This window comes from Pseudomonas sp. GW458-11-26-14-LB4 (assembly GCF_059423925.1).
On sequence record NZ_JBWKYU010000001.1, the window covers coordinates 342,977 to 398,846 of the forward strand.

A 55,870-nucleotide genomic window follows, 5' to 3' on the forward strand; every position below is an offset into this window, starting at 1 on the left:
TCAGGAACAGCGCGCCGTAGCCCTGGCGTTTCACCGAGGTCAGGGTGATGTCTGCCGGCAGGCCGAGCAGCGGCGACACCTGTTGGGTCACGTCTTCCGGGTTGGCCTTGGACCACTCGCCGACGGCGCGCACTTCTTCCACGAGGGTCTTGATCACCTCTGGATTTTTCTGTGCGTAGGGTTTGGTCGCCAGGTAGAACTGGTGGTTGTCGACGATGCCTTTGCCGTCACGCAGCGTGTGCGCTTGCAGCTGTTTCTCGGCGGCGGCCTGGTACGGGTCCCAGATGACCCAGGCGTCGACGCTGCCACGTTCGAACGCGGCGCGGGCATCGGCCGGCGGCAGGAATACGGTTTGAATGTCGGTGTACTTGAGGCCGGCGTCTTCCAGCGCACGCACCAGCAAATAGTGGACGTTGGAGCCTTTGTTCAGGGCGACTTTCTTGCCCTTGAGATCCGCCACCGATTTGATCGGCGAGTCTTTCGGCACGAGGATCGCTTCGCTGTTCGGCGCTGGTGGCTCGTAAGCCACGTAGAGCAGATCGGCACCGGCAGCCTGGGCGAAGACCGGCGGGGTTTCGCCGGTGACACCGAAGTCGATCGAGCCGACGTTCAGGCCTTCCAGCAGTTGCGGGCCGCCGGGGAATTCAGTCCATTGCACGTCGACGCCTTGAGCAGCGAGACGCTTTTCCAGCGTGCCTTTGGCTTTGAGCAGCACCAGCGTGCCGTATTTCTGATAACCGATCCGTAGCGTCTCGGCTTGAGCTTGAGTGATGGCGCCGAAGGACACAGCCGCAGCAAACAGAGCGACCAGACCACGACGCAAAAATACAGTGCGCATAGCGCTCTCCTTTTTGCTGTTGGGTTTTGGCTGCACCTGCTTGGCCGTTGGCGGCTGAGTAAGGTGAGTACTTCAAGTTTCGGTGTGGTTCAAATGCTCCAGCGAGCACTCAACAAACGTTCGTTCAACAGCCCCGGCTCCAGCGGCTTCGGCCGGCGGGCCATGGCGCTGACAAACTGGTCCAGCGCTTCATGCAACCGCTGCTCCAGCGCCGGCGCCAACTGCGCCTGGGCACTGCCTTCGCCGTAGGCGATCTGGCTGTCCTCGGCAAAAATCCCTTGCAGCATTTCCTGGGCCTTCAACGCCGACAGCACAGGCTTGAGGGCGTAATCGACCACCAGCATGTGGGCGATGCTGCCGCCGGTAGCCATCGGCAGGACAATCTTGTGGTTCAGCGCACGCTCGGGCAGCAGATCCAGCACGGTCTTCAGGGCGCCGGAGAACGACGCCTTGTACACCGGCGTGGCGATCAGCAGGCCATCGGCGTTTTCAATCTGTTGCAGCAGGTCGAGCACCTTCGGGCTGTCGAAGCGGGCGTGGAGCAGGTCTTCGGCCGGGAAGTCCCGCACCTGATAACTCACCACTTCCACCCCTTGCTGCTGCAACCAGCGTCGCGAGCGCTCCAGCAACACCCCGGAGCGGGAACGTTGACTGGGACTGCCACCGAGTGAGACGACCAGCATTCAGACGATTCCTTGCGCGTTACAGGCGATTCGCGGGTTGCGATCTCGCTTCGATGTCAGTGACCTTACCAGTTGATTCATATATCCATAAATCATATTTATTCATTTGGTTATTCTTTATGGAGATATGCATTTCATTTTCTTGCGGCAAAAAAACAGGCCGTCAAAGCGGCCTGAAACCCTGCATCGTGGTTTTTGCTGATCGCCCCCACGCAGAGCCTGGGAACGAACCGAGGTAGGTTATTTGTTCGGCTGTGGTGTCAGGCGCAGGTACGGTTTCACCGCGCGATAGCCCTTCGGAAAGCGCTGCTTGATTTCGTCTTCGTCCTTGAGCGACGGCACGATCACCACCTCTTCACCGTCCTGCCAGTTGGCCGGGGTGGCCACCTTGTAGTTGTCGGTGAGCTGCAGCGAATCGATTACCCGCAGGATCTCGTGGAAGTTGCGCCCGGTGCTCGCCGGGTAGGTGATGGTCAGGCGGATCTTCTTGTTCGGATCGATCACGAACAGCGAACGCACGGTCAGGGTGTCGTTGGCGTTCGGGTGGATCAGATCGTACAGATCGGACACCCTGCGATCGGCATCGGCCAGGATCGGGAAGTTGACGATGGTGTTCTGGGTTTCGTTGATGTCCTCGATCCACTTGTGGTGCGAGTCCACCGGGTCGACCGACAGGGCAATGGCTTTCACGCCGCGCTTGTTGAACTCGTCCTTGAGCTTGGCAGTGAAGCCCAGCTCGGTGGTGCAGACCGGGGTAAAGTCCGCCGGGTGGGAAAACAGCACGCCCCAGCTATCGCCCAGCCATTCGTGGAAACGAATCTTGCCGGCGCTGGAATCCTGTTCGAAATCGGGGGCGATATCGCCAAGTCTGAGGCTCATGGTGCGGCTCCTGATGAGTGGTTGGAGACCTCAACTGTAGCTCGGGATTCGATCTTCTGAAAAAGAATAAATAACTAGATATTTATATCTTTATAGAATATTAAACATCTGTTCACTGGACGTCCCGCAGCATCGCGACGAACATCGCCCTCAAGGTTCGAGAAGGCCTTGAGTTGCTGTAAAGAGGGGAACATCGGGAAAGGCTTACGGGGGTGAGCCGGACCCGAAAACGCAAAAGCCCCGTCCGGCGCGATGCCGGACGGGGCTTTTTTTCGTCAGTTACCTGAGCGCGCTATTACAACAGCGGGATCGAGTAGCTGAGGATCAGGCGGTTTTCGTCCTGGTCGCGCTGACCTGGAATGTCGTTGCGCCATACAGCGTTTTTCCACATGAAGCCGACGTTTTTCAGCGGGCCTTCCGGTACGACGTAACCGATGGTCAGGTCGCGTTCCCACTCGGTCTTGTCGCCAGTGGCGTTGTCGATGTTATCGCCACGCAGGTAAACGACACCGGCGGTCAGGCCAGGCACGCCCACTTTAGCGAAGTCGTACGAGTAGCGACCCTGCCAGGTGCGTTCGCCGGCACGGCCGAACTTCTGGATCTGCATGTCGGTGATGGTGTAGTTGGACGAGCCGTCACCCTGGTTCAGCCAAGGGAAGTCGCTGTCACCGTTGCTGACCTGGTAACCGCCGCCGAAGGTGTGGCCTTCAACGGTGTACAGGAACAGACCGCTGTACAGGTTGTTGTCGACTTTACCTTTGGTGACTGTGCCGCCGTAGTAACCGTTGGTGAAGTAAGTGCTGTCATGACCGTTGGCACCGTCGCTACGGCTGTTGAAGTAGCGCAGATCCGACTTCAACACGCCCGGGCCGATTGCCCAGTTGTGTACCAGACCCAGGAAGTGTTGCTTGTAGAAATCTTCCAGGTTGCCGTAGTAGTACTGGGCAGTCAGGTCTTTGGTGATTTTGTAGTCGCCACCGGCATAGATGAACTTGTTGCTGTTGGAAATGCGTGGGTTCACGCCACCAATGGCCAGGTTCTCGTTGTTGCTGGAGTTACGACCTTTGACTTCCTCGATCTGACCAGCGACCAGAGACAGGTCCTTGATCTCGGCGGAAGTGATCTGGCCACCCTGCCAGGTTTGTGGCAGCAGACGACCGTCGTTGGTCACGATCACCGGGTTCTTCGGCTGCAGGGTACCCAGCTTCAGTTCGGTCTGGGAGATCTTGGCCTTGGCGGTCAGACCCAGGCTCGAGAAGTTATCAACAGCTTCGCCGTTGGACTTGCTCGGGAACACAGTGCCGCCGTAGGAAGACGAAGTTGCACCGTTGGTGCCGCCGCCCGAATCCAGACGCACGCCCAGCAGGCCGATGGCGTCGATACCGAAGCCTACGGTGCCTTGGGTGTAACCGGAGATGAAGCGCAGATCGAAGCCTTGGCCCCATTCTTCCTGCTTGCTTTGAACGCCTGCACGCTTGTTGGCAGGGGTGTTTGCAGCGCTGTCACGGTTGTCAGTGTTGATGTAGAAGTTACGCAGCCCCAAGGTGGCCTTGCTGTCTTCGATGAAACCGGCGGCGCCTGCCTGCTGCGCCAAAACCCCTACGGCCACGGCCAGGGCCAAGGTGGACTTGTTCATGTTTCGCTCCTCTCGTTTCTAATTCTTGTGTTCCTGGTCCGGGGTCTGATGCCCCTGGATCCTAAGATGCGCGATTAGCGCCAGACCGTGACTGACAAGTCAATCGTAACCTTGTATGTCTACGACCAAGGTCTAATCGCAGTGATTTGGTCCCTGCAGGGTAAAGACTTCCTGATAAACCCAAAAAGAATTTATTAATTCTTTTTGATACCTTTCAGCTATATGGCCAGCCATTTGCCATCCTTACCGGATACAGCGTATCGGCGACTAAGCTCATTACTAAATGGTATTTGTTAGCCTTTTTTTAGATCGATTAGCTTTGACGCAACCCCGATTCGTCAAACCCTATCGAAAAGGCGACGCCATGATGGCCAAACGCGCACTATCTAGTCAATTTGTTACAGTTTGTGTGTCGGCGCTGATTTCTTTTTCAGCCCATGCCGCCAACCTCACCGTCGGCTACCAGACCGGTATCGACCCGAGCAAAGTCCCCCAGGCCGACGGCGTGTACGAGAAGGCCATCGGCGAGAAAATCGACTGGCGTCGGTTCAACAGCGGCCCGGAAGTTGTGACAGCCATCGCCTCCGGCGATGTGCAGATCGGCAACCTCGGCTCCAGCCCGCTGGCGGCCGCTGCTTCGCGCAATCTGCCGATCGTGGCCTTTATCGTCTCGGCGCAGATCAATGCCGCCGAAGCACTGGTGGTGCGTAACGGCAGCGGTATCAACACGCCCGAAGACCTGATCGGCAAGACCATCGCCACCCCGTTCGTTTCCACCTCCCACTACAGCTTGCTCGGTGCGCTCAAGCACTGGGGCCTGGACACCTCGAAAGTCAAAGTGGTGAACCTGCAACCCGCAGAAATCGCGGCAGCCTGGAAGCGTGGCGACATCGACGGTGCCTTTGTCTGGTCGCCGGCGCTGGGTGAAATCCGCAAGACCGGCAAGACCCTGACGGATGCCGCGCAGGTCGGCCAGTGGGGCGCGCCGACCTTCGAAGTCTGGGTCGCGCGCAAAGACTTTGCCGAGAAGCATCCTGAGGTCGTGGCCAAGTTCGCCAAGGTGACTCTGGACTCGTTCGCCGATTACGCCGCCCATAAAGACAGCTGGACGGCCGACTCCGTACCTGTACAGAAAATCGCCAAACTGACCGGTGCCAATGCTGCCGACGTTCCGGAATTGCTCGCGGGTTCGGCATTCCCGGACGCCAAGGCACAACAGACCACAGCGCTGCTGGACGGCGGCACGGCGAAGGCGATTGGTGAGACGGCGAAATTCTTGAAGGAACAGGGCAAGGTCGAAAGTGTTCTGCCTGACTACTCGCCGTATGTCAGTGCGAAGTTTGTCGCAGAGTAAAACGATTGCCCCCACGTACCCCGTGGGGGCAATTACACATCACAAAGACTTTTCGAAGATCTTCGAATTGCGCTGATAGTTATAGAGAGAAGCCCGAGCTGCCGGCAGGCGCTCGACGCTGCTCGGTTCGAAACCGCGCTCGCGGAACCAGTGGGCAGTGCGGGTGGTGAGAACGAACAGAGTCTTCAAACCCTGCGCCCGGGCACGGGTCTCGATGCGTTCGAGCAATTCGTCGCCGCGACCGCCATGGCGATACTCGGGATTCACCGCCAGGCACGCCAGCTCGCCGGCATCCGAATCGGCAATCTGATACAGCGCCGCACAGGCGATGATCATCCCTTCACGCTCGACCACGCTGAACTGCTCGATTTCGCGTTCCAGCACTTCGCGCGAGCGACGCACCAGAATGCCCTGCTCTTCCAGCGGGCTGATCAGATCGAGCAAACCGCCGACGTCTTCGATCGCCGCCTCGCGCACCAGTTCGAATTGCTCTTGGGCCACCAGCGTACCGCCACCGTCACGGGTGAACAGTTCGGTCAGCAGCGCACCATCCTCGGCATAACTGACGATATGGCTGCGCGCCACACCGCCACGGCAGGCTTCAGCGGCGGCATCCAGCAGTTCCGCCTGATAGTTGCTGCCCAGACGCTGCAAATGCGCCGGCACCTGCTGCGGACGCAGCTCGCGCACCAGTTTGCCGTTTTCGTCGATCAGACCGAGGTCGGCGCCGAACAGCAGCAGCTTGTCGGCACCCAGATCGATGGCGGCGCGAGTGGCGACGTCTTCGCAGGCCAGGTTGAAAATTTCACCGGTCGGCGAATAACCCAGCGGCGACAGCAGCACGATGGAGCGCTCGTCGAGCAGGCGGTTGATGCCTTTGCGGTCGACCCGGCGCACTTCGCCGGTGTGATGGTAGTCGACGCCTTCCAGCACGCCGATCGGCCGCGCCGTAACAAGGTTGCCGCTGGCTACCCGCAGGCGCGAGCCCTGCATCGGCGACGAAGCCATGTCCATCGACAGCCGCGCTTCGATAGCGATGCGCAACTGGCCGACCGCGTCGATCACGCACTCCAGCGTCGCGGCATCGGTGATGCGCATGCCGTGGTGGTAATGCGGGGTCAGGCCGCGGGCGGCAAGACGGGTTTCAATCTGCGGACGGGAACCATGAACCAGCACCAGCCGCACGCCGAGGCTGTGCAGCAGCACGATGTCATGGACGATGTTGCCGAAATTCGGATGCTCCACGCCGTCGCCCGGAAGCATGACAACGAAGGTGCAATCGCGGTGAGCATTGATATAAGGAGACGCGTGGCGAAGCCAATTGACGTATTCGGGCATGAACCTGGGCCTGTAATAAATAGCAGCCGGAAAAAGGGCAGAACGGAAAACGCACAGCGGGCTGATGGTTATCGTCGGAACAGGCTTGGCGACACGCGCGCTCTCCTCATGAATACGGGTGGGTGTGTGGGCAATTTATACAGCTTTGAGACAGTAATGTTCGATCAACTGCCGCAATAGATGCACGGTAGGCTGCAAACGTGACATTTCGAGGTACTCGTCCGGCTGGTGCGCACAGGCGATGTCGCCAGGGCCGAGCACGATGGTTTCGCAGCCAAGGCGCTGAAGATAAGGCGCTTCGGTGCCGAACGCTACCGCTTCGGCCGTATGGCCGGTGAGTTTTTCGGCAATTCGCACCAGTTCCGCGTCTTCGGCCTGCTCGAACGGCGGCACTTCGGGAAACAGCGGCGCGTAATCGATTTTCACCTGATGGCGTTCGGCGACCGGGTTGAGCCTGCGCAGAATCTCGCTGCGCAAGAGCTTGGGGTCCATTCCCGGCAACGGCCGCAGGTCGAACTCCAGCGAACACTGACCGCAGATGCGGTTGGGGTTGTCGCCCCCGTGGATACAGCCGAAGTTCATGGTCGGCTGCGGCACGCTGAACTGCGGGTTGTTGAATTCGCGCTGCCACAGCAGGCGCAGGCCGCGCAGTTCGCCGATGGCATCGTGCATCGCTTCGAGGGCGCTGTGCCCCAGGCGCGGATCCGACGAATGGCCGCTCTGCCCAAGGATATCGATGCGCTCCATCATGATGCCTTTGTGCATGCGGATTGGTTTGAGCCCGGTCGGCTCGCCGATCACCGCCGCCCGGCCCAGCGGTCGCCCCGCCTCGGCCAGCGCACGGGCACCGGACATCGAGCTTTCTTCATCGCAGGTGGCGAGGATCAGCAGCGGTTGTTTGAATGGCTGATCGAGCAGCGGTTGCACGGCTTCGATGATCAGGGCGAAAAAGCCCTTCATGTCGCAGCTGCCGAGGCCGACCCAGCGGCCGTCGACTTCGGTGAGTTTCAGCGGATCGGTTTTCCACAGCGCATCGTCGTACGGCACCGTGTCGCTGTGCCCGGCCAGCACCAGCCCGCCGGGTCCGCTGCCGAAACTGGCGAGCAGGTTGAATTTTCCGGAGCTGACCTGCTGGATGTCGCAGCTGAAACCGAGGTCGCCGAGCCAGCCCGCGAGCAGATCGATCACCGCCCGGTTGGACTGATCGAGCCGCGGCTGAGTGCAACTGACCGACGGCGCGGCGATCAGTGCAGCGAACTGGTCTTGCATGGACGGCAAAGGCATCGCTGACTCCAACTCCCGGATTGAGGTTCATCATAGAACCATCCGGCGCCGAGAATAAACCGCCGCAAAGCGTAGGAAGGTTCAGTCCTGTACACTGCACGGCCTTGGCAGCCACACATTCCCCCGGCTGCGCTCCCGATCCTGGATTTTCCGGCCATGCAGAAAGAAACCGAAATCAAACTCCGCGTCAGCCGCGAAACCCTCGCCGCCCTGCGCGAGCACCCTCTCCTGAAAAAACGCAACAAAAGTGGCTGGGAACGCCGTGAGTTGATGAATCAGTACTTCGACACGCCTGAGCGTGACCTGGCCCGGGCCAAGGTTGCCCTGCGCCTGCGCAAGGACGGCGAAGAAGTGATTCAGACCCTCAAGACCCGTGGCCAGAGCGTCGCCGGTCTGTCCGAGCGTAACGAGTACGACTGGAACCTGCCCAAAGCCAAGCTCGACGTGAAGAAACTCGACGGCGAATGCTGGCCCGAGTCCCTCGCCGAGCTGGACAAGAAAACCCTGAAGCCGATCTTCACCACCGATTTCGTCCGCGAGCGCGCCGAAATCGCCTGGGGCCGTGGCAAGACCAAAGTGGTCATCGAAGCCGCGCTGGACCTGGGCCACGTGGTGGTCGGCAAGCAGAAAGAAGAAATCTGCGAGCTGGAACTGGAACTGCGCGAAGGCGAACCTGCCGCGCTGCTGGAACTGGCCGCCGAGCTGGCCGAAACCCTGGCCCTGATGCCGTGCGACATCAGCAAGGCCGAGCGCGGCTACCGCCTGTACGACGCCAACAGCTACTCGCTGAGCCTGCCGGCGCCGGCCATTACCGCTGAAACCCCGCTGGACGACGCCTTCGCCGCCCTGGCCTGGCACTTGCTGGGCAGCAGCCAGCGTCTGGCCGAACAGTATCGCTTCAACGGCCACTGGCGCCTGTTGCAGGACTGGGTCGAGAACCTCGCGGAAATGCGTGCCCTGCTGAGCAGCCTCGGCCAGGCCGCACCGCGTCCGTCGACCCACGACTTGCGCGTGGCGCTGGATGCCCTGCTGGAAGACTGGCGCCCGCTGGTGCAGGTCGGCATCGAAGACGAAGACGTGCGCAAAGCCGCACCGGAGCAGTTCCTCGAAGAGCTGGAAGATCCGCGCTGGGGCCTGTTCTCGCTGAACGCTTCGCGCTGGTTGCTGGCCCGCACCTGGACGGCTGACCGCAACACCCGTGGCAATCGCCAGGGTGCCGCGCAGTTGCAAAGCTGGCTGCCGCGCCTGCTGGGCGAAGAAGCCACTTCGCTGCAATTGCAGCGTTATCAGCAGCAGCCGGAAGATCTGGCCGAGCAACTGCCGCGCATTGAACGCATACAGGTCTGGCTGCACCACGCGCGCAACGTGCTGGAGATCCCGGAAATGGATCGGCTGTACGGCGAGCTGAACAAACTGGCGCAACTGGCCAACGAGCCGACCATCACCGACGAACTGCTCGATGCGCGCAAGCATCAGGCGATTGCGGTGTACCAGAACCGCGCCTGGAAAATGCTGCTGCGCATGTAACACCGCCATCGCTGGCAAGCCAGCTGTGATCGTTCCCACGTCGAGGCGTCGAACCGTCTGCGTGGGAATGCCTCAATGGACGCTCTGCGTCCGCTTTGGGACGCGGAGCGTCCCGGGCTGCATTCCCACGCGGAGCGTGGGAACGATCATCCCCCGCGTGATCAGCGCAGTACCGGCAAACTGGTCGTGGACTTGATCTCAGACAACGCCACAATCGAGTTCACTTCCTGAATCCCCGGCACCAGTGACAGCTTCTCGAAGAAGAACCGCTCATAAGCCTCGATGTCCGCCGCGACAATCCGCAACAGAAAATCCACCGCTCCCATCAGCACGTAACACTCCAGAACTTCGGGAAAACCGCGAATCGCCTCGGTGAATTCGGTGAAGTTCGAACGACCGTGGGCGTTGAGTTTGATCTCGGCGAAGATCTGCGTGTTCAGGCCGATCTTCTTGCGATCGAGCAAAGTCACCTGACCACGAATGATCCCCTCCTCCTTCATCCGCTGAATCCGTCGCCAGCACGGCGATTGCGACAGCCCCACCTGCTCGGCGATCTGTGCGCTGGACAAGGAAGCGTCCTCTTGCAGCAGGGCGAGAATGCGCCGGTCGTAGCTGTCCAGCTCGCTGTGCATAAATAATCCTCAAAAGAAGCCAATAGCGAATTGATTCCACCAATCAACCGCCTGATCAGCTCATATTAGACAAGAAATGCCCGGCATCGGATGTAAAAATTCCCCCACTGATTCCGGAGACCTCCCATGCCACACCTCGAATCCGTCAACACCCCTGCGCCCCGTGCCGATGTGTGGAACGCCAGCAACGCGCATTGCCTTGCGCAGTATCAGATCCTGGCCGAGGCCGAGCCGGATTTGCTGGTGCGGGTCCTGAATCTGTTCGCCTTGCAGTGCCTCACCCCGGAACAGGTGAATGTCCAGCGGCTGGACGATCTGCTGTCGATCGACATCGTCATGGGTGGCCTGAGCTGGCACCGCGCCCAGGTGATCGCGGAAAAACTTCGTAACCTGATCAGCGTCTGCTCGGTGAACATGCAAAACCCCGACGCGGCGTGGGATGCACCGGCGCAGGCGGCCGGCTGACAAGAACCGAAACGTCTTCGTCGGGTAGTGGCCCAACGGTCGGCGGGGCCACGACTATCCTTTGCGCACTGTCGTTCAAAAGGAGCCCGCATGTCCGTTCAACTCGCCACTCAGGACCGCTGGCTGGATCTCAATGAGGTACTGCGTGAACTGGTCGCCCAAGGTTTCATCTGCCAGGACTCGGCCGAGCAGGCGCTGAATGCCCGGCGCCGACATGCCGCCCACGGCCAGAAGCATCCGCTGGAATTCATCGCCAGCCAGCAACTGGACGACCTCAGCCGTCCGGGCAAACACCTCGACCTGGAAAGCCTGACCCTGTGGCTGGCGCAGCAGGCCGGCCAGCCGTACCTGCGGATCGATCCGCTGAAGATCAACGTCGCCGCCATCACGCCGCTGATGTCCTATGCCTTTGCCCAGCGCCACAAGATCCTCGCGGTGTCGGTCGACCGCGACGCGGTCACCGTGGCCAGCGCCCAGCCCTACGTCAGCGGCTGGGAGGCCGATCTGACTCACGTGCTGAAACTGCCGATCAAACGGGTGGTGGCCAACCCGGCGGACATTCAGCGTTTCAGCGTCGAATTCTTCCGCCTCGCCAAATCGGTCAGCGGCGCCAGCAATGCCGATGCGCAGAGCGGCAACCTCGGCAACTTCGAACAACTGCTCAACCTCGGCGCCAGCGATCAGGAACCGGACGCCAACGACGCGCACATCGTCAACATCGTCGACTGGCTGTTCCAGTACGCCTTCCAGCAGCGGGCGAGCGACATCCACATCGAACCCCGGCGCGATCAAGGCACCGTTCGCTTTCGCATCGACGGCGTGCTGCACAACGTCTATCAATTCCCGCCGCAGGTGACGATGGCCATCGTCAGCCGCCTGAAAAGCCTTGGCCGGATGAACGTCGCCGAGAAGCGCAAACCCCAGGACGGCCGGGTCAAGACCAAGACCCCGGACGGCGGCGAAGTCGAGTTGCGCCTGTCGACCCTGCCCACCGCGTTCGGCGAAAAAATGGTGATGCGGATCTTCGACCCGGAAGTGCTGCTCAAGGATTTCGATCAGCTCGGTTTTTCCGCCGACGATCTGCGCCGCTGGCAGGACATGACCCGCCAGCCCAACGGCATCATTCTGGTGACCGGCCCGACCGGTTCCGGCAAGACCACCACGCTGTACACCACGCTGAAAAAACTGGCGACGCCCGAGGTCAACCTCTGCACCATCGAAGACCCGATCGAGATGGTCGAGCCGGCCTTCAACCAGATGCAGGTCCAGCACAACATCGACCTGACGTTCGCCGCCGGCGTGCGGGCGCTGATGCGACAAGACCCGGACATCATCATGATCGGCGAGATCCGCGACCTGGAAACCGCAGAAATGGCGATTCAGGCGGCATTGACCGGACACCTGGTACTCTCGACCCTGCACACCAACGACGCGCCGAGCGCCATCAGCCGTCTGCTGGAACTCGGCGTGCCGCATTACCTGATCAAGGCCACCGTGCTCGGTGTGATGGCGCAACGACTGGTGCGAACCCTGTGCCCGCACTGCAAGGCGCCGCTGACGCTGGACGAAGAAGACTGGCAAACCCTGACCCGGCCGTGGCAGGCGCCGCTGCCGGGCAATGCGCAACGGGCCATCGGTTGCCTGGAGTGTCGCGACACCGGTTATCACGGGCGCGCCGGGGTCTACGAAATCATGCAACTGAGCGACAGCCTCAAGGCCTTGATCAGCCCCGACACCGATCTCACCGCGATCCGTCGTCAGGCATTCAAGGAAGGCATGCGCAGCCTGCGATTGTCCGGCGCGCAGAAAATTGCGGCGGGGCTGACAACCCTTGAGGAAGTGCTGCGGGTGACACCACAGAGCGAGCAGAAATAGCCGCTCACGGAACCGGATCGGGGAAACGGCGATCCAACCGGTTATTCAACACCAGTGGAGTCACCCAACATGCGTCTCAAACTTGCTGTCGCCACCCTTGCCCTGCTGTCTCTGCCCGTCGGTTCGGCAATGGCCGACAGCTTTTGGCGTAACGTCATTTCGTCCGGTGCCACCACCGGTTCGACCTACCTGACCTTCAAGGATCACAAACTGATCGTTGCCGCCCAGGACGACGCCGGCAGCTTCGTCGCCAGCGACGGCGGCATCCGTGGCCCGTACCTGGAAGCCGCGATGCAGAAAGTCCGCGCCGACAACCCTGGCCTGCAGGCAACGGACATGGAACTGGCGAACGCGATCCTGGCGAAGAACGCCGTGGCGTCGGAATAACCTTCCGGACAGACAAAAATGCCGCTCACACGAGCGGCATTTTTTTGCCCGCTGTTCAGCGGTAATCGTCCACCGGTACGCAGGCGCAGAACAGGTTGCGGTCGCCGTAGACGTTATCGACCCGGTTCACCGCCGGCCAATATTTGTGCGCTTTGGTGTGCGCATCCGGCGTGATGCCCTGCTCGATGCTGTACGGCCGCTCCCACACGCCGGTGATATCGGCCAGGGTATGCGGCGCCCGTTTGAGCGGGTTGTCCTCGGCCGGCCAGTTGCCGTTTTGCACCTCAGTGATTTCTGCACGAATGCTCAGCATCGCGCCGATGAAGCGATCCAGTTCGGCCTTGGACTCGCTTTCGGTCGGCTCGACCATCAAAGTGCCTGGCACCGGGAATGACATGGTCGGCGCGTGGAAGCCGTAATCCATCAGGCGCTTGGCGACGTCTTCCTCGCTGATGCCGGTGGCAGCCTTGAGTGGCCGCAGATCCAGAATGCATTCGTGGGCGACCCGCTCGTTGCGACCGGTGTACAGAACGGGGAAAGCACCGGACAGATGCTGTGCCAGGTAATTCGCAGCAAGGATCGCCACCTCACTGGCATCCGCCAATTGCGGCCCCATCATCGCGATGTACATCCAGCTGATCGGCAGAATGCTTGCGCTGCCCCACGGCGCGGCACTGACCGCACCGTTCTGCGGTTGCGGCCCTTCGATCGGCACCACCGGATGATTGGCGACGAACGGCGCCAGGTGCGCACGCACGCCAATCGGCCCCATACCCGGCCCGCCTCCGCCGTGGGGAATGCAGAAGGTCTTGTGCAGGTTCATGTGCGACACGTCGGCACCGATGTCCGCAGGCCGCGCCAGCCCGACCTGAGCGTTGAGGTTGGCGCCGTCCATGTACACCTGGCCGCCGTGCTTGTGGATAACTTCGCAGATTTCGCTGATGCCTTCCTCGTACACACCATGAGTCGACGGGTAGGTCGCCATCAGGCACGACAACTTGCCCCCGGCCTCGGACGCCTTGGCTTTCAAGTCCTCCAGATCGACGTTGCCGGCGTCGTCACACTCGACAATCACCACGCGCATCCCGGCCATCTGCGCCGAGGCCGGGTTGGTGCCGTGGGCCGAAGAAGGAATCAGGCAGATATCCCGTCCACCCTGCTGGCGGCTCTCGTGATATTTGCGGATTGCCAGCAGCCCGGCGTACTCGCCCTGGGCGCCGGAGTTGGGCTGCATGCAGATCGCATCGAACCCGGTAATTGCGCACAGCCAGCGCTCCAGTTCCTCGATCATCAGCGTGTAACCAACGGCCTGCTCCCGGGGCACGAACGGGTGCAGGTTGGCGAATTGCGGCCAGGTGATCGGGATCATCTCGCTGGTGGCGTTGAGTTTCATGGTGCAGGAGCCCAGCGGGATCATCGACTGGTTGAGCGCCAGATCCTTGTTCTCCAGCTGCTTGAGGTAGCGCAGCATCTCGGTTTCGCTGTGGTGGGCGTTGAACACCGGGTGACGCAGGTAAGGCGTGCTGCGCTGCAGCGTGTCGGGAATGCCGGAAGCCAGCGTCTCGGCGTCGAGCTCATCGACGCTCAACCCGTGATCGGCGCCCAGCAGCACATCGAACAGTCTTGCCACGGTGTTTTCATCACAGGTCTCGTCGAGGCTCAGACCGAGTTGGCCACGACCGAGGATGCGCAGGTTGATCTGCGCGGCCTGGGCGCTTTCGATGATCGCGGTTTGCGCGCCGCCCACGTCCAGCGTGAGGGTGTCGAAGAAATATTGGTTGAGGCGCTGGATGCCGTGGCGTTCAAGCCCGGCGGCGAGAATGCAGGTCAGCCGGTGCACCCGCTGGGCGATTCGTTTCAACCCTTCCGGGCCGTGATAGACCGCGTAGAAACTGGCGATGTTGGCCAGCAACACCTGGGCGGTGCAGATGTTCGAATTGGCCTTCTCCCGGCGAATGTGCTGTTCGCGGGTTTGCAGGGCCATACGCAGCGCGACATTGCCGCGGGCATCTTTCGACACACCGATGATCCGGCCGGGAATCGCCCGTTTGTATTCTTCGCGACTGGCGAAAAACGCCGCGTGCGGGCCGCCGTAACCCATCGGCACGCCGAAGCGCTGGGATGAACCGAACACCACGTCGGCACCCAGTTCGCCCGGCGGGGTCAGCAGCAACAGACTGAGCAGATCGGCCGCCACGCAGGCCAGCGCCTGCTGCGCGTGCAGGTGATCGATCAGTGGCCGCAGGTCGCGGACTTCGCCGTGGGTGTCGGGGTATTGCAGCAGTGCGCCGAACACCTGGTGCTGCTTCAAGTTGTCCACAGCGTCGACGATCAGCTCGAAGCCGAAGCCTTCGGCGCGGGTCTGCACCACGGAAATGGTTTGTGGATGACAGTTTTCGTCGACGAAGAACAGATTGCTTTTCGACTTCGCCACGCGCTTGGCCAGGGCCATGGCTTCCGCCGCAGCGGTGGCTTCATCGAGCAGCGAAGCATTGGCCAGTTCAAGGCCGGTGAGGTCGATGGTCAGTTGCTGAAAGTTGAGCAACGCTTCGAGCCGGCCTTGGGCGATTTCCGGTTGGTAAGGCGTGTAGGCGGTGTACCAGCCGGGATTTTCCAGCACGTTGCGCAGGATGACGGTCGGGGTCAGGGTGCCGTGGTAGCCCATGCCGATCAGGCTGGTCCAGACCTGGTTCTGCTCGGCATAACCGCGCAGCTTTGCCAGCGCCGCCTGTTCGTCCAGCGCCGGCGGCAGGTCCAGCTCGCGGTTGAGGCGAATGCCCGGCGGCACGGTCTGTTCGATCAGTTCGACCCGGCTGCCGAGGCCGAGGCTGTCGAGCATCGCCTGTTGCTCGGCGGCATCGGGGCCGAGGTGGCGGCGCAGAAAGGCATGGGGATCGCGTAACTGGCTCAAGGATGGCAACTGGGACATGACGGGCTCTCTCTTGGCTGGCGGCTCGGCGTCAATGCAACACGGTCAAACCAGCATAGCAGCCACCCCGACGGCCAAAGTCCCGGGCAGAAAAAAGCCCCGACGGGTCGGGGCTTTGGGGTCTGGCCTGCAGCTTATTCGCCGATGGCAGCCTTGTAGCCGGCAGCGTCGAGCAGCTTGTCCAGCTCGGCCTTGTCGCTTGGCTTGAGCTTGAAGATCCAGGCACCGTAAGGATCAGAGTTCAGCAGCTCCGGCGAGCCGCTCAGCTCTTCGTTGACGGCAATCACTTCACCGCTGATCGGAGCGTAGATATCGGAAGCGGCTTTCACCGACTCAACGACACCGGCCTGGTCTTCGGCAGCGAAAACCTTACCCACTTCGGTCAGTTCAACGAACACCACATCACCCAACGCTTCCTGGGCGTGATCGCTGATGCCCACGGTGACGGAGCCGTCGGCTTCCAGACGCGCCCATTCATGACTTTCGGCAAAACGCAGTTCAGCTGGGATGTTGCTCATGCTCGGTGTCCTCAAGAAATTGTCAGCGGTCGTGCCCGCCGGAAAAGGTTTAGATCAAGGTTTTGCCGTGACGGACAAAGGTCGGTTTGACCACGCGTACCGGATACCACTTGCCACGGATTTCCACTTCGGCGCGGTCGGCAGTCGCCATCGGTACACGCGCCAGGGCAATCGACTTGCTAAGCGTAGGAGAGAAACTACCACTGGTGATCTCCCCTTCGCCAACATCAGCGATACGAACCACCTGATGCGCCCGCAAAACCCCGCGTTCCTCAAGCACCAGGCCGACCAGTTTGTGCTGCACGCCGGCGGTTTTTTCCGCTTCCAGCGCGTCGCGACCGATGAAGCGGCGCGTGGCCGGTTCCCAGGCGATACTCCAGGCCATGTTCGAGGCCAGGGGCGAAACGTCCTGGTGGATGTCCTGACCGTAGAGGTTCATGCCGGCTTCGACCCGCAGCGTGTCGCGGGCACCAAGGCCGATGGGGGAAATGCCGGCGCCCACCAGATCGTTGAAGAATCCGGGGGCCTGATCGGCTGGCAGGGCGATTTCCAGACCGTCCTCACCGGTGTAACCCGTGCGCGCGATGAACCAGTCGCCGTCGATGTGACCTTCGAAAGGCTTGAGCATCTGGATCAGGTTGGCGCGGGACTGGGTCACCAGTTCGGCAATCTTGTGCCGGGCATGGGGGCCTTGAATGGCGAGCATCGCCAGCTCGGAGCGTTCGTGCATATGCACATCGAAGCTGCCCAGCTGTGCCTGCATCCAGGCCAGGTCCTGATCGCGGGTGGAGGCGTTGACCACCAGACGATAACCGTCTTCGAGGCGGTAGACGATCATGTCGTCGACGATGCCGCCGCGCTCGTTGAGCATGGTGCTGTACAACGCACGGCCTGGGCTGTGCAGGCGTTCGACGTCATTGGCCAGCAAATGCTGGAGCCAGGCCTTGGCCTGGGGGCCGGTGACATCGATCACGGTCATGTGGGAAACATCGAACACCCCGCAATCGCGGCGCACCTGATGGTGTTCCTCGACCTGCGAGCCGTAATGCAGGGGCATGTCCCAACCGCCAAAATCGACCATCTTCGCGCCGAGGGCGAGATGCAGGTCATACAGAGGCGTACGCTGTCCCATGGGTTTCTCCTTCCGGGCGTGGCGAAGGTGCGGAGCGCTGCTGCACGGATCGGAAAGCCCTGTAAAAAAGGGCTTTCAGCCGATTTCAGCGACAGGGTCTGTCAGACGGACCGCACCGAATGCCGCGCATTGTAGCCGCATGATTCAGGACTGACGACTAAGTGTTTCGATGCGCCGAACGGCGAATAAGTCCGATGACCGGCAACAAGCCGACCAGCACCAGGGTCAGCGCCGGCAACGACGCCCTCGCCCATTCGCCTTCGCTGGTCATTTCGAAGATCCGCACCGCCAGCGTGTCCCAGCCAAACGGGCGCATCAGCAGGGTTGCGGGCATTTCCTTGAGCACATCGACGAACACCAGCAACGCGGCGCTGAGCGTGCCGGGCAGCAACAGCGGCAGATACACTTTGAAAAACAGTCGCGGCCCGCTGACGCCCAGGCTACGTGCCGCTTCAGGCAAAGAGGGCCGTATACGCGCCAGACTGCTTTCCAGCGGCCCATAGGCCACCGCCACGAACCGCACCAGATACGCCAACAGCAACGCCGCCAGACTGCCCAGCAGCAGCGGTTTGCCCGCACCGCCAAGCCAGCCGGACAGCGGAATCACCAGCTCCCGATCCAGATAACTGAACGCGAGCATGATCGACACCGCCAGCACCGAACCCGGCAAGGCATAACCGAGATTGGCCAGACCGACCGCAGAATTGATCGCCCGGGTAGGCGCCAGACGCCGGGCGAAGGCCAGCAACATCGCCACGCTGACCGTGATCAACGCCGCCATGCCGCCCAGATACAACGTGTGGAGAATCAGCCCGGCGTAGCGCTCATCCAGATCGAATCGCCCGCGCTGCCAGAACCACACCACCAGTTGCAGCACAGGAATGACAAACGCGCAGGCGAACACCAGACTGCACCAGCCGGTCGCCGCCCAGGCCTTGGGCCCGCGCAGGTGATACAGCGCCTTGACCCGTGGTCGCTCGTTGCTCGCCCGATTGGCGCCTCGCGCGCGGCGTTCGCCGTACAGCACCAGCATCACCACCAGCAGCAACAGGCTGGCCAGTTGCGCAGCACTAGGCAGGCTGAAGAAGCCGTACCAGGTCTTGTAGATCGCGGTGGTGAAGGTGTCGAAATTGAACACCGACACCGCGCCGAAATCCGCCAGGGTTTCCATAAGCGCCAGCGCCACGCCGGCACCGATGGCCGGCCGCGCCATCGGCAATGCCACACGCCAGAATGCTTGCCACGGCGACTGGCCGAGCACCCGCGCGGCTTCCATCAGTCCTTTGCCTTGCGCCAGGAACGCGGTGCGCGCCAGCAGGTAGACGTAGGGATAAAACACCAGCACCAGCACCAGAATCACCCCGCCGGTGGAGCGCACTCGCGGCAGGCGCAGGCCGGTGCCGAACCATTCGCGCAGCAGGGTTTGCACGGGGCCCGCGAAGTCCAGCAGGCCGACGAACACGAACGCCAGCACGTAGGCCGGGATTGCGAACGGCAGCATCAGCGCCCAGTCGAGCCAGCGGCGACCGGGGAATTCGCAGAGGCTGGTGAGCCAGGCGAGGCTCACGCCGATCAGTGTCACACCGACACCGACGCCGAAGACCAGTGTCAGTGTGTTGCCCAGCAGACGCGGCATCTGGGTTTCCCAGAGGTGCGACCAGATCTGGTGGTCGATGGTTTGCCATGAGAGCAGGAGCACGCTGAGGGGGAGCAGCACCAACGCGGCGATGGCGAAGACGATGGGATACCAGCGGCGTTGGGCGGGGTGGGCCAAGGAAACAGTCTCGTTCAAATGATTGTGCCCACGCTCTGCGTGGGCACACATTCTGTGACGCTCCGCGTCACGCTGTCGATGATGCGACGCAGAGCGTCGAGGGCTGCATTCCCCCGCAGAGCGTGGGAACGATCAAACAGTGCTGTCAGGAAAGACTCAATTCCAACCCGCCCGATCCATCATCCGGATCGCTTCAGCCTGGCGCTTGCCCGCCACTTCAACCGGCAGCGTATCAGCCACGAACTGCCCCCACGCCGCCACTTCTTCCGAAGGCTTCACCGCCGGATTCGCCGGGAACTCCTGGTTCACGTCAGCAAAGATCTTCTGCGCTTCAGGCGTGGTCATCCACTCCACCAGTGCCTTGGCGGCTTCCGGATGCGGTGCATGTTTGGTCAGGCCGATGCCCGACAGATTGACGTGTACGCCACGATCCGCCTGATTCGGCCAGAACAGTTTTACCGGCAGTTCCGGCTTCTGCTTGTGCAGGCGGCCGTAATAGTAGGTGTTGACGATGCCGACGTCACACTGGCCGGCATTGATCGCTTCCAGCACCGCGACGTCGTCGGAGAACACGTCGGTGGACAGGTTGTTGACCCAGCCCTTGAGGATCTTCTCGGTCTTCTCGGCGCCATGCACTTCGATCATGGTGGCGGTCAGCGACTGGTTGTAGACCTTCTTCGCCGTGCGCAGGCACAGGCGGCCTTCCCAGTTCTTGTCGGCCAATGCTTCGTAGGTCGTCAGCTCGCCCGGTTTCACCCGTTCGGTGGAATAGGCGATGGTCCGCGCGCGCAGGCTCAGGCCGGTCCAGGCGTGGCTGGACGAGCGATATTGCAGGGGAATGTTGGCGTCGATGGTTTTCGAAGTGAACGGCTGGAGAATGCCCATCTGCTCGGCCTGCCAGAGGTTGCCGGCATCGACGGTCAGCAGCAGGTCGGCGGTGGCGTTCTCGCCTTCGGCCTTGATCCGCTGCATCAGCGGCGCTTCCTTGTCGGTGATGAACTTGATCTTCACCCCGGTCTTGGCGGTGTAGGCATCGAACACTGGCTTGATCAGCTCATCGATACGCGAGGAGTAGACCACCACCTCGTCGGCGGCCTGGGCGGCAGTGTTGCCGATCAGGGTCAGGGCCAGTGCGGTCAGAACACGCTTGGATGCCAACATGGGAGCGGTCTCTCGGTCGGGAAAAGTGGCCCAAATGATAAGGACTCACATTTACCAGCTCAATCGATCACTTTCCCAAGGAGTTACCAGATGTTGCACGACCGTCGTCAGGCCTTGGCCAGGGCCGGCAAGTCCCCGGTCAGCCCCAATGCTTCACGCACAAACAGCGCCTTGGCCTCGGGCATCTGCTCGACGATTTTCAGCCCGGTATTACGCAACCAGCGCAGCGGCAACGGATCTGCCTGGAACAACCGCTCGAAGCCTTCCATCGCCGCCATCAGCGCCAGATTGTGCGGCATGCGCCGGCGTTCGTAGCGGCTCAGGACTTTCACGTCCGCCAGGCGTTCGCCGCGTTCATGCGCTTGCAACAGCACTTCGGCCAGCACCGCGGCGTCGAGAAAGCCGAGGTTCACGCCCTGCCCCGCCAACGGGTGAATGGTGTGTGCGGCATCGCCGATCAGTGCCAGCCCTTCTGCCACGTAGCGCTTGGCGTGGCGTTGACGCAGCGGCACGCACAGGCGTGAGTCGGCGCTGATGACGTCGCCAAGGCAACCTTCGAAAGCGCGTTCGAGCTCACGGCAGAAATCCGCCTCATCCAGCGCCATCAGCCGTTCGGCTTCGCTTGGCGTGGTCGACCAGACGATCGAGCACCAGTCCTGCTGACCGTCACGCTCCAGCGGCAAAAACGCCAGCGGCCCGTGATCGGTGAAGCGCTGCCACGCGGTCATGCGGTGCGGTTTGCTGCTGCGCACGCTGGTGACGATGGCGTGGTGCAGGTAATCCCACTCGCGAGTGGCGACGCCAGTCAGACGGCGCACGGCGGAATTGGCGCCGTCCGCCGCGATCACCAGCGGCGCACGCAAGGTGCGGCCATCGGCCAGGGTCAGCAGCCAGTCGTCACCGGAACGGCGCATCTGCTCCAGTCGCGCGTTGGCCAGCAGACCCATATCGCAATCGTGCAGACGGTCGAGCAAGGCATCCTGCACCACGCGGTTTTCGACGATATGGCCGAGCACATCGGCGTGCACGCTGCTGGCCGAGAAGTGGATCTGGCCGGTGCCGCTGCCGTCCCAGACGTGCATGTCGGTGTAAGGGCTGCTGCGTCGGTTGACGATGCCATCCCACACGCCGAGGCGATCGAGGATCCGCTGGCTGGCCGCCGACAGTGCGCTCACCCGTGGCTCGAACGGTGCATCGCCATTGAAGGATTTGACGCTCAACGGGCTGCCGTCGAGCAGCAGGACTTCCAGCCCGCTGCCCTGCAACGCCAGCGCCAGGGCACTGCCGACCATTCCGGCTCCGACAATCAGCACATCCGCGCGCATTTCCATGCTTTAAGCCTGTCTCGCTGGCGGCTTGAGCCGCACGTAAAGGGTTTTACCGACCCGCGCCACCAGATTGCCGGCGCCGTCATGAATGTCGACCTGCAACTGCGGCAGGTATTTCTCGCCACTGGCGGTCTGCCGACGGATCTCGTCGAGCAGGGTGTCGTCGATGTTGAACCGGGCGAACACCGGGCCTTTGCCCGGCGATATGAAATCAATGTCGGCGGCCTTGTCCCAGACGATGTACCGCGAGCCGAGGTTCTCCATGAGCATCAACATGAAGAACGGATCGACCATCGAATACAGACTGCCGCCGAACTGGGTGCCGACGTAATTGCGGTTGTACCAGCCCAGGCCCATCGAGACCTGAATGTCACGAAAGTCATCGCTGATGTGCTGCACCCGGACACCGGCGCCGAAATACGGCGGGTAGAACGTCATGATCCAGCGCATCAGCCGCGCCTTGCCAAACCGTTTGATCAGCCACTCACGCATCCGGCCGCGTCCCCAGCCCCATGGCCTGACGGGCGAACCAGCGCTTGGCCGGCGGCAGCAGATCAAGGCCGAGCAGGCCGATGTTGCGCCCCAGCGACACCAGCGGCTGGGTGCTGCCGAACAGGCGCGTGACCTGATCGGAGAAACCCACGGTGAGATCCTGATCGAGACGCTGACGCTCGCGATAGGCCTGCAACGTGGCGAAATCCCCCAGCGGTTTGTCGCTGGCCAGCAGCGCGGCGGCCAACGCATCGGCATCGCGCAGGGACAGGTTGAAACCCTGCCCGGCAATCGGGTGCAGGCTGTGGGCGGCGTTGCCGAGAACGGCCAGATGCGAGCGCACCTGCTCTTCGGCTTCCACCAGCGACAGCGGATACAGATGCCGCGCGCCAACTTGTTTCAACGTACCGAGACGGTAGCCGAACACACCTTGCAGCTCGCTGAGGAAATCACGCTCGCTCAGGTCGGCCAGCCGTTGCGCGTCCATGCCCAGTCGGGTCCAGACCAGCGCGCAGCGGTTTTCCGGCAGCGGCAGCAGCGCCATCGGGCCTTCGTCGGTGAAGCGCTCGAACGCCATGCCGTTGTGCGCTTCGCTCGGCGTGATGTTGGCGATCAGCGCGCTCTGGTTGTACGGGCGCTTGCGCACGTTGATGCCCAGCTGTTCGCGCAGACCGGAACGGCCGCCATCGGCGAGCACCGCCAGATCGCACTCGACCGTGGTTTCGTCGTTGAGGGTCAGGCGATAGCCGTCCGGCAACGGCTCCATGCGGGTGACTTCCGCCGGGCAGCGCCAGCTGATCACGTCTTTGTCGAGGTGCTGCCACAGACACTGGCCGAGCCAGGCGTTTTCCACGACATAGCCGAGCGCAGGGACGCCCTCTTCCATCGCCGAAAGTCGGGCGGTGGAGAAACGACCACGGTCGGATACATGAATCTGCTTGATCGGTTCGGCTCGGCGGGAGATTTCCTGCCACACGCCCAACCGCTGATAAATCTGCCGCGAGCCGAAGGACAGCGCCGAGGAGCGCGCGTCGTAGCTTGGTTGCCAGGTGTCACCCGGGGCGAACGGCTCGATCAGCACGATCTTCCAGCCACGGGCCTTGGCGCCGGCCTGCAAGGCCAACGCCAGACTGGCGCCGACCAGACCGCCACCGATGATTGCCAGATTGACCCGACTCATGCCGCGCAGGTCCGCGCTTGCGCCATCAGGGCTTCGATCTCGGCGACGGTTTTCGGCACGCCACCCGTCAGGATTTCACAACCGCTTTTGGTCACTACCACGTCATCCTCGATGCGCACGCCAATGCCGCGCCATTTCTTCGCTACGTTCTGATTGTCCGGGGCGATGTAGATGCCCGGCTCCACGGTCAGCGCCATGCCGACTTCCAGCACCCGCCATTCGCCGCCGACCTTGTACTCGCCGACGTCATGCACATCCATCCCGAGCCAGTGGCCGGCGCGATGCATGTAAAACGCCTTGTAGGCCTCGGAGGCGATCAACTCGACGACTTCGCCCTGCAACAGCCCCAGCTTCACCAGCCCGGCGGTGATGACCCGAACCGTGGCTTCGTGCGCCTGGTTCCAGTGCTTGTTCGGAGCGATTTCGGCGAATGCCGCTTCCTGCGAAGCCAGCACCAGTTCGTAGATCGCTTTCTGTTCAGCGGAAAACTTGCCGTTGACCGGCCAGGTGCGGGTGATGTCACTGGCGTAGCAGTCGATCTCGCAACCAGCGTCGATCAGCACCAGATCGCCGTCCTTGAGCAACGCGTCATTCTGCTGATAATGCAGGATGCAGCTGTTGCGCCCGGCAGCGACGATCGAGCCATAGGCCGGCATCTTCGCCCCACCCTTGCGGAACTCGTAATCCAGTTCGGCTTCGAGGCTGTACTCGTACAACCCGGCACGGCTGGCCTGCATCGCCCGGATGTGAGCCTGGGCAGAGATCCGCGCCGCTTCGCGCATCACCTTCACTTCTGCCGCCGATTTATACAGGCGCATGTCGTGCAGCAGGTGATCCAGGGCAACGAATTCGTTCGGCGGCTGGGCGCCGAGGTGCGCCTTGGAGCGGATCACGTTGATCCAGTCCATCAGGTGGCGGTCGAATTCGGGGTTGCTGCCCATGGCCGAATACACCCGGTCGCGGCCTTCGATCAGGCCCGGCAGGATGTCGTCGATGTCAGTAATCGGGAAGGCGTCGTCGGCGCCGAAATCGCGGATCGCGCCTTCCTGGCCGGCGCGCAGGCCGTCCCAGAGTTCGCGTTCGGCATTGCGCTCACGGCAGAACAGCACGTATTCGCCGTGTTCGCGACCGGGCATCAGGACGATGACCGCTTGCGGCTCGGGAAAACCGCTGAGGTACTGGAAGTCGCTGTCCTGACGATAGACATGCTCGACGTCGCGGTTGCGAATGGCGACCGCGGCGGCAGGCAGGATCGCGATGCTGTTGGGTTCCATCTGCGCCATCAGCGCCTTGCGGCGCCGGGCGTATTCCGCTTTCGGGATATGGATCATGGGCAGATGGCTTTCCCTGGCACGCGATCAGTGCAGCGACGGCTTGGCCGCTGGCGGCACGTCGGCCTTTTTGGTTTCGGAGAACAACAGCAGCGGAGCGACACGCAGGTACTCCATGACTTCCATATAGTCGCTTTCGCCGTCTTCGGATTCTTCCAGTGCGTCTTGCACCTGGGAGATCGCTGCCAAATCCTGCAACACTTCGGTGGCTTCGGTGCTCAGCATGCTGCTGTCGCGGCAGTTCAGGCCGAAACCGGTGAGGAAGCCCTGACACCATTCGCCCAGCGCGGCAGCGCGCTCGGCCAGCGGTGCGTCATCGTTCGGCAGCAGCAGAACCACGGTGACGTCATCACCAGTGAGTTCGCTTTTGACCATCTCCTGCAGACCGATCAGCGCGTTGCGGACGTTGTCCTGCGGCTCGCTTTCGAGCAGCTCGGCGGCATCGATCAGCCATTCTTCGGCATTGAAGCCGGCGCCGGCACAACTGCGGCCCAGCAACAGGCCGTGCAGTTCGGCAGGCGAAACGGAGTGACCGCTGGAGTTCAGCAGGGTGGCAAAGCCTTGGTACGGGGAATTCTGAATGGGCATGGGCAGCTAGGCGCCAGACGGCGCTATGTCTAGAATGAAGGCCTTGTATCCTACATTGACAGACTCGCCAAGACCATTAAAGGCTGTCCGCCAGCCAAACCCATCAGACCGAATCAGTGGACACAATGGAAGACACCGACCTGCAAGCGCTGATGGCCAGACTCGAACTGCTGATTACCCGAGTCGAGCAACTAAAGAGTCAAAATGCACTCTTACTTGCTCAGGAAAAGACCTGGCGCGAGGAACGCGCGCACCTCATTGAAAAAAACGAAATCGCCCGGCGTAAGGTCGAATCGATGATTTCGCGCCTCAAGGCCCTGGAGCAAGACTCATGAGTTCAAGCAATAGCGTTACCGTGCAGATCCTCGACAAAGAGTATTCGATCATCTGTCCCCAGGAAGAGCGCAGCAATCTGATCAGCGCCGCCCGCTACCTGGACGGCAAGATGCGCGAGATCCGCAGCAGCGGCAAAGTCATCGGCGCCGACCGCATCGCCGTGATGGCCGCGCTGAACATCACCCACGACCTCTTGCACAAAGAAGAGCGTCCGGACATCCAGGCCAGCGGTTCGACCCGTGAACAGGTGCGTGACTTGCTCGATCGTGTCGATCTGGTGCTGGCCGACGATCCGGACATCAGCAAGGGCTGATTCGCCAGGCTGCTTGAGTTATACTCGCCGCACTCCCTGGGGTGCTTGCCAGTTGACGATGTCCCTGAGCCGATTTGCACTACCCTGGGGGTTGCACGTTGGGCTGGTGTGCATGTCCGCCAGACGGAAAGCCTTAAAGCCTACTGCATCCTCCACCTTGAACTCTCGGGTTCAAGGGCTAAGTCGACAGCGGCTCATCCGGGGAGCCTGATTCGAATCCGATGCCGGTGCATGCCGGCATCGGATTTTTTATGCGTACGTTTTCGCCCCACCCTGCCGAAGCCGAACCATGACCGAACCCGCGTTGCTGCCCCGTCCCCAACTGCGCCGCCTGCTGCGCAAGGCCCGCCGCTCGCTGACGCGAAGCGAACAACGCCAGGCCGCCGAAGGTCTGTACAAGCAACTGGCACAAGACCCGCACTTTCGCCGGGCGAAACACATTTCCCTGTACCTGCCCACCGACGGTGAAATCGACCCGCGCCTGTTGCTGCGCGCGGCCCAGCGTCGGGGCAAGAAAACCTACCTGCCGGTGCTCAGTGCCTGGCCGCGGACCAAAATGGTCTTTCAGCAGATCCGCCCCGGCGAAAAACTCAAACCCAACCGCTTCCGAATTCTTGAGCCGCGCGCCAATCTGGCCCGTCAGCGCAAGGTCTGGGCACTGGATCTGGTGTTGTTGCCTTTGGTGGGATTCGACGATGTCGGCGGGCGCCTGGGCATGGGCGGCGGATTCTACGATCGCAGCCTGGCATATCTGGCCCGACGCCAGAACTGGCGCAAACCGACGCTGTTGGGCCTGGCCCATGAATGTCAGAAAGTCGAACGTCTCGCGCAAGCGAGCTGGGATGTACCGTTGCAGGGAACGGTGACAGACAAGGCGTGGTATTTCGCGGGATAGACGCCGCGCGGATCAGCGGCGTCGAGAAGGCAGTTTCAGCGCTTGAAGGCTGTCGACTGTTGTACTTGTTGCGCTACTTCAATCGGTGCATCGGCCTTGTTGGCCCACAGACTTTGCGCATAACCGGTGGTCACGACGCCCAGACCGAACAAAATCACCAAAGTCCACAGCAAATCCGGTTTGCGTTTCATCGATTGCCCCCCTCAAGGCACATCATCACGATGACAGCAGCGGTTTCCATTCGTAGGCCGTGCAGCAGCGTCAAGCTTTAAAGGCCGGCATTTTGCGACAACGTGAACCTCTGCGCAAATGCTGGCGTCAACCGACCGTCGGTTTGTCATAAAATTGCCGGACAACCTGCCCAATGACCGCTTGAGGAGCAAAAACCATGGCCTACTGGCTGATGAAATCCGAGCCCGACGAACTCTCGATCAAGGGCCTGGAAAAGCTCGGCAAAGCGCGCTGGGACGGGGTTCGCAACTATCAGGCACGCAATTTCCTGCGGGCCATGGCAGTGGGGGACCAGTTCTTTTTCTACCATTCCAGCTGCCCGGAGCCGGGGATTGCCGGAATCGGCAAAATAATCGAAGCCGCGTACCCGGATCCCACCGCACTGGAACCGGAAAGCCATTACTTCGATCCGAAAGCCACGCCGGAGAAGAACGCCTGGAGCGCGATTGATGTCGCCCACGTCGAAACGTTCAGCCGGGTCTTGAAGCTGGATTACCTGAAACAGCAGACCGCGCTGGCCGAGATGCCGCTGGTGCAAAAGGGTTCGCGACTGTCGGTGATGCCGGTGACGGCCGAGCAGTGGGCGGCGGTGATCGCGCTCAAACCCTGAGTCATTTGTCGCCTGACAAAATGCCATCGCTGGCAAGCCAGCGATGGGGACCGCCCGGACAACGAATGTCTTATTGAATGATCAGGTTGTTGAACAACAGATCTTCAACCACCGGCTTGCCGGTCTCGTCATTCATCACTTGCTGGGTCTGCTTCAAGGCTTCCTGACGCAGTTTTTCCTTGCCTTCGATGCTGCCCATCGCATCGGTGGTCTGCTGGGTGAACAGCGCCACCAGTTGATTGCGGATCAGCGGCTCGTTGGCCTTGACCAGTTTGGTCGCCTCTTCACCGGTCACCCGCAGTGCCACGTCGGCCTTGTAGACCTTGAGCTTCGGGGTGCCATCGAGCCCGTAGTTGCCCACAAACGGCGGGCTCAGGGTGATGTAGTTGACCTTCGGCGCCTCGCCTTCTTTGGCTTCTTCGGCCAGCGCTGCCACAGGCAGAGACAGGGCCAGCAACAACATGATCCACGCTTTCACAATTCGCTCCTTATCCGGTTTGCGGCCTAGCATAACGACCCGCCGCGCAAGCACAAGCTTATGGCGGACTATCAGGGCCGGGCATGCTCGTTGACCCGTTGACTGCCACACCTACACTTATCGGCCATCACTCCCAAAGGAATAGCCCTGATGAAAGCCGTGCTGTGCAAAGCCTTCGGCCCTGCCGAATCGCTGGTGCTGGAAGACGTCGCCAGTCCTGTCGCCAAAAAGAACGAAATCCTGCTGGACGTGCACGCCGCCGGGGTCAATTTCCCGGACACGCTGATCATCGAGGGCAAATACCAGTTCAAGCCGCCCTTCCCGTTCTCGCCGGGTGGCGAAGCTTCCGGTGTGGTCAGCGAAGTGGGTGAAAAGATCAGTCACCTGAAGGTCGGCGACCGGGTCATGGCCCTGACCGGCTGGGGCAGCTTCGCCGAGCAGGTCGCGGTCCCGGGCTATAACGTGCTGCCGATCCCGCCGTCGATGGATTTCAACACCGCCGCCGCCTTCAGCATGACCTACGGCACGTCGATGCACGCCCTCAAACAGCGCGGCAACCTGCAACCGGGTGAAACCCTGCTGGTGCTCGGTGCTTCTGGCGGTGTTGGCCTGGCCGCCGTGGAAATCGGCAAAGCCATGGGCGCCCGGGTGATCGCCGCTGCCAGCAGCGCGGAAAAACTCGCCGTGGCCAAGGCTGCCGGTGCCGACGAACTGATCAACTACAGCGAAACCAGCCTCAAGGACGAGATCAAGCGTCTGACCGACGGCCAGGGCGCCGACGTGATCTACGACCCGGTCGGCGGCGACCTGTTCGACCAGGCCATCCGCGCCATCGCCTGGAACGGCCGCCTGCTGGTGGTCGGTTTCGCCAGCGGCCGCATTCCCGAGCTGCCGGTCAACCTCGCCCTGCTCAAGGGTGCGGCGGTGCTCGGCGTGTTCTGGGGCTCCTTCGCCCAGCGCCAGCCGCAGGACAACGCGGCGAACTTCCAGCAACTGTTCGGCTGGTTTGCCGAGGGCAAGCTGAAGCCGCTGGTGTCACAGGTCTATCCGCTGGGCAATGCCGCGCAGGCGATCAATGATCTCGGGCAGCGCAAGGCTGTCGGGAAAGTCGTAGTGCAAGTGCGCTGAGCTGATCGGGCGATCCGGAATTGATGGCCACTTCCGGATCGCTCTTCAGAGCACTCCAGCCCTACATCAAACTGCGAATATCCTCCGGCAACAGGCTCATGTACGTCCGGACCGGGCTGCTACGGCAACTCCTTACAATCGATGGAATCCGCTTGTTCAGTCTGGCGATCATCGCCAGCCGCTGTTCGTCCGGCAGCTGCGCTTTGTGGAACACATTGGAAAGGTAGGCCCTGGTGTAAACGAACACCTTGGTATCGATCCATGATTGCTCCGCAATGTTGCCGAGGTATTCGTTCAAGGTGCGGCACTTCAAGGCTTTCAGTTGCTGGTTGATGTGGATGGGTTGATCCAGATCCAGCCTGAATACCATCGGTGCGAAGACCCGCGTCTGTGCCGGTTTGTCGCCCTCGACGATCCACGGTTTGAAACGCCATTGCTCGACAGCCGCCCTGACCGCTTCGATCAGCTCCGGATGGCTGCTTGGCGCAAAGCTGATCCGGTCGACTGAACCGTCGGCATGGACGGTGAACTCGGCGCCCACTTCACCGACCACGCCAGCCCTGAAAAGCCCTCGCGGATAGACCGGCCTCGGGTTGTTTTCCGGAATCAGCAGCACCTCTGACGCCCACGCACCTCCCGATGCCATCAGCAAAAACAGCAACACACACCACCGCATGAGCCCTCCCCCTTTACCGCTCGAATGCCCGATTGGCACCATCAAAAGGGTAGAGCCCGGCAGCCTGAAACAGAACGCCGCGCCTTCTGCATTGTTCGCAGGACATTTCCCAAACCTGCGCCCTACAAAGCCCTGAAACCCGGCAGGAAGACGCCGAAGTAACCTTTCCCACAACGCCCCGCACTTATATCTGAGCGACATGTTCATAAAGGAACGCGCGACTTCCAACATTTCCGCTGTTTTGCCGATGGGAAGCGGTGCTATTTTCGGTAACGAAACTGTAACATTCGCATCCGCAGTCAAAACAAGAAATCTGGAGCTCTTGAATGTTTGCTTTCTTTCGTCCTGCCGCACATCAGGCTCCATTGCCTGAAGAAAAAATCGACAGCACCTACCGACGCCTGCGTTGGCAGATCTTCGCCGGCATCTTCTTTGGCTACGCGGGTTACTACCTGCTGCGCAAGAACTTCTCGCTGGCCATGCCGTACCTGATCGACGAAGGCTATAGCCGTGGTGATCTGGGTCTGGCGATGTCGGCCATCGCCATTGCCTACGGTCTGTCCAAGTTCCTCATGGGCCTGGTGTCCGACCGCTCCAACCCGCGTTACTTCCTGCCATTCGGCCTGCTGGTATCGGCCGGGGTGATGTTCATTTTCGGTTTCGCGCCTTGGGCAACCTCCAGCGTGACCATGATGTTTATCTTGCTGTTCATCAACGGTTGGGCCCAGGGCATGGGCTGGCCGCCGAGCGGACGCACGATGGTGCACTGGTGGTCGCAGAAGGAACGTGGCGGCGTGGTATCGGTGTGGAACGTGGCGCATAACGTCGGTGGTGGTTTGATCGGCCCGCTGTTCCTGATCGGCATGGGCCTGTTCAACGACTGGCACGCGGCGTTCTACGTCCCGGCTGCCGTGGCCCTGGCGGTAGCGGTGTTCGCCTTCGTGACCATGCGCGATACCCCGCAATCGGTCGGCCTGCCGCCGATCGAGAAGTACAAGAACGACTACCCGGAAGGCTACGACGCCAGCCACGAAGACGAATTCAGTGCCAAGGAAATCTTCGTCAAATACGTGCTGCGCAACAAAATGCTCTGGTACATCGCCATGGCCAACGTCTTCGTTTACCTGTTGCGCTACGGCGTGCTGGACTGGGCGCCGACCTACCTGAAGGAAGCCAAGGGTTTCACCGTGGATAAAACCTCGTGGGCCTATTTCTTCTACGAGTGGGCGGGGATTCCGGGCACGCTGCTGTGCGGCTGGATGTCGGACAAGATCTTCCGTGGCAACCGTGGCCTGACCGGCATGGTGTTCATGGCACTGGTGACCGTGGCGACGCTGGTGTACTGGCTGAACCCGGCCGGCAACCCGACCGTCGACATGATCGCGCTGTTCTCCATCGGCTTCCTGATCTACGGCCCGGTGATGCTGATCGGCCTGCAGGCGCTGGAACTGGCGCCGAAGAAAGCCGCCGGCACTGCCGCAGGCTTCACCGGTCTGTTCGGGTATCTGGGTGGTTCGGTCGCGGCCAGTGCAGCGATGGGCTACACCGTGGACCACTTCGGCTGGGATGGCGGTTTCGTGCTACTGGTGGGCGCTTGCCTGCTGTCGATGGCCTTCCTGGCCCCGACTCTGTGGCACAAGCAAGTCGCCAGTCAGAGCCGCGAAGCAGTCGCCTGATCGGCCTTTGACTTACAGCGCTTGAGCCGCGCCTCCAGATTCCGGTCTGGCATGGCGTGGCTGCGCAGGGCGTGGGCGGTCTGCTCGACATAATCGCGAGTGGTGCCGTAACGCCCGCAAGCGCTTTCGAACACCTGGCTCAGCACATGATCCGGCAAGTTGCCGGCATAGCTGGGCAGGTGTCGCTCCAATACGAATCCCAAGGCCTGAACCTGGCTGCCATCTTCGAGTCGGCAGTTGAGCCAGTGTGGCCGATAGGACGGGAACGGCATCTCGCGCTTCCATAATGCATACAGCGCGCTGTCCAGATTGTCTTCCGGCAACCGGTAGGCGAAGCCGCTGCACGAGCCGCCACGATCCAGACCAAAGACCAGTCCCGGCATTTCCGGCGTGCCGCGATGCTCGTGGGACCACAAGTACAAGCCACGGTGATAGCCATGCACGCGCCCACGCACCCGCTCCACGGCTGTGCATTCCGGCCGCCAGATCAGCGAACCGTAGGCGAACAGCCACACCGGCCCGCCCTTGTGGCGCGCCATGGTCGATTGCATGGAAGCGAGAAGTTGTTCGTGCGTCAGCTGCGGCCCAAGATCGAGCCGCGGAGGGTAAGCCAGGTTCAGAAAAGCGTTTTCAATGGCGCTCATGGCGAATAGCGTTCAGCTCCCCGCGGGTGAAGAATTACTTAATAGAACGCACCGCTGTAACAATAAGGCACATATGTTTTAAGGCAATTTGAGTGCCATGGCACAGTTCTTAATTGATTGCCTGATTGATATATAACCTACCGGCATTTATGCAATTACATAAATACCGATCGGCTATATGACGAGTTATAACGAACTCAGGCGCGGGGTGCGTAAGCAAACACATCCGCACGCATCTGATGAGCATCCATCCCTGCTTCGACCAACGCATCCAGCGTGCCGTAGACCATGGCGGGCGAGCCGCTGGCATAGACGTGCAGCGGTTTCAGATCAGGGAAATCCTCGCACACCGCCTCATGCAACATGCCACAGCGCCCTTCCCAGCCGCACTGGTCACTGACGACCTTGTGCAGGAACAGATTGGGCAACTTCAGCCATTCGTCCCAATGTTCGATTTCGTAGAAATCTTCCGGACGACGCACGCCCCAGTACAAGTGCACCGGATGCTTGAAGCCGCTGGCCCGGCAATGTTCGATCAGGCTATGGATCTGGCCCATGCCGGTGCCGGCGGCGATCAGCACCAGCGGCCCGTCCGGCAGTTCCGCCAGGTGGGTATCGCCGAATGGCAGTTCGACCCGCACCATCGGGTTGCGCGTGAGCTGATCGATCAGGTTCAGCGCACTGGATTCGCGCGCCAGCACATGGATTTCCAGATCGCGCCCGCCGTGGGGCGCCGAGGCCATGGAGAACGCCGACTTCTCGCCGTTCTCGCGCTCGATCATCAGATACTGGCCAGCGTGGTAGCGCGGCGGCTTGCCGGCTGGTGCCCGCAGGCGCACACGAAAGGTATCGCCACCGACGTCCCGGCATTCGATGACCTGACACGACACGCTGCGCACAGGCAGTTCTCCCAGCGCGAGCACGCCATCCCACAGCACGATGCAGTCTTCCAGCGGCTCCGCTATGCAAGTGTAGAACTCACCGTGGTCGTGCACCTTGCCGGCCTGTTCGACCCGGCCTTCCACCAGCAGCGCCGCACACACATGGCAATTGCCGTTGCGGCAGCTTTGCGGGCATTCGTAGCCCAGGCGCCGCGCACCATCGAGAATCCGCTCTCCGGGCCGTATCTCGAGTACCGCTCCGGAGGGCTGCAGGGTTACACGCATCAATCTATTCCTAACTGATTCCAGATGGCATCGATCCGTTGGGTGACGGCGTCATCCTTGACGATGACGCGGCCCCACTCGCGAGTGGTTTCGCCCGGCCACTTATGGGTGGCGTCCAGGCCCATCTTCGAGCCGAGCCCCGACACCGGCGAGGCGAAGTCGAGGTAGTCGATCGGCGTGTTGTCGATCATCACCGTGTCGCGCTTGGGGTCCATGCGCGTGGTGATGGCCCAGATCACGTCGTTCCAGTCCCGCGCGTTGATGTCGTCGTCGGTGACGATAACGAACTTGGTGTACATGAACTGTCGCAAAAACGACCAGACACCCAGCATCACGCGCTTGGCATGCCCCGGATACGACTTCTTCATCGTCACCACGGCCATGCGGTACGAGCAGCCTTCCGGCGGCAGGTAGAAGTCGGTGATCTCCGGGAACTGCTTCTGCAGGATCGGCACGAACACTTCGTTCAGCGCCACGCCGAGAATCGCCGGCTCATCCGGCGGACGGCCAGTGTAGGTGCTGTGGTAGATCGGCTTGATCCGGTGGGTGATGCGCTCGACGGTGAACACCGGGAAGCTGTCGACTTCGTTGTAATAACCGGTGTGGTCGCCGTACGGGCCTTCATCGGCCATTTCGCCCGGATGGATCACGCCTTCAAGGATGATTTCGGCCGTGGCCGGCACTTGCAGGTCGTTGCCACGGCACTTCACCAGTTCCGTGCGGCTGTCGCGCAGCAGACCGGCGAAGGCGTATTCGGAGAGGCTGTCCGGCACCGGAGTAACGGCGCCGAGAATGGTCGCCGGATCCGCACCAAGGGCCACGGACACCGGGAACGGCTGACCCGGATGCTTCTCGCACCACTCTCGAAAGTCCAGCGCGCCGCCACGGTGGCTGAGCCAGCGCATGATGACCTTGTTGCGGCCAATCACTTGCTGGCGGTAGATGCCGAGATTCTGCCGGTCCTTGTTCGGGCCCTTGGTGACGGTCAGGCCCCAGGTGATCAGCGGCGCCACGTCGCCCGGCCAGCAGGTCTGTACCGGCAGCATCGCCAGATCGACGTCGTCGCCTTCGATGACCACTTCCTGGCACGGCGCGTCTTTGACGACTTTCGGCGCCATCGCGATGATCTTGCGGAAGATCGGCAGCTTCGACCACGCGTCCTTCAAGCCCTTCGGCGGCTCCGGTTCCTTGAGAAACGCCAGCAGCTTGCCGATTTCGCGCAGTTCGCTGACCGACTCGGCGCCCATGCCCATGGCCACCCGCTCGGGAGTACCGAACAGGTTGCCGAGCACCGGGATGTCATAACCGGTCGGTTTCTCGAACAGCAGCGCCGGGCCCTTGGCCCGCAGCGTGCGGTCGCACACCTCGGTCATTTCCAGCACCGGCGAGACGGGAATCTGGATGCGTTTCAACTCTCCGCGCTGCTCAAGCTGCTGCACGAAATCCCGAAGATCCTTGAATTTCATTGACGATGGCACCCTCAAAATAGGCGTACATCCTACCTGCTCTGTCGGCCGCTGGCAGCTATCGTGGCTCTGCAAACAGCAATCAGTGTCTCCCGGAAGGTCGGGGCAGCCGAACCGTGGCAAAAAAAATGGCGCCCTCCAGGGGCGCCATTTTTCTGAACCCACCAGCGATGTTACTTGCGTTTCATCGACAGGAAGAATTCGTCGTTGGTCTTGGTCGTTTTCAGCTTGTCGACCAGGAACTCGATGGCGGCAACTTCATCCATCGGGTGCAGCAGTTTGCGCAGGATCCACATACGCTGCAGTTCGTCGTCGGCGGTCAGCAGCTCTTCGCGACGGGTACCGGACTTGTTGATGTTGATGGCCGGGAACACACGCTTCTCGGCGATACGACGGTCCAGTGGCAGCTCCATGTTGCCGGTGCCCTTGAACTCTTCGTAGATCACTTCGTCCATCTTCGAGCCGGTTTCAACCAACGCGGTGGCGATGATGGTCAGCGAGCCGCCTTCTTCGATGTTGCGCGCAGCGCCGAAGAAACGCTTCGGTTTCTCCAGGGCGTGAGCATCGACACCACCGGTCAGCACCTTGCCGGAGCTCGGGATCACGGTGTTGTAGGCACGGGCCAGACGGGTGATGGAGTCGAGCAGGATCACCACGTCCTTCTTGTGTTCTACCAGGCGCTTGGCCTTCTCGATCACCATTTCAGCCACTTGCACGTGACGGGTCGGCGGCTCGTCGAAGGTCGAGGCAACCACTTCGCCGCGCACGGTGCGCTGCATTTCGGTCACTTCTTCCGGACGTTCGTCGATCAACAGCACGATCAGGTGAACTTCAGGGTTGTTACGGGCGATGTTCGCTGCGATGTTCTGCAGCATGATCGTTTTACCGGCTTTCGGCGGTGCAACGATCAGACCGCGCTGGCCTTTGCCGATCGGGGCGCACAGGTCGATCACACGACCGGTCAGGTCTTCGGTGGAACCGTTGCCGGCTTCCATCTTCATGCGCACGGTCGGGAACAGCGGGGTCAGGTTCTCGAAGAGAATCTTGTTCTTCGCGTTCTCAGGACGATCGAAGTTGATCGTGTCGACCTTGAGCAGGGCGAAATAACGCTCGCCTTCCTTCGGCGGGCGGATCTTGCCAACGATGGTGTCACCGGTGCGCAAGTTGAAACGGCGGATCTGGCTCGGCGAGACGTAGATGTCGTCAGGGCCGGCGAGGTAGGAAGCGTCAGCGGAGCGCAGGAAGCCGAAGCCGTCCTGGAGAATCTCCAGCACGCCATCACCGGAGATTTCCTCACCGCTTTTAGCGTGCTTTTTCAGCAGGGAGAAAATCACGTCCTGCTTGCGCGAACGGGCCATATTTTCTATGCCCATCTGTTCGGCCAATTCGAGCAGTTCGGTAATCGGCTTTTGCTTGAGTTCAGTCAGATTCATATAGGAATGACGTAATCATTTATGGAGGGGGGAAATTAAGCTTTTGGCTTAATGAGGCCGCGCCGCGGAGAAGGCGACAGGATCGCGTACTTATTCGAAAAGGAGTGCGTCGGCGACGGCTAGCAGGGGGCAGTGGAGAAACCAGTGCGGGGCCGAATGTATCACCTGAGTTTCGGAGCGTCTAGCCCTGAATACGCAAAAAGCCCCGCAATTTGCGGGGCTTTTTGAGGACAATCTTTACAGCGACGCTTAGATGTTGGCGTCGAGGAAAGCAGCCAGTTGCGACTTCGACAGAGCGCCGACCTTGGTCGCTTCAACGTTGCCGTTCTTGAACAGCATCAGGGTCGGAATACCACGTACGCCGTGCTTGGCAGGGGTTTCCTGGTTTTCGTCGATGTTCAGTTTGGCAACGGTCAGCTTGCCTTTGTAAGTCTCTGCAATCTCGTCCAGAACCGGAGCGATCATTTTGCAAGGGCCGCACCATTCAGCCCAGTAGTCGACCAGGACAGCGCCTTCGGCCTTGAGTACGTCGGCTTCGAAGCTAGCGTCGCTAACGTGTTTGATCAGATCGCTGCTCATGGAATTCTCCAGGTTGTAAGCAAAAAAACGTGGCCCATCATAGCCGCCCTTCCCTTGTTCAGGAAGCCGCAGATGATTGAGTCTTGCTATGGCACTCGATGAGTTTGGGTATAGCTCAAGTCACGCGCTGGCGGGGGCAATGAAGGAAATTCCGGTGCGCAGCGCCGCATTGCGCACGTGCTCCTGCATGGCTTTCTGCGCGGCAGCGGAAGCCCGACGGGCCAGTGCGCGGAGGATCTTGCGGTGTTCCTGCCAGGTTTCCATGGCCCGTTCGGCGCGGATGAACGGTAGTTTCTGGCTCTCCAGAAAGATGTCGGCGCTGGCAGTGAGGATGCTCAGCATCGCCTGATTGCCGCTGGCCAGCAGGATCCGCCGGTGGAATTCGAAATCCAGTTTCGCCGCGGCCTCGAAGTCGCCGGCGCGCAGTTGTTCGCGCATGGCGGCGACATTGTCTTCCAGTTCGTCCAGATCAAAGGTGCTCAGCGTCACCGCCGCCAGACCGGCCGCGAACCCTTCCAGCGCATAGCGCAACTGAAAGATCTCCAGCGGCGACGCCTGGGCTGCAAACGGCCAGGCCGGAGCGCCATCGCCGCGCGGCAATTCCACCGGCGCCTGCACGAACACGCCCTTGCCCGGCTGAATGCTGACCACACCCAGCGCACTCAAGGACGACAACGCCTCACGCAATGACGCGCGGCTGACGCCCAGCTGAACCGCCAGATCCCGTTGCGAAGGCAGCGCATCGCCGGGACCGAAGCCCTGCTCGGTAATCAGTTTGCGGATCGCTTGCAGCGCCACTTCGGGTACGGCGCGGGAGATCGAGTTCATGGTTTTCCAGACGGACCAGGCCAAGGTGCGGCCAGTTGTAATGCTATTCGAGGCATCAGGCAAGTCGTGCCCCAGCGGGGTTCGACGGTGCGCGTCGATGCGCTATCGCAGTGCGAAACCCGACCTGACTGTTCAGACCAGTAAGACCGAACAAACCCGCTAAACCCGTGGCTTTGCGGGGCCGAACCTCAGTCTTGGCACGGCCCATGCTCTGTCCGATCGCAGAATTCACTTCCCGCCGATCCGGAGATTGTCCATGACGAAGCGTTACAGCGCCCTCCTCGCCGCCCTGTTTGCCGGTTTGATGCTGAACCAGGCCCCTGCCCATGCCGACGGTCTGGATGACGTGGTCAAGCGCGGCACTTTGAAAGTCGCGGTGCCTCAGGACTTCCCGCCGTTCGGCTCGGTCGGCCCGGACATGAAGCCGCGCGGCCTCGATATCGATACGGCGAAACTGCTGGCCGAGCAGCTCAAGGTCAAACTCGAACTGACCCCGGTCAACAGCACCAACCGCATTCCGTTCCTGACCACCGGCAAGGTCGATCTGGTGATTTCCAGCCTCGGCAAGAATCCCGAGCGCGAGAAGGTCATCGATTTCTCCCGCGCCTACGCGCCGTTCTACCTCGCCGTGTTCGGCCCGCCGGACGCAGCGGTCAGCACCCTCGACGATCTCAAGGGCAAAACCATCAGCGTCACCCGTGGTGCCATCGAAGACATCGAGCTGACCAAGGTCGCCCCTGAAGGCGTGACCATCAAACGCTTCGAAGACAACAACTCGACTATCGCCGCCTACCTCGCAGGCCAGGTCGACCTGATCGCCAGCGGCAACGTGGTAATGGTCGCAATCAGCGAAAAGAACCCGAAACGCGTACCCGCGCTGAAAGTGAAGCTCAAGGATTCGCCGGTCTACGTCGGCGTGAACAAGAACGAGCCGGCGCTGCTGGGCAAGGTCAACGAGATCCTGGCCACCGCCAAGGCTGACGGCGCGCTGGAAAAGAACGCGCAGACCTGGCTCAAAGAGCCGCTGCCGGCCGACCTCTGACCGGCGACGCGGGAGACTTTCATGGCCTATCAGTTCGATTTCTTGCCGGTGGTGGAAAACACCGACCTGCTGTTGCGCGGGGCGTTGCTTACCCTTGAGCTGACGGCCATCGGCGCGCTGCTCGGGGTTGGCGTGGGCATCGTCGGGGCGCTGGTGCGGGCGTGGAACATCCACCCGTTCTCGACGATCTTCGGCGTTTATGTGGAGTTGATCCGCAACACGCCATTTCTGGTGCAACTGTTCTTCATCTTCTTCGGCCTGCCGTCCCTCGGCGTGCAGATTTCCGAGTGGCAGGCGGCAGTGCTGGCGATGGTGATCAACCTCGGTGCGTATTCGACCGAGATCATCCGCGCCGGCATCCAGGCGATTCCGCGTGGGCAGCTGGAAGCTGCGGCGGCATTGGCGATGAGCCGTTTCGAAGCGTTCCGCCACGTGGTGCTGCTGCCGGCACTGGGCAAAGTGTGGCCGGCTCTGAGCAGCCAGATCATCATCGTCATGCTCGGGTCGGCGGTGTGTTCGCAGATCGCCACCGAAGAGTTGAGCTTCGCCGCCAACTTCATTCAGTCGCGCAACTTCCGCGCCTTTGAAACCTACGCCCTGACCACCCTCATTTATCTGTGCATGGCGCTGCTGATCCGTCAGCTGTTGAACTGGCTCGGTCGGCGCTACCTGTCGAAAAGCAGCGCAAGGAGCAGCCAATGAGCGACTTCACGTTCTGGGACATCCTGCGCAACCTGTTGACCGGCCTGCAATGGACGCTGGCGCTGTCGCTGGTGGCATTCATCGGCGGCGGGATCGTCGGATTGCTGATCCTGATCATGCGCATCTCGAAGAACCCGCTGCCCAGCAGCATCGCCCGCACCTGGATCGAACTGTTTCAGGGCACGCCGCTGTTGATGCAGTTGTTTCTGGTGTTCTTCGGCGTGGCGCTGGCCGGGGTGGAGATTTCGCCGTGGATGGCGGCGGCGATTGCCCTGACGCTGTTCACCAGTGCTTATCTGGCGGAGATCTGGCGCGGCTGCGTCGAGGCGATTCCCAATGGTCAGTGGGAAGCTTCGTCGAGCCTGGCGCTGAATCCGCTGGAGCAACTGCGCTACGTGATCCTGCCGCAAGCGCTGCGCATCGCCGTAGCGCCGACCGTGGGTTTCTCGGTGCAAGTGGTCAAGGGCACCGCGGTGACCTCGATCATCGGCTTCACCGAACTGACCAAGACCGGCGGCATGCTCGCCAACGCCACCTTCGAACCGTTCATGGTCTACGGCCTCGTTGCCCTGGGCTACTTCCTGCTCTGTTACCCCCTGTCCCTCAGTGCGCGCTATCTGGAAAGGAGACTGCATGCCTCTGCTTAGAATTTCCGCCCTGCATAAATACTACGGCGATCACCACGTGCTCAAAGGCATCGACCTGAGCGTCGAGGAAGGCCAGGTGGTGGCGATCATCGGCCGCAGCGGCTCGGGCAAGTCCACCCTGCTGCGCACCCTCAACGGTCTGGAGTCGATCAACGACGGCGTGATCGAAGTCGATGGCGAATACCTCGACGCCGCCCGCGCCGATCTGCGCAGCCTGCGGCAGAAAGTCGGGATGGTGTTTCAGCAGTTCAACCTTTTCCCGCACCTGACGGTCGGCGAAAACGTGATGCTCGCGCCACAGGTGGTGCAGAAAGTGCCCAAGGCCAAGGCGCAAGAACTGGCGCGGCAGATGCTCGAGCGCGTCGGCCTGGGCGAGAAGTTCGATGCGTTCCCGGAACGCCTCTCGGGTGGCCAGCAGCAACGGGTGGCGATTGCCCGGGCGCTGGCGATGTCACCCAAGGTGCTGCTGTGTGACGAGATCACCTCGGCGCTGGACCCGGAGCTGGTCAACGAAGTGCTCAGCGTGGTCCGCCAGCTCGCGAAAGAAGGCATGACATTGATCATGGTAACCCACGAAATGCGCTTCGCCCGGGAGGTCGGGGACAAACTGGTGTTCATGCACCAGGGCAAGGTGCACGAGGTGGGGGATCCGAAAGTGCTGTTTGCCGATCCGCAGACGCCGGAGCTGGCGAATTTCATCGGAACCGTGGATGCCGCAGGCTGAAAGCTGGCCGTCAGTGCGCTAAATCAAGGGTTTGAACCATGCGCGTTGGCGGCAGCGTTTGATCGTGGCACGATGTCGGGGTTATCGACCGAGACCCCCAGACCATGCCGCAATCCCAAGCCAAGAATCTGTCCCTGATCGCCGCGATCGACCTGGGCTCCAACAGCTTCCATATGGTCGTGGCCAAGGCCCAGAACGGCGAAATCCGTATTCTCGAACGGCTCGGTGAAAAGGTTCAGCTGGCCGCCGGCATCGACGATGAGCGTCAGCTCAACGAAGAATCCATGCAGCGCGGCCTCGACTGTCTCAAGCGCTTTGCTCAACTGATCAACGGCATGCCACTGGGCGCCGTGAGGATCGTCGGCACCAACGCCCTGCGCGAGGCGCGCAACCGTGGCGAATTCATCCGCCGCGCCGAAGAAATCCTCGGCCATCCGGTGGAAGTCATCTCCGGCCGTGAAGAGGCCCGCCTGATCTACCTTGGCGTGTCCCACACCCTCGCCGACACCCCGGGCAAACGCCTGGTCGCCGACATCGGCGGCGGCAGTACCGAATTCATCATCGGCCAGCGTTTCGAACCGCTGCTGCGCGAAAGCCTGCAAATGGGCTGCGTGAGCTTCACCCAGCGCTATTTCAAGGACGGCAAGATCACCCCGGCGCGCTACGCCCAGGCGTACACGGCGGCGCGTCTGGAAATCATGAGCATCGAACACGCCCTGCACCGCCTGACCTGGGATGAAGCCATCGGCTCCTCGGGCACCATCCGCGCCATCGGCCTGGCGCTGAAGGCCGGCGGTCATGGCACCGGCGAAGTGAATGCCGAAGGTCTGGCGTGGCTCAAGCGCCGCCTGTTCAAGCTCGGCGATGTCGACAAGATCGATTTTGAAGGCATCAAACCTGACCGTCGCGCGATCTTCCCGGCGGGTCTGGCGATTCTCGAAGCGATCTTCGACGCCCTCGAACTGCAACGCATGGATCACTGCGAAGGCGCGCTGCGTGAAGGTGTGCTCTACGACCTGCTGGGTCGCCATCACCACGAAGACGTGCGCGAACGCACCCTGACCTCGCTGATGGAGCGCTACCACGTCGACCTCGAACAGGCTGCACGGGTCGAGCGCAAAGCCTTGCACGCGTTTGATCAAGTGGCCGTGGACTGGGAGCTGGACGACGGCATCTGGCGCGAACTGCTGGGCTGGGCGGCGAAAGTGCACGAAGTCGGGCTCGACATCGCTCACTATCACTACCATAAACACGGCGCTTACCTGATCGAGCACTCGGACCTCGCCGGGTTCTCCCGCGAAGATCAGCAAATGCTCGCCCTGCTGGTGCGTGGCCACCGCCGCAACATCCCCAAGGACAAGTTTGCCGAGTTCGGCGACGACGGCGACAAGCTGATCCGCCTGTGCGTGCTGCTGCGTTTCGCCATCCTGTTCCACCACATCCGTGGTACCCAGGCGATGCCGCAAGTGGCGTTGCATGCCAACGGCAACAACCTCGACGTGGAATTCCCGGAGAACTGGCTGGATGAGAATCAGCTGACTCAGGCGGATTTCGGGCTTGAGGCGGAGTGGCTGACGCGGGTGGGGGTTGTTCTGACCGTGCATTGAGTAACGGGCAGGCACAAAAAAGGCGATCCGGATGGATCGCCTTTTTTATGGCGTTGAAACCTGCGGTCAGCTGCTCACCGGCAGAATCGGGCTGCCCAACCGCTCCAGCAGCGTCGCCTGCGCACTGCGCGGGTTCTGGTTGCCGGTCGGCGTGTTGCGGATGTAGCGGCCGTCCGATTGCAGGCTCCAGCTGTGGGTGTTGTCGGTCAGGTACAGCTCCAGCTCTTTCTTGACCCGGGTCAGCAGCTTCTTGCCTTCCACCGGGAAGCAGGTCTCGACGCGCTTGTCGAGGTTGCGCTCCATCCAGTCGGCGCTGGACAGGAACATCTGCTCCTCGCCGCCGTTCAGGAAGTAGAACACCCGGGTGTGCTCAAGGAAGCGACCGATGATCGAGCGCACGTGAATGTTGTGCGAAACCCCGGCGATGCCCGGACGCAGACAGCACATGCCGCGCACCACCAGATCGATGCGCACGCCGGACTGGCTGGCCTTGTACAGCGCGCGGATGATCTTCGGATCGGTCAGCGAGTTGAACTTGGCGATGATGTGCGCCGGCTTGCCGTCGAGCGCGAATTGCGTCTCGCGCAGGATCATGTCGAGCATGCCCTTCTTCAGGGTGAACGGCGCATGCAGCAGCTTCTTCATGCGCAACGTTTTACCCATGCCGATCAACTGGCTGAACAGTTTGCCGACGTCTTCGCACAAAGCGTCGTCGGAAGTCAGCAGGCTGTAGTCGGTGTACAGACGGGCGTTGCCGGCGTGGTAGTTACCGGTGCCGAGGTGCGCGTAACGCACGATCTCGCCGGCCTCGCGGCGCAGGATCAGCATCATCTTGGCGTGGGTCTTGAAGCCGACCACGCCGTAAATCACCACCGCGCCCGCCGCTTGCAGACGGCTGGCCAGTTGCAGGTTGGACTCTTCGTCGAAGCGCGCACGCAGCTCGATGACCGCCGTCACTTCCTTGCCATTACGCGCGGCGTCCACCAGCGCATCGACGATTTCCGAGTTGGCGCCGGAACGGTACAGGGTCTGGCGCACGGCCAGAACGTGCGGGTCTTTCGCGGCCTGGCGCAGCAGGTCGACCACCGGGGTGAACGACTCGAACGGGTGCAGCAGCAGGATGTCCTGCTTGCTGATCACGCTGAAAATGTTTTCGCTGTTTTGCAGCAGTTTCGGAATCTGCGGCGTGAACGGCGTGTATTGCAGCTCCGGATGGCTGTCCAGACCGGTGATGCTGAACAGACGCGTCAGGTTCACCGGGCCGTTGACCTGATACAGCTCGGTCTCGCTCAGGTTGAACTGCTTGAGCAGGTAGTCCGACAGGTGTTTCGGGCAGGTGTCGGCAACTTCCAGGCGCACGGCGTCGCCGTAACGACGGGAGAACAACTCGCCACGCAGGGCGCGGGCCAGGTCTTCGACGTCTTCGGAGTCGAGCGCAAGGTCGGCGTTCCGGGTCAGACGAAACTGGTAGCAGCCCTTCACCTTCATGCCCTGGAACAGGTCATCGGCGTGGGCGTGGATCATCGACGAAAGGAACACATAGTTGTCGCCAGGGCCGCCGACTTCTTCCGGCACCTTGATGATCCGCGGCAGCAGACGTGGCGCCGGGATGATCGCAAGACCGGAGTCGCGGCCGAAGGCGTCGATACCTTCGAGCTCGACGATGAAGTTCAGGCTCTTGTTCACCAGCAACGGGAACGGGTGCGTCGGGTCGAGGCCGATCGGGGTGATGATCGGTGCGATCTCGTCGCGGAAATAGCGGCGCACCCAGGTCTTGAGCTTGGTCGTCCAGTTACGGCGACGGATGAAGCGCACCTGATGTTTTTCCAGCTCCGGCAGCAGGATGTCGTTGAGGATTGCGTACTGGCGGTCGACATGACCGTGCACCAGTTCGCTGATGCGGGCCAGGGCCTGATGCGGTTGCAGGCCGTCGGCGCCGGCCTGTTCACGGGCGAAGGTGATTTGTTTCTTGAGGCCGGCGACGCGGATTTCGAAGAATTCGTCGAGGTTGCTGGAGAAGATCAGCAGGAACTTCAGCCGCTCCAGCAACGGGTAGGACTCGTCCAGCGCCTGTTCCAGCACGCGGATGTTGAACTGCAGTTGCGACAACTCACGGTGGATGTACAGGCTGCTGTCATCCAGGCCGGGAATCGCGATCGCCGGAACCGCCGTGGCAGGCTCGGTTGCCGGCGCGGGTGGCGCAGGCTCCAGTTCCGGCGGGGTTTCGGTAATCTGCTCGACCACGGGTTGAGCTTCTTTTACGGCAACTTCAGTGAGTCCTTCGGTATTCATCGAATGTTCCTGGGAGGGCTATTTCTGCTCTCGTAACAATTGAGCGGCACGGACAGCAAAGTAAGTCAGGATGCCATCAGCGCCGGCACGTTTAAAGGCGGTCAGGGATTCGAGGATCACGCCTTCGCTCAACCAGCCATTCTGGATCGCCGCCATGTGCATGGCGTATTCGCCGCTGACTTGATAGACGAAAGTCGGCACTTTGAAGGCATCTTTTACCCGGAACAAAATGTCCAGGTACGGCATGCCGGGTTTGACCATGACCATGTCCGCGCCTTCAGACAAGTCCGCGCCCACTTCGTGCAGCGCTTCGTCGCTGTTGGCCGGGTCCATCTGATAGGAGGCCTTGTTCGCCTTGCCCAGGTTCGCGGCCGAACCCACGGCGTCGCGGAACGGGCCGTAGTAGGCACTGGCGTACTTGGCCGAGTAGGCCATGATCCGCACGTTGACGTGGCCAGCCAGTTCCAGCGCCTCGCGGATGGCCTGGATGCGGCCGTCCATCATGTCCGACGGGGCAACCACCTGGGCGCCCGCAGCAGCGTGGGACAACGCTTGCTTGACCAGTGCATCGACGGTGATGTCGTTCTGCACATAGCCTTCTTCATCGAGAATGCCGTCCTGACCGTGAGTGGTGAACGGGTCGAGGGCGACGTCGGTGATCACGCCCAGTTCGGGGAATCGGTCACGCAGCGCACGGGTGGCGCGCTGGGCGATACCTTCGGGGTTCCAGGCTTCGGCGGCATCGAGGGATTTGAGTTCAGGCGGGGTAACCGGGAACAGCGCCAGCGCCGGAATTCCCAGCTCGACCCATCTGGCGGCTTCTTCAAGCAGCAGGTCGATGGTCAGGCGCTCGACACCCGGCATCGAGGCCACGGCTTCGCGGCGGTTTTCACCGTCGAGCACGAACACCGGCAGGATCAGGTCATCGACCGTCAACACATTCTCACGTACCAGCCGCCGGGAAAAATCATCACGGCGATTGCGACGCAGGCGGGTGGCAGGGAACAGACGGTTGGCTGGGGTAAAGCTCACGGCAGACTCCTGAGCCCGCGCAAACGGGCGAGCGTGACAGTTATAGACGGCCATTATGACGAACAGATGACAGTTGTGTGAGACCTGTGACGTGTAGCCGCATTCCATTCTCAGCGTAGGAAATGTTCACGTCGAGACACATTTCGACACTTTCCTGAATGTGTCCGAAGGGTTAGGCTGCGCGTTCATTTCGCCAGCACCCAGACAATGCTCCAACAATTTCTGCATGACTTCGGCTACTTTGCCCTGTTTCTCGGGACGTTTTTCGAAGGCGAAACCATCCTGGTGCTCGCGGGCTTCCTCGCGTTCCGTGAATACATGGACATCAAACTGGTGGTGGTCGTGGCGTTCTTCGGCAGCTATGCCGGCGATCAGCTGTGGTACTTCCTGGGCCGCAAGCACGGGCGCAAGCTGCTGGCGCGCAAACCGCGCTGGCAGATGATGGGCGACCGCGCGCTGGAACACATCCGCAAGCACCCGGACATCTGGGTCCTGAGCTTTCGCTTCGTGTACGGCCTGCGCACGGTGATGCCGGTGGCAATCGGCCTGTCGGGCTATCCACCGGGACGTTATCTGCTGCTCAACGGTATCGGCGCCGCGATCTGGGCCACCGCGCTGGCCGCCGCTGCTTACCATTTCGGTGCTGTGCTCGAAGGCATGCTCGGCAGCATCAAGAAGTATGAGTTGTGGGTACTGGGCGCGCTGCTGGTGCTCGGCCTGGGCCTGTGGCTGCGCCGCCGGTTCAAGAATGCCCGGCTGGCGAAAAAGGTCTACGAAGAAGAACAGGCCGAGCAACTGGCCAAGGCCGAACGGCACAAAGCCGAAATGGCCAAGACCGCCGACCCTAAGACGCCAGCCGAGTAAGTCGCTGGCGGCAGCAATACAGCCCGATGGCGCTGAGCAGGCTGTAACTGAGCAGGCCGACCCACATTCCCGGGCTGGCCGGCCAGAGTCCGACCAGCGGCGCCAGCCACACCAGCGGCAGATTCGAGGCCAGCCGCAGCACTTCCAGCCTCCCCGCCCATGGGCGATTCTCCAGGGCCACGCCCAACACGAACAAACCGAACGCCACCGCGCCCCAGCCGAGCAGTAACGCGCCGGTGGGCAGACTGCGTTCCAGATTCAGCAGATAGCTGCCCAGCGCGACATAGACGCCGAACTGCAACCCCACGTACCACTGCTGACGGCAGTCCAGCGGCACCTCGAACTTGCGGAACTGACTCAGGTCCGGCTTGCTCATCGGGTACTTCGCCGCGACGTCCGCCGGACGCCAGCCAGTGCGCATGAACCAGATCCGGATCTTGTCCCAGGTGCGCTCGGCCCGGCGTGCGTCATCCCATAGCTGCACGTAGAACTGCAGGTTGGCCCATAACGGATTCCAGCTCGCCAGCGGCGTGGTCACGCCGAAAATCACCGGTTCGTTGTCGTCCTCTTCCTGAAACGAGCCGAACAGACGGTCCCAAATAATGAACACCCCGCCGTAGTTGCGATCCATGTAGAGAGCGTTCTGTGCATGGTGGGCCCGATGATTGGATGGCGTGACGAAGCACCACTCGAACCAGCCGAGCTTGGGAATGTGCCGGGTATGGACCCAGAACTGATACAGCAGATTCAGCGCCGCAACGCTGACAAACACCAGCAGCGGCACCCCGAGCACCGCCATCGGCAGGTAGAAAATCCAGCTCAGCAGGAACCCGGTACTGGTCTGGCGCAGGGCCGTGGAAAGGTTGTAGTCCTCGCTCTGGTGATGCACCGAATGCGCGGCCCAGAGGATGTTGCGTTCATGGCCCATGCGATGCAGCCAGTAATAGCAGAAGTCATAGCAGACAAAGGCAAACACCCAGACCCAGACGCTGTCCGCAGGCAACCTGACCAGCGCCAGATGCTCAAGGGCAAACGCATAGGTCACCAGGCCCACACCCTTGGTCAACAGGCCGGTGGTGGTCGACAACACCCCGGTGCTGATGCTGTTCACCGCATCGGCCAGGCGATAGTTGCTCACCCCGCGCCAGCGGTCGGCGATGAGCTCCACCGCAATCAACACGAAGAAAAACGGTACCGCATACAGGATGAAGTTCATGACGCGCCCTGGTCGGAATCTGTAGCACAGATCCTAGGTGTAGCCGCGGCTTGATCCTATGGCAACGAACGACAAATTAGAGGACATTTAGCGCCATGAATCTGGAGAGAAACCCATGAGCAAAAAAGTTGCAGTGATCCTGTCCGGTTGCGGCGTGTACGACGGCGCCGAGATCTACGAAAGCGTCATTACCCTGTTACGCCTTGACCAGCGCGGCGCACAGGTGCAGTGCTTCGCCCCGAACATCGCGCAATTGCATGTGATCAACCACCTGACCGGTGAAGAAATGCCCGAATCGCGCAACGTGCTGGTGGAATCGGCACGCATCGCCCGGGGTAACGTCAAGGATCTGCGTGAGGCCGATGTCGAGGACTTCGATGCGCTGATCGTGCCAGGCGGTTTCGGTGCAGCGAAGAACCTGTCGAACTTCGCCATCGAAGGCGCCGGCTGCACCGTACAGCCGCAAGTGCTGGCGCTGGCCGAAGCCTTTGCCGAAGCGGGCAAGCCTGTTGGCCTGATCTGCATCTCGCCGGCACTGGCCGCGAAGATCTACGGCCCGGGCGTGACCTGCACCATCGGCAACGATGCCGACACGGCCGCCGCCATGAACAAGATGGGCGCCACCCATGAAGACTGCGCGGTGACCGATATCGTCGAAGACAAGGCGCGCAAACTGGTGACCACCCCGGCGTACATGCTGGCGCAGTCGATCAGCGAGGCGGCTTCGGGGATCAACAAGCTGGTGGATCGGGTGTTGGAACTGACCCACGAAAACGACGCCTGACCGGAGACCGTGATCGTTCCCACGCTCTGCGTGGGAATGCAGCCTTGGACGCTCCGCGTCTGCTTTGCATCGGCGGTGAGACTGGGACGCGAAGCGTCCCGAGAGGCATTCCCACGCAGAGCGTGGGAACGATCAATGTTCAGGTTTTGCGGGTGAGCCTGGTGAGGATCCGATCCAGCGCGTTGGCAAACGCCTGCTTCTCGCGGTCACCGAACGGCGCCGGCCCGCCGCTGACTTGGCCCTGCTCACGCAGATCGGTGAACAGGTTGCGTATCGCCAGCCGCTCACCCATGTTCTGCGCGTCGAACTCCTTGCCTCGCGGGTCCAGCGCTGCAACGCCCTTCTTCACCAGCCGGTCGGCCAGCGGGATGTCGCTGCAGATCACCAGTTCGCCCGGCACCGCGTGTTCCACCAGATAATCATCCGCTGCATCCGGGCCGCTCGGCACCACGATCAGCTTGACGATCGCCAGCGCCGGTTTGCTCTGCGGCTGCCCCGCCACCAGCACCACTTCGAAGCGACGCTTGAGGGCGAACTTGACCACCAGCTCCTTGGCCATCTTCGGGCAGGCGTCGGCATCGATCCATACGCGCATCATCTCAAGCCGCCATGCGGCGCTTTTCAGCCACCCAACTGCGACCGTACAGCACGATAATCGCCGCAATCGCCACGGCCTGCGCCGTCAGCGAATAGGCATCGGCATGAATGCCCAGCCAGTCGAAATCGAAGAACGCCACCGGCCGGGTGCCGAAGATCCCGGCTTCCTGCAACGCCTTCACGCCGTGGCCGGCGAATACCACCGACAACGCACAGAGCAGCGCTGCGTTGATGCTGAAGAACAGCGTCAGCGGCAGTTTCGCCGAGCCGCGCAGAATCACCCACGCCAGACCGAACAGCAGCACCAGCGCCGTCGCGCCGCCGGCGAGTACCGCGTTATGCCCGGCAGGGCCGGCCTGCAGCCAAAGGGTTTCGTAGAACAGGATCACTTCGAACAGTTCGCGGTACACCGAGAAGAACGCCAGGATCGCGAAACCGAAACGCCCGCCTCCGCCAACCAGGCTCTGCTTGATGTAATCCTGCCAGGCCGCCGCGTGCCGACGGTCGTGCATCCACACCCCGAGCCACAACACCATGACGCTGGCGAACAGCGCCGTGGCGCCTTCGAGCAGTTCACGCTGGGAACCGCTGACGTCGATCACATACGCCGCCAGTGCCCAGGTGCCGAGGCCGGCCAGCAGCGCCAGCCCCCAACCGACGTTGACGCTGCGCACCGCCGATTGCTGGCCGGTGTTGCGCAGGAACGCGAGGATCGCTGCCAGCACCAGAATCGCTTCCAGACCTTCGCGCAGCAGAATCAGCAGACCGGAGATGTAGCTCAGCGACCAGCTCAGACCATCGCTGCCCAACAGGCCGGCGGATTCCTTGAGCTTGGCCTTGGCCGCGTCCAGACGCTGCTCGGCCTGCTCGACCGGCAAGCCGTCCTGCAGCGATTGCCGATAGGCCATCAGGGATTTTTCGGTGTCCTTGCGCACGTTGGCGTCGACGTTGTCCAGCGAGCTTTCGACCAGTTCGAAGCCTTCCAGATACGCCGCCACCGACAGGTCATAGGCCTGATCGTGCTCACCGGCGCGGTACGCCGCCAGGCTCTTGTCCAGCGTCGCGGCGGTGTAGTCGAGCAACTGCGCCGGGCCGCGCTTGACCTGCGGCGGCTGCGCCCGTTGTACACGGAAGATCGCGGCGGCTTCAGCGCCTTCGGCAGCCTGCACTTCGGCCGGGGTCTGGCGGGCCAGGTCGGCGATATTGTAGGTCTTGTCGGATTTGGCCGTGGCCGGATCGGCGCTGAACTGTGCGATGTAGGTCGCCAGGTCCCAACGCTGACGGTCATCCAGTTGATCGGCGAACGCCGGCATGTCAGTGCCTTCGACGCCCTGGCCGAGGGTGCTGTAGATCGCGTACAGGCTCAGGTGATCCATCCGCGCAGCGTCGCGCAGATTGGCCGGCGCCGGCGTCATGCCGAGACCCGCCGGGCCGTCGCCGGCACCGGTGTCGCCGTGACACACCGAGCAGTTTTGCGCGTAGAGCGGCGCACCACGGGTCGGATCAGGGGTGATGATCGGGGCCTGGCTGACTTCATAAGCCACCGCCAGTTTCGCCCCCAGTTGCCGGGCCTGACGGGCGACGTCCGCGCCGTCCTGTTTCGCCGAGATCGCGGCGTGCAAGGCGGTGACGCCCTGTTCGAGAGCCGCTTTCTCAGGCTTGGCAGGCAGGCCGGCGATCAGCCCTTGCAGCACCTGGGTGAACTCCAGCTGCTCGCGGTATTCGCCGTCGTCGATGACCTTGCCTGCCGCTACCGTTGGCGGGTAATCGGCGCTGATGTAATCCAGCAGGTGCAGCGCTTGCGGCGCGCCTTCCACGGTGTCGGCCAGCAGATTGAAGCTGCTCAGGGCGCACAACGGGAACACCAGCCAGGCCAGAAATCGGGACGCGGCAGTCATGAATGAGTCTCAAGTGGAAATGCGAAGTTACATATTGTTCACGTCGAGCGCGTTTCCCTCAAGCTTTCTTGGCGGCCCGACGGCTTTTAGCGCAAGGGTGCACTCGCCTTGCGGTAGTGTTCGGCCATGAATTCGACGAACACCTGCACCTTCAGCGCCACATGCCGGGCGTGAGGATAGAGCGCGTAGTAATGCCGCTGACCGAGGCTGTAGTTGGGCAGGATCTGCACCAGCCGGCCACGCAACAGATCGTCCTGCACCGTGGCCCGGGTGAACGCGGCAATCCCCACACCGGCCAGCGCCGCCGCATGCAGCGAGCTGATCGAGTCCGCCTTGAACCGTCCCTGAGCCCGCACCGCTGTCGTCAGCCCGCGCGCATCGGTCAGCGACCAGTCGCCACCGCCGGCGAACGCGAGCAATTGATGTTCGGCCAGCTCACTGACCTGGCGCACCAGACCGTGTCGCGCGACGTAGGTCGGCGAGGCCACCAGCACCAGCTCGGATACCGTCAGCAGACGCGCCACCAAGGATGAATCCGCCAGCGGCCCGCAGATGCGCAGCGCGACATCGAAGCCTTCGGCGATCAGGTCGACAAAACGGTCATCGCAGGACAGATCGACCTCAACCTCCGGATATCGCTGCTGAAACGCCGGCAACCAGCACGCCAGCTCCAGCGTGCCGATCACCACCGGCGCGCTGATGCGCAAAAGCCCACTGGGTGTCTCACGGGCCTGCCCGACCGCCAGTGCGGCCTGATCGACGCGATCGAGAATGTCCACGCACGCGGCGTAATACTGCTGCCCGGCCGTGGTCAGGCTGAAGCGCCGGGTGTTGCGGTTGATCAGGCGCGTGCCGAGCTCCGCCTCCAGTTGCTGGAGCTGGCGGGAGATCGTCGAATGCGTGGTGTCGAGCCGCTCGGCGGCGGCAGTGAAGCCGCGACACTCGACGATGCAACGGAACGCGCGCATGGCCAACAGCTGATTCATCGAAGCCCTCAGTCGAGTGGCAGGCGAACGATCTGCTGCGTGGTCATGACGTCACCGAAGGTGTCTTCGATTTCGGCCAGCGCCGCGCGGTGCAGGCTGTCCTTGTCGACGGTGTCGCCGTTGACGCGGGTGATCGCCCGGGTCGCCGAAGCATCGGATGCTACCACGACCTGATAGCCCAACGGCGCAGCGTCCCGGGCACCGCCGGCAACGCAGGCGTGGGTCATCAGCCCGGCGAAAATCACGGTCTTGATGCCGGCCTGCTTGAGCTGCCGATCGAGGTCGGTGCTGGCGAACACGCTGACCGTTGTCTTTTGCAGCACGTGATCCTGCGCCCTCGGCTGCATCAGCGGATGAAACTTCACGGTCTCGCCGCCCTGTGCGAACACTGGCGAACCGGCGGGCGCGACGTGCTGGACCTGGAACACTGGAATCTTCGCCTGATCGGCAAAGCGGATCAGCTCACGGGCCTTGTTCATGGCTGCGATGCCGTCGGGAATCGGCAGACGCCCGCTGAAGTACTCGTTCTGGAAATCGATCACCACCAGCGCGGTGGTCTTCGGGTCGAGGCGTTCGATCGGCGCCGCGCCGGATATTGCACGAAGGGTTGGATGAGCATCCGGTGCAGTACTGGCCATCGCACTGCTGACCGCAGCGAGACCAAGACTGGCGAACAGGATTCTGAAAACTGAGCTGCAGCGATACGTTTGCGAGAGAGTCATGACGCGGTTCCTGTAGAGAGGCGTATAAGTCGGGCCAAGTCTAGAAATCCGCAAACGCCCTGACCACGGCAGTATTGGCACATGATCTGTGCAACTTTTGCACAGATCATGTCAAAAAATCTGCCCGGCAATTAGCCATCATCTCCCACTATAATGCGCCACTTCAGCCGCCCTTCTGTTCAAGGAAGAACCCCTCGCCATGCGCCATTGCCTGCTGTTTTCCCTTTTGTTCAGCATCGTCTTGCAGTTGAGCGGTTGCGGGGCCTACCGCAATTACGACCTGGAACTGCAACAGACCACCGATCAGTTGAAAGCGGGCGACACCAACGGTGCGCTGGCCCTGATCGAGGCGCATAACGCGGATGAAGAAAAAGACCTGCTGTATTACTTCGAGAAAGGCGCGGTACTCAGCGCTGCCGGGGAGTTGCCGCAAAGTCAGGTCGCCTGGCGCAGCGCCGAACAGATGGTGATCCAGCGTCAGGACACCATAGAAACCGCCGGCGACAAGTTGCTGTCCGCCCTGGGCAATCAATGGGGCAGCATCATCAACGACAAGATTCGTCGCTACGATGGTTACGACTATGAAAAGGTCATGCTGACCACGCAAATGGCCCTGAATCAGTTGGCCGTGAATGACTTCGACGGTGCCCGTGCGGACATCAAGAAAACCCACGAACGCGAAACAATGATCGCCCGGCAACGGGAGCTGGAATACGAGCGCATTGAAAACGCCGCCAAGGCCCAAGGCGCGCGTGTGCATTACAAGGATCTGCAAGGTTACCCGGTGGTCATGCTGGACTCGCCGGCGGTCATCGCTCTGAAGAACGGCTATCAAAGTGCGTTCAGCCACTATCTGGCCGGCTTCACTTATGAAGCCCTGGGTGAAAAGGATCTGGCCGCACCCGGTTACCGTCAGGCCATAGAACTGCGTCCTGACATGCCGTTCTTCCAACAGGCATTGCATGACCTCGACAGCCCCGGGCTCAAGGCGGGCGAAAGCGATGTGCTGATCATCGTGCAAAGCGGGCTGGCGCCGGCTCGCAGTTCGGTGCGAGTGCCGTATCCGGTGAAGCTTGAGGACGGTCAGGTGATCGTGGCCAATGTGTCGTTTCCGGTGATGGTGCCCGACACGTCCACCCCACCCTTCGATCAGATCAGCCTCGACGGTCGTCCAAAGAAGCTGATCACGGTCAACAACATTACCGACATGTCCTTGCGCACTCTGCGTGACGACATGCCCGGGATCATCCAGCGCACCACGTATCGCGCGTTCCTGGCGGCAGACGTCCAGGGCACCGACAATCGGCGCAACCCGGCCAAGGCGTCCTATGTGACCCATTACGATGGATTCGAGCACGCAGACACCCGCACCTGGCGCACCCTGCCCAACCTCACCCAGGTACTGCGCCTACGGCTGAAGAAAGGCGAGCACATGATCAATCTGCCTACCGCACCCGGTGTCGCACCGCTTAAAATCCGCATCGATCAGGATCGTCAGATCATCGGCCTGCGCGCCCTGGGCGACAGAATCTATGCCAACGGCAGCGCTTTCCAGGCCTCCACATCGCCGGAAAGCCGCGTGGTATCCGGCCTGAAATAAGTAATGGCACCTTACCAACCGGTGCAATTAAAAAGCTATTACATAGCCAGCACCGCCCGCTTATAATGCCGCGCCCGCGCTATCGCGTTGCGGCATTAAAGCTCCTCTTGTTATGAGGAATTGGCAGGAGGCCAGCGCCACTGTCGATCGGTCCCAGCAGCCCGACCCGCACCCGAGGCTGTCGCTACTCATGGAAGAAGTACCCCATGGCATTCCGCGCTCCCACTCTGATCGCGCTCAGCGCTGTCACCCTGCTGTCCGGCTGTTCGGCGTTTCGCAACTACGATTCCGAACTGGCCCAGACCAACCAGCAACTGGCCACCGGCAACGTCGATGCCGCCCTGACCCTGCTGGAAAAGAACAACACCGGCCCGGACAAGGACCTGCTCTATTACTTCGAGAAGGGTGAGCTGCTGCGCGCCAAGGGCGATCTGTCCGGCAGCCAGAATGCCTGGACCAGCGCCGACCAGGTGGTGGGCAAGTGGGAAGATTCGGTCAAGCTCGACACCGACAAGTACCTGGCCCAGTTCGGCAGCTTCCTGGTCAACGACAAGGTGCGCCGCTACGAAGGCTACGACTACGAAAAAGTCATGCTGACCACGCAGATGGCCCTGAACCTGCTGGCGGTCAACGATTTCGACGGCGCCCGTACCGCGATCAAGAAGACGCACGAACGTGAAGCGGTGATCGCCGACCTGCGCGACAAGGAATACCTCAAGAGCGAAGAGGAAGCCGAGAAAGAAGGCATCAAGACCGAATACAAGGACTTGCAGGGCTACCCGGTCGCCAGCCTCGACGCGCCGGAAGTGGTCGGCCTGAAAAACAGCTACCAGAGTGCGTTCAGCCATTACCTGGCCGGTTTCGTTTATGAAGCCCTGGGCGAGAAAGACCTCGCTGCGCCGGGCTATCGCAAGGCTGCCGAACTGCGCCCGAACACGCCGCTGCTGGAGCAGGCGCTGGTCAACCTCGACAAGCCGGTCAAGAGCGACGACAGCGACATCCTGATCGTGGTGCAAAGCGGTCTGGCGCCGGCCCGCGATTCGATCCGCGTGCCGCTGCCGCTGCCAATCTCCAACAACGTAGTGATCACTCCGCTGTCGTTCCCGATCATCAAACCTGACACCTCCACCGCGCCATTCGCGCAGATCGGTGTCGATGGCCAACAGGTCGACCTGACCGCGCTGAACAGCACCACCGCCATGTCCCGCCGCGCCCTGCGCGATGACATGCCGGGGATCATCCTGCGCACCACCGTGCGCGCAATCACCAAAGGTGTGGCCCAGAAGAAGATCAACGAAACCAACCCGCTGGCCGGTCTGGCGGTCGGTATTTCTTCAGCTGTGCTCGAAGGTGCCGATACCCGTACG

At 61.6% G+C, this 55,870-nt stretch carries 53 protein-coding genes and 1 other RNA gene (2 of these 54 cut by a window edge); 21 read left to right on the plus strand and 33 right to left on the minus strand.

Annotated features, from left to right (window positions below; all coding sequences use genetic code 11):
- The 4 genes from AC07XZ_RS01550 to AC07XZ_RS01565 all read right to left on the minus strand — a co-directional run.
- A protein-coding gene (locus tag AC07XZ_RS01550; RefSeq protein WP_007953529.1) for a sulfonate ABC transporter substrate-binding protein crosses the window boundary here: on the minus strand, window positions 1-838 show its 5' portion. It extends 143 nt beyond the left edge of the window; the window shows 838 of its 981 coding nt (coding positions 1-838); it begins with the start codon at window positions 836-838; its stop codon lies beyond the left edge, outside the window.
- Window positions 839-927: 89 nt separating this feature from the next.
- Window positions 928-1,521, minus strand: a complete 594-nt coding sequence (gene ssuE / locus AC07XZ_RS01555) for an NADPH-dependent FMN reductase (protein WP_102685821.1) — start codon at window positions 1,519-1,521, stop codon at window positions 928-930.
- 240 nt (window positions 1,522-1,761) lie between these two features.
- Window positions 1,762-2,400 carry a peroxiredoxin gene (locus AC07XZ_RS01560; RefSeq protein WP_085746734.1) on the minus strand — a complete coding sequence of 213 codons (639 nt, stop codon included), beginning with the start codon at window positions 2,398-2,400 and terminating at the stop codon, window positions 1,762-1,764.
- A gap of 295 nt (window positions 2,401-2,695) precedes the next feature.
- Complete coding sequence (locus tag AC07XZ_RS01565; RefSeq protein ID WP_102685822.1) at window positions 2,696-4,036, minus strand: OprD family porin; 1,341 nt, start codon at window positions 4,034-4,036, stop codon at window positions 2,696-2,698.
- A 364-nt stretch (window positions 4,037-4,400) separates the two neighbouring features.
- Here AC07XZ_RS01565 and tauA point away from each other — a divergent pair, with 364 nt between their 5' ends.
- The gene (gene tauA / locus AC07XZ_RS01570) at window positions 4,401-5,390 is read left to right on the plus strand and encodes a taurine ABC transporter substrate-binding protein (protein ID WP_102685823.1); all 990 of its coding nucleotides are present in this window, start codon (window positions 4,401-4,403) and stop codon (window positions 5,388-5,390) included.
- A 39-nt stretch (window positions 5,391-5,429) separates the two neighbouring features.
- On the opposite strand, the gene argA is transcribed toward tauA, so the two are convergent.
- Together argA and argE are read right to left on the minus strand one after the other, a co-directional pair.
- The gene (gene argA, locus AC07XZ_RS01575) at window positions 5,430-6,728 is read right to left on the minus strand and encodes an amino-acid N-acetyltransferase (RefSeq protein WP_007951778.1); all 1,299 of its coding nucleotides are present in this window, start codon (window positions 6,726-6,728) and stop codon (window positions 5,430-5,432) included.
- Window positions 6,729-6,863: 135 nt separating this feature from the next.
- Entirely contained in the window at window positions 6,864-8,012 is a 1,149-nt protein-coding gene (argE, locus tag AC07XZ_RS01580; protein WP_102685824.1) for an acetylornithine deacetylase, read from the minus strand.
- A gap of 156 nt (window positions 8,013-8,168) precedes the next feature.
- Between argE and AC07XZ_RS01585 the strand changes: the two genes are divergently transcribed.
- Complete coding sequence (locus AC07XZ_RS01585) at window positions 8,169-9,539, plus strand: CYTH domain-containing protein (RefSeq protein ID WP_007951783.1); 1,371 nt, start codon at window positions 8,169-8,171, stop codon at window positions 9,537-9,539.
- 161 nt (window positions 9,540-9,700) lie between these two features.
- Here the strand turns inward: AC07XZ_RS01585 and AC07XZ_RS01590 are convergent, their stop codons facing one another.
- The gene (locus AC07XZ_RS01590) at window positions 9,701-10,171 is read right to left on the minus strand and encodes an Lrp/AsnC family transcriptional regulator (protein ID WP_007951785.1); all 471 of its coding nucleotides are present in this window, start codon (window positions 10,169-10,171) and stop codon (window positions 9,701-9,703) included.
- Between the two features lie 126 nt (window positions 10,172-10,297).
- Here AC07XZ_RS01590 and AC07XZ_RS01595 point away from each other — a divergent pair, with 126 nt between their 5' ends.
- The 3 genes from AC07XZ_RS01595 (at window position 10,298) to AC07XZ_RS01605 (ending at window position 12,898) form a co-directional block, all read left to right on the plus strand.
- Window positions 10,298-10,636: an ACT-like domain-containing protein gene (locus AC07XZ_RS01595; RefSeq protein ID WP_102685825.1), complete on the plus strand. Its 339-nt coding sequence runs from the start codon at window positions 10,298-10,300 to the stop codon at window positions 10,634-10,636.
- 90 nt (window positions 10,637-10,726) lie between these two features.
- Entirely contained in the window at window positions 10,727-12,511 is a 1,785-nt protein-coding gene (gene tfpB, locus AC07XZ_RS01600) for a type IV pilus assembly ATPase TfpB (RefSeq protein ID WP_102685826.1), read from the plus strand.
- A 69-nt stretch (window positions 12,512-12,580) separates the two neighbouring features.
- Window positions 12,581-12,898, plus strand: a complete 318-nt coding sequence (locus tag AC07XZ_RS01605; protein WP_007951791.1) for a DUF2388 domain-containing protein — start codon at window positions 12,581-12,583, stop codon at window positions 12,896-12,898.
- 55 nt (window positions 12,899-12,953) lie between these two features.
- On the opposite strand, the gene gcvP is transcribed toward AC07XZ_RS01605, so the two are convergent.
- From gcvP to AC07XZ_RS01655, 10 genes are all read right to left on the minus strand, one after another.
- On the minus strand, window positions 12,954-15,827 hold the full coding sequence (gene gcvP / locus AC07XZ_RS01610) for an aminomethyl-transferring glycine dehydrogenase (RefSeq protein WP_102685827.1): 2,874 nt from the start codon (window positions 15,825-15,827) through the stop codon (window positions 12,954-12,956).
- Between the two features lie 134 nt (window positions 15,828-15,961).
- Window positions 15,962-16,345, minus strand: a complete 384-nt coding sequence (gcvH, locus tag AC07XZ_RS01615; protein WP_102685828.1) for a glycine cleavage system protein GcvH — start codon at window positions 16,343-16,345, stop codon at window positions 15,962-15,964.
- A gap of 49 nt (window positions 16,346-16,394) precedes the next feature.
- The gene (gcvT, locus tag AC07XZ_RS01620) at window positions 16,395-17,477 is read right to left on the minus strand and encodes a glycine cleavage system aminomethyltransferase GcvT (RefSeq protein WP_102685829.1); all 1,083 of its coding nucleotides are present in this window, start codon (window positions 17,475-17,477) and stop codon (window positions 16,395-16,397) included.
- A 157-nt stretch (window positions 17,478-17,634) separates the two neighbouring features.
- Entirely contained in the window at window positions 17,635-19,251 is a 1,617-nt protein-coding gene (locus AC07XZ_RS01625) for an ABC transporter permease (RefSeq protein WP_102685830.1), read from the minus strand.
- Window positions 19,252-19,407: 156 nt separating this feature from the next.
- On the minus strand, window positions 19,408-20,412 hold the full coding sequence (locus AC07XZ_RS01630) for an extracellular solute-binding protein (RefSeq protein WP_102685831.1): 1,005 nt from the start codon (window positions 20,410-20,412) through the stop codon (window positions 19,408-19,410).
- 107 nt (window positions 20,413-20,519) lie between these two features.
- The gene (locus tag AC07XZ_RS01635; RefSeq protein ID WP_173892822.1) at window positions 20,520-21,737 is read right to left on the minus strand and encodes a 2-octaprenyl-3-methyl-6-methoxy-1,4-benzoquinol hydroxylase; all 1,218 of its coding nucleotides are present in this window, start codon (window positions 21,735-21,737) and stop codon (window positions 20,520-20,522) included.
- Between the two features lie 9 nt (window positions 21,738-21,746).
- Window positions 21,747-22,232, minus strand: a complete 486-nt coding sequence (locus AC07XZ_RS01640; protein ID WP_102685833.1) for a DUF4442 domain-containing protein — start codon at window positions 22,230-22,232, stop codon at window positions 21,747-21,749.
- The gene (ubiH, locus tag AC07XZ_RS01645) at window positions 22,225-23,412 is read right to left on the minus strand and encodes a 2-octaprenyl-6-methoxyphenyl hydroxylase (protein WP_085606016.1); all 1,188 of its coding nucleotides are present in this window, start codon (window positions 23,410-23,412) and stop codon (window positions 22,225-22,227) included. Before ubiH ends, AC07XZ_RS01640 begins: the two co-directional genes overlap by 8 nt.
- Window positions 23,409-24,743 carry a Xaa-Pro aminopeptidase gene (gene pepP, locus AC07XZ_RS01650; protein WP_102685834.1) on the minus strand — a complete coding sequence of 445 codons (1,335 nt, stop codon included), beginning with the start codon at window positions 24,741-24,743 and terminating at the stop codon, window positions 23,409-23,411. Before pepP ends, ubiH begins: the two co-directional genes overlap by 4 nt.
- Before the next feature lie 27 nt (window positions 24,744-24,770).
- Window positions 24,771-25,331: a YecA/YgfB family protein gene (locus AC07XZ_RS01655; RefSeq protein ID WP_007951810.1), complete on the minus strand. Its 561-nt coding sequence runs from the start codon at window positions 25,329-25,331 to the stop codon at window positions 24,771-24,773.
- A 125-nt stretch (window positions 25,332-25,456) separates the two neighbouring features.
- Here AC07XZ_RS01655 and AC07XZ_RS01660 point away from each other — a divergent pair, with 125 nt between their 5' ends.
- The 4 genes from AC07XZ_RS01660 to AC07XZ_RS01675 all read left to right on the plus strand — a co-directional run bounded on the left by AC07XZ_RS01660 (window position 25,457) and on the right by AC07XZ_RS01675 (window position 26,875).
- Entirely contained in the window at window positions 25,457-25,666 is a 210-nt protein-coding gene (locus AC07XZ_RS01660) for a TIGR02449 family protein (protein WP_007940359.1), read from the plus strand.
- Window positions 25,663-25,980 (plus strand): cell division protein ZapA, encoded by a 318-nt coding sequence (locus AC07XZ_RS01665; protein ID WP_007951811.1) that lies wholly within the window; start codon window positions 25,663-25,665, stop codon window positions 25,978-25,980. The genes AC07XZ_RS01660 and AC07XZ_RS01665 overlap by 4 nt, the downstream gene beginning before the upstream one ends.
- A gap of 30 nt (window positions 25,981-26,010) precedes the next feature.
- A non-coding RNA gene (ssrS, locus tag AC07XZ_RS01670) (6S RNA) lies at window positions 26,011-26,189 on the plus strand.
- An 80-nt stretch (window positions 26,190-26,269) separates the two neighbouring features.
- Window positions 26,270-26,875: a 5-formyltetrahydrofolate cyclo-ligase gene (locus tag AC07XZ_RS01675; protein ID WP_007951812.1), complete on the plus strand. Its 606-nt coding sequence runs from the start codon at window positions 26,270-26,272 to the stop codon at window positions 26,873-26,875.
- A gap of 35 nt (window positions 26,876-26,910) precedes the next feature.
- Here the strand turns inward: AC07XZ_RS01675 and AC07XZ_RS01680 are convergent, their stop codons facing one another.
- Window positions 26,911-27,066 carry a hypothetical protein gene (locus tag AC07XZ_RS01680; RefSeq protein ID WP_007911192.1) on the minus strand — a complete coding sequence of 52 codons (156 nt, stop codon included), beginning with the start codon at window positions 27,064-27,066 and terminating at the stop codon, window positions 26,911-26,913.
- A gap of 197 nt (window positions 27,067-27,263) precedes the next feature.
- Here AC07XZ_RS01680 and AC07XZ_RS01685 point away from each other — a divergent pair, with 197 nt between their 5' ends.
- Complete coding sequence (locus AC07XZ_RS01685) at window positions 27,264-27,716, plus strand: EVE domain-containing protein (RefSeq protein ID WP_085746751.1); 453 nt, start codon at window positions 27,264-27,266, stop codon at window positions 27,714-27,716.
- Window positions 27,717-27,786: 70 nt separating this feature from the next.
- Here the strand turns inward: AC07XZ_RS01685 and AC07XZ_RS01690 are convergent, their stop codons facing one another.
- Window positions 27,787-28,194 (minus strand): flagellar basal body-associated protein FliL, encoded by a 408-nt coding sequence (locus tag AC07XZ_RS01690; RefSeq protein WP_007951814.1) that lies wholly within the window; start codon window positions 28,192-28,194, stop codon window positions 27,787-27,789.
- A gap of 150 nt (window positions 28,195-28,344) precedes the next feature.
- Between AC07XZ_RS01690 and AC07XZ_RS01695 the strand changes: the two genes are divergently transcribed.
- Window positions 28,345-29,322: an NADPH:quinone oxidoreductase family protein gene (locus AC07XZ_RS01695; RefSeq protein WP_102685835.1), complete on the plus strand. Its 978-nt coding sequence runs from the start codon at window positions 28,345-28,347 to the stop codon at window positions 29,320-29,322.
- Window positions 29,323-29,383: 61 nt separating this feature from the next.
- Here the strand turns inward: AC07XZ_RS01695 and AC07XZ_RS01700 are convergent, their stop codons facing one another.
- Complete coding sequence (locus AC07XZ_RS01700) at window positions 29,384-30,352, minus strand: energy transducer TonB (RefSeq protein ID WP_309474329.1); 969 nt, start codon at window positions 30,350-30,352, stop codon at window positions 29,384-29,386.
- Here AC07XZ_RS01700 and glpT point away from each other — a divergent pair.
- Window positions 30,325-31,674, plus strand: a complete 1,350-nt coding sequence (gene glpT, locus AC07XZ_RS01705) for a glycerol-3-phosphate transporter (RefSeq protein WP_007951819.1) — start codon at window positions 30,325-30,327, stop codon at window positions 31,672-31,674. The genes AC07XZ_RS01700 and glpT overlap by 28 nt on opposite strands.
- On the opposite strand, the gene AC07XZ_RS01710 is transcribed toward glpT, so the two are convergent.
- The 6 genes from AC07XZ_RS01710 to AC07XZ_RS01735 form a co-directional block, all read right to left on the minus strand.
- Window positions 31,650-32,318 (minus strand): gamma-glutamylcyclotransferase, encoded by a 669-nt coding sequence (locus AC07XZ_RS01710; protein ID WP_039765337.1) that lies wholly within the window; start codon window positions 32,316-32,318, stop codon window positions 31,650-31,652. The genes glpT and AC07XZ_RS01710 overlap by 25 nt on opposite strands.
- A 197-nt stretch (window positions 32,319-32,515) precedes the next feature.
- Window positions 32,516-33,484 (minus strand): CDP-6-deoxy-delta-3,4-glucoseen reductase, encoded by a 969-nt coding sequence (locus AC07XZ_RS01715; RefSeq protein WP_085746755.1) that lies wholly within the window; start codon window positions 33,482-33,484, stop codon window positions 32,516-32,518.
- Window positions 33,484-34,950 (minus strand): 4-hydroxy-3-polyprenylbenzoate decarboxylase, encoded by a 1,467-nt coding sequence (gene ubiD / locus AC07XZ_RS01720; RefSeq protein ID WP_007951823.1) that lies wholly within the window; start codon window positions 34,948-34,950, stop codon window positions 33,484-33,486. The genes AC07XZ_RS01715 and ubiD overlap by 1 nt, the downstream gene beginning before the upstream one ends.
- Before the next feature lie 173 nt (window positions 34,951-35,123).
- On the minus strand, window positions 35,124-36,383 hold the full coding sequence (rho, locus tag AC07XZ_RS01725; RefSeq protein ID WP_011336486.1) for a transcription termination factor Rho: 1,260 nt from the start codon (window positions 36,381-36,383) through the stop codon (window positions 35,124-35,126).
- Between the two features lie 249 nt (window positions 36,384-36,632).
- A complete protein-coding gene (gene trxA, locus AC07XZ_RS01730; RefSeq protein WP_003206727.1) occupies window positions 36,633-36,962 on the minus strand; it encodes a thioredoxin TrxA in 330 nt (109 codons plus the stop codon).
- 120 nt (window positions 36,963-37,082) lie between these two features.
- On the minus strand, window positions 37,083-37,790 hold the full coding sequence (locus tag AC07XZ_RS01735) for a FadR/GntR family transcriptional regulator (protein WP_102685836.1): 708 nt from the start codon (window positions 37,788-37,790) through the stop codon (window positions 37,083-37,085).
- Between the two features lie 256 nt (window positions 37,791-38,046).
- On the opposite strand from AC07XZ_RS01735, the gene AC07XZ_RS01740 reads away from it, so the two are divergent.
- From AC07XZ_RS01740 to ppx, 5 genes are all read left to right on the plus strand, one after another.
- Window positions 38,047-38,832, plus strand: coding sequence for a transporter substrate-binding domain-containing protein (locus tag AC07XZ_RS01740; RefSeq protein WP_102685837.1), 786 nt, complete (start codon window positions 38,047-38,049; stop codon window positions 38,830-38,832).
- Between the two features lie 21 nt (window positions 38,833-38,853).
- Window positions 38,854-39,534: an amino acid ABC transporter permease gene (locus AC07XZ_RS01745; RefSeq protein WP_102685838.1), complete on the plus strand. Its 681-nt coding sequence runs from the start codon at window positions 38,854-38,856 to the stop codon at window positions 39,532-39,534.
- Entirely contained in the window at window positions 39,531-40,181 is a 651-nt protein-coding gene (locus AC07XZ_RS01750) for an amino acid ABC transporter permease (RefSeq protein WP_007951832.1), read from the plus strand. Before AC07XZ_RS01745 ends, AC07XZ_RS01750 begins: the two co-directional genes overlap by 4 nt.
- Window positions 40,168-40,905, plus strand: coding sequence for an amino acid ABC transporter ATP-binding protein (locus AC07XZ_RS01755; RefSeq protein ID WP_102685839.1), 738 nt, complete (start codon window positions 40,168-40,170; stop codon window positions 40,903-40,905). Before AC07XZ_RS01750 ends, AC07XZ_RS01755 begins: the two co-directional genes overlap by 14 nt.
- 104 nt (window positions 40,906-41,009) lie before the next feature.
- The gene (ppx, locus tag AC07XZ_RS01760; protein ID WP_102685840.1) at window positions 41,010-42,512 is read left to right on the plus strand and encodes an exopolyphosphatase; all 1,503 of its coding nucleotides are present in this window, start codon (window positions 41,010-41,012) and stop codon (window positions 42,510-42,512) included.
- 66 nt (window positions 42,513-42,578) lie between these two features.
- Here the strand turns inward: ppx and ppk1 are convergent, their stop codons facing one another.
- Window positions 42,579-44,804: a polyphosphate kinase 1 gene (gene ppk1, locus AC07XZ_RS01765; RefSeq protein ID WP_085746759.1), complete on the minus strand. Its 2,226-nt coding sequence runs from the start codon at window positions 44,802-44,804 to the stop codon at window positions 42,579-42,581.
- 18 nt (window positions 44,805-44,822) lie between these two features.
- Window positions 44,823-45,836 carry a porphobilinogen synthase gene (gene hemB, locus AC07XZ_RS01770; protein ID WP_102685841.1) on the minus strand — a complete coding sequence of 338 codons (1,014 nt, stop codon included), beginning with the start codon at window positions 45,834-45,836 and terminating at the stop codon, window positions 44,823-44,825.
- Between the two features lie 207 nt (window positions 45,837-46,043).
- Here hemB and AC07XZ_RS01775 point away from each other — a divergent pair, with 207 nt between their 5' ends.
- Window positions 46,044-46,700: a DedA family protein gene (locus tag AC07XZ_RS01775; RefSeq protein ID WP_085746760.1), complete on the plus strand. Its 657-nt coding sequence runs from the start codon at window positions 46,044-46,046 to the stop codon at window positions 46,698-46,700.
- Here AC07XZ_RS01775 and AC07XZ_RS01780 read toward each other — a convergent pair.
- Entirely contained in the window at window positions 46,681-47,916 is a 1,236-nt protein-coding gene (locus tag AC07XZ_RS01780) for a sterol desaturase family protein (RefSeq protein ID WP_102685842.1), read from the minus strand. The genes AC07XZ_RS01775 and AC07XZ_RS01780 overlap by 20 nt on opposite strands.
- 115 nt (window positions 47,917-48,031) lie before the next feature.
- Between AC07XZ_RS01780 and elbB the strand changes: the two genes are divergently transcribed.
- Complete coding sequence (gene elbB, locus AC07XZ_RS01785) at window positions 48,032-48,700, plus strand: isoprenoid biosynthesis glyoxalase ElbB (RefSeq protein WP_102685843.1); 669 nt, start codon at window positions 48,032-48,034, stop codon at window positions 48,698-48,700.
- Between the two features lie 139 nt (window positions 48,701-48,839).
- Here elbB and AC07XZ_RS01790 read toward each other — a convergent pair whose 3' ends face one another.
- The 4 genes from AC07XZ_RS01790 to AC07XZ_RS01805 form a co-directional block, all read right to left on the minus strand.
- A complete protein-coding gene (locus AC07XZ_RS01790) occupies window positions 48,840-49,295 on the minus strand; it encodes a YaiI/YqxD family protein (protein ID WP_102685891.1) in 456 nt (151 codons plus the stop codon).
- Between the two features lie 4 nt (window positions 49,296-49,299).
- Window positions 49,300-51,195, minus strand: a complete 1,896-nt coding sequence (locus tag AC07XZ_RS01795) for an FTR1 family protein (protein ID WP_102685844.1) — start codon at window positions 51,193-51,195, stop codon at window positions 49,300-49,302.
- 86 nt (window positions 51,196-51,281) lie between these two features.
- Complete coding sequence (locus tag AC07XZ_RS01800; protein ID WP_085746764.1) at window positions 51,282-52,181, minus strand: LysR family transcriptional regulator; 900 nt, start codon at window positions 52,179-52,181, stop codon at window positions 51,282-51,284.
- Between the two features lie 8 nt (window positions 52,182-52,189).
- The gene (locus AC07XZ_RS01805; protein ID WP_236188245.1) at window positions 52,190-52,903 is read right to left on the minus strand and encodes a cysteine hydrolase family protein; all 714 of its coding nucleotides are present in this window, start codon (window positions 52,901-52,903) and stop codon (window positions 52,190-52,192) included.
- Window positions 52,904-53,102: 199 nt separating this feature from the next.
- On the opposite strand from AC07XZ_RS01805, the gene AC07XZ_RS01810 reads away from it, so the two are divergent.
- Both AC07XZ_RS01810 and AC07XZ_RS01815 read left to right on the plus strand, forming a co-directional pair.
- The gene (locus AC07XZ_RS01810; protein ID WP_102685845.1) at window positions 53,103-54,503 is read left to right on the plus strand and encodes a COG3014 family protein; all 1,401 of its coding nucleotides are present in this window, start codon (window positions 53,103-53,105) and stop codon (window positions 54,501-54,503) included.
- A 206-nt stretch (window positions 54,504-54,709) separates the two neighbouring features.
- On the plus strand, window positions 54,710-55,870 hold the 5' portion of the coding sequence (locus tag AC07XZ_RS01815; RefSeq protein ID WP_007951845.1) for a COG3014 family protein. It continues 234 nt past the right edge of the window; only the first 1,161 of its 1,395 coding nucleotides appear in the window; its start codon is at window positions 54,710-54,712; its stop codon lies beyond the right edge, outside the window.

Bases quoted from the DNA above. Each gene is read 5' to 3' on its own strand.
- AC07XZ_RS01605 (WP_007951791.1), top strand. From the start codon at position 12,581: ATGCGTCTCAAACTTGCTGTCGCCACCCTTGCCCTGCTGTCTCTGCCC.
- rho (WP_011336486.1), bottom strand. From the start codon at position 36,383: ATGAATCTGACTGAACTCAAGCAAAAGCCGATTACCGAACTGCTCGAA.
- AC07XZ_RS01780 (WP_102685842.1), bottom strand. From the start codon at position 47,916: ATGAACTTCATCCTGTATGCGGTACCGTTTTTCTTCGTGTTGATTGCG.
- AC07XZ_RS01560 (WP_085746734.1), bottom strand. From the start codon at position 2,400: ATGAGCCTCAGACTTGGCGATATCGCCCCCGATTTCGAACAGGATTCC.
- AC07XZ_RS01695 (WP_102685835.1), top strand. From the start codon at position 28,345: ATGAAAGCCGTGCTGTGCAAAGCCTTCGGCCCTGCCGAATCGCTGGTG.
- AC07XZ_RS01775 (WP_085746760.1), top strand. From the start codon at position 46,044: ATGCTCCAACAATTTCTGCATGACTTCGGCTACTTTGCCCTGTTTCTC.
- AC07XZ_RS01595 (WP_102685825.1), top strand. From the start codon at position 10,298: ATGCCACACCTCGAATCCGTCAACACCCCTGCGCCCCGTGCCGATGTG.
- AC07XZ_RS01745 (WP_102685838.1), top strand. From the start codon at position 38,854: ATGGCCTATCAGTTCGATTTCTTGCCGGTGGTGGAAAACACCGACCTG.
- AC07XZ_RS01755 (WP_102685839.1), top strand. From the start codon at position 40,168: ATGCCTCTGCTTAGAATTTCCGCCCTGCATAAATACTACGGCGATCAC.
- gcvT (WP_102685829.1), bottom strand. From the start codon at position 17,477: ATGGGACAGCGTACGCCTCTGTATGACCTGCATCTCGCCCTCGGCGCG.
- AC07XZ_RS01565 (WP_102685822.1), bottom strand. From the start codon at position 4,036: ATGAACAAGTCCACCTTGGCCCTGGCCGTGGCCGTAGGGGTTTTGGCG.
- AC07XZ_RS01655 (WP_007951810.1), bottom strand. From the start codon at position 25,331: ATGCCCATTCAGAATTCCCCGTACCAAGGCTTTGCCACCCTGCTGAAC.
- pepP (WP_102685834.1), bottom strand. From the start codon at position 24,743: ATGATCCATATCCCGAAAGCGGAATACGCCCGGCGCCGCAAGGCGCTG.
- tfpB (WP_102685826.1), top strand. From the start codon at position 10,727: ATGTCCGTTCAACTCGCCACTCAGGACCGCTGGCTGGATCTCAATGAG.
- ubiD (WP_007951823.1), bottom strand. From the start codon at position 34,950: ATGAAATTCAAGGATCTTCGGGATTTCGTGCAGCAGCTTGAGCAGCGC.
- AC07XZ_RS01660 (WP_007940359.1), top strand. From the start codon at position 25,457: ATGGAAGACACCGACCTGCAAGCGCTGATGGCCAGACTCGAACTGCTG.
- gcvP (WP_102685827.1), bottom strand. From the start codon at position 15,827: ATGTCCCAGTTGCCATCCTTGAGCCAGTTACGCGATCCCCATGCCTTT.
- AC07XZ_RS01685 (WP_085746751.1), top strand. From the start codon at position 27,264: ATGGCCTACTGGCTGATGAAATCCGAGCCCGACGAACTCTCGATCAAG.
- AC07XZ_RS01680 (WP_007911192.1), bottom strand. From the start codon at position 27,066: ATGAAACGCAAACCGGATTTGCTGTGGACTTTGGTGATTTTGTTCGGT.
- AC07XZ_RS01630 (WP_102685831.1), bottom strand. From the start codon at position 20,412: ATGTTGGCATCCAAGCGTGTTCTGACCGCACTGGCCCTGACCCTGATC.
- AC07XZ_RS01805 (WP_236188245.1), bottom strand. From the start codon at position 52,903: ATGACTCTCTCGCAAACGTATCGCTGCAGCTCAGTTTTCAGAATCCTG.
- argE (WP_102685824.1), bottom strand. From the start codon at position 8,012: ATGCCTTTGCCGTCCATGCAAGACCAGTTCGCTGCACTGATCGCCGCG.
- gcvH (WP_102685828.1), bottom strand. From the start codon at position 16,345: ATGAGCAACATCCCAGCTGAACTGCGTTTTGCCGAAAGTCATGAATGG.
- AC07XZ_RS01675 (WP_007951812.1), top strand. From the start codon at position 26,270: ATGACCGAACCCGCGTTGCTGCCCCGTCCCCAACTGCGCCGCCTGCTG.
- ubiH (WP_085606016.1), bottom strand. From the start codon at position 23,412: ATGAGTCGGGTCAATCTGGCAATCATCGGTGGCGGTCTGGTCGGCGCC.
- AC07XZ_RS01635 (WP_173892822.1), bottom strand. From the start codon at position 21,737: ATGCGCGCGGATGTGCTGATTGTCGGAGCCGGAATGGTCGGCAGTGCC.
- AC07XZ_RS01640 (WP_102685833.1), bottom strand. From the start codon at position 22,232: ATGCGTGAGTGGCTGATCAAACGGTTTGGCAAGGCGCGGCTGATGCGC.
- AC07XZ_RS01740 (WP_102685837.1), top strand. From the start codon at position 38,047: ATGACGAAGCGTTACAGCGCCCTCCTCGCCGCCCTGTTTGCCGGTTTG.
- AC07XZ_RS01715 (WP_085746755.1), bottom strand. From the start codon at position 33,484: ATGCGTGTAACCCTGCAGCCCTCCGGAGCGGTACTCGAGATACGGCCC.
- ppk1 (WP_085746759.1), bottom strand. From the start codon at position 44,804: ATGAATACCGAAGGACTCACTGAAGTTGCCGTAAAAGAAGCTCAACCC.
- AC07XZ_RS01795 (WP_102685844.1), bottom strand. From the start codon at position 51,195: ATGACTGCCGCGTCCCGATTTCTGGCCTGGCTGGTGTTCCCGTTGTGC.
- AC07XZ_RS01800 (WP_085746764.1), bottom strand. From the start codon at position 52,181: ATGAATCAGCTGTTGGCCATGCGCGCGTTCCGTTGCATCGTCGAGTGT.
- AC07XZ_RS01590 (WP_007951785.1), bottom strand. From the start codon at position 10,171: ATGCACAGCGAGCTGGACAGCTACGACCGGCGCATTCTCGCCCTGCTG.
- ssuE (WP_102685821.1), bottom strand. From the start codon at position 1,521: ATGCTGGTCGTCTCACTCGGTGGCAGTCCCAGTCAACGTTCCCGCTCC.
- argA (WP_007951778.1), bottom strand. From the start codon at position 6,728: ATGCCCGAATACGTCAATTGGCTTCGCCACGCGTCTCCTTATATCAAT.
- elbB (WP_102685843.1), top strand. From the start codon at position 48,032: ATGAGCAAAAAAGTTGCAGTGATCCTGTCCGGTTGCGGCGTGTACGAC.
- glpT (WP_007951819.1), top strand. From the start codon at position 30,325: ATGTTTGCTTTCTTTCGTCCTGCCGCACATCAGGCTCCATTGCCTGAA.
- AC07XZ_RS01735 (WP_102685836.1), bottom strand. From the start codon at position 37,790: ATGAACTCGATCTCCCGCGCCGTACCCGAAGTGGCGCTGCAAGCGATC.
- AC07XZ_RS01810 (WP_102685845.1), top strand. From the start codon at position 53,103: ATGCGCCATTGCCTGCTGTTTTCCCTTTTGTTCAGCATCGTCTTGCAG.
- tauA (WP_102685823.1), top strand. From the start codon at position 4,401: ATGATGGCCAAACGCGCACTATCTAGTCAATTTGTTACAGTTTGTGTG.
- trxA (WP_003206727.1), bottom strand. From the start codon at position 36,962: ATGAGCAGCGATCTGATCAAACACGTTAGCGACGCTAGCTTCGAAGCC.
- AC07XZ_RS01665 (WP_007951811.1), top strand. From the start codon at position 25,663: ATGAGTTCAAGCAATAGCGTTACCGTGCAGATCCTCGACAAAGAGTAT.
- AC07XZ_RS01585 (WP_007951783.1), top strand. From the start codon at position 8,169: ATGCAGAAAGAAACCGAAATCAAACTCCGCGTCAGCCGCGAAACCCTC.
- AC07XZ_RS01750 (WP_007951832.1), top strand. From the start codon at position 39,531: ATGAGCGACTTCACGTTCTGGGACATCCTGCGCAACCTGTTGACCGGC.
- AC07XZ_RS01710 (WP_039765337.1), bottom strand. From the start codon at position 32,318: ATGAGCGCCATTGAAAACGCTTTTCTGAACCTGGCTTACCCTCCGCGG.
- ppx (WP_102685840.1), top strand. From the start codon at position 41,010: ATGCCGCAATCCCAAGCCAAGAATCTGTCCCTGATCGCCGCGATCGAC.
- AC07XZ_RS01790 (WP_102685891.1), bottom strand. From the start codon at position 49,295: ATGCGCGTATGGATCGATGCCGACGCCTGCCCGAAGATGGCCAAGGAG.